Origin of the sequence: Paracoccus sp. KR1-242 (assembly GCF_049446195.1) — a bacterium.
Classification (GTDB): domain Bacteria; phylum Pseudomonadota; class Alphaproteobacteria; order Rhodobacterales; family Rhodobacteraceae; genus Paracoccus; species Paracoccus broussonetiae.
Map to the genome: position 1 here is coordinate 109,932 of NZ_JBMSED010000011.1, position 54,525 is coordinate 164,456.

The following is a 54,525-nucleotide window of genomic DNA, read 5'->3' on the forward strand; positions in this document are numbered from 1 at the left end:
GGTAGATGCGCAGCGTCGTCGGCGGGGTCATCGTCAAAGCCTAGCGGCAGGGGCCGGGTTGCGAAACCCCCGCCCGGCCCATATCTGACGGGCCAAGACCAATGCGGAGAATATGCATGTCCGATGAAAAGTTTCCCGGCTGGCACGGCACCACGATCCTTGCGGTGCGGCGTGGCGGCAAGGTGGTCGTCGCCGGGGATGGTCAGGTCAGTGTCGGCCCGACGGTAATGAAGGGCACGGCCCGCAAGGTGCGCCGGCTGACCCCCGGAGGGCATGACGTGGTAGTGGGCTTTGCCGGCTCGACTGCAGATGCCTTTACCCTGCTTGAGCGGCTGGAGAAGAAGCTTGAATCCGCACCGGGACAGCTGGCGCGGGCCTGTGTCGATCTGGCCAAGGACTGGCGCATGGACAAGTACCTGCGCAATCTGGAGGCCATGCTGATCGTCACCGACGGCAAGGACATATTCGTCGTGACGGGCGCGGGCGACGTGCTGGAACCCGAGCATGACGTGGCGGCCATCGGGTCGGGCGGAAACTTTGCCCTGGCGGCGGCGCGCGGCCTGATGGCAAGCGATCTGGATGCCGAGGACGTTGCCCGCAAGGCGATGGCGATCGCAGCCGACATCTGCGTCTATACGAACGGCAACCTGACCGTCGAGATTCTGGGCTGAAGGGGGCTCTGCCCCGTCCTGCGGACTCCCCCGGGGTATTTCGGAAACGGTGAATTCAAGGCCGTTTCCAGCATGAAGAGAGGTTTCAACATGAGTGATTTGACGCCGCGCGAGATCGTGTCCGAGCTGGATCGCTTCATCATCGGTCAGAAGGATGCCAAGCGCGCCGTTGCCGTGGCTTTGCGCAACCGCTGGCGTCGTCGCCAGTTGGGCGACGATCTGCGCGACGAGGTCTATCCGAAGAACATCCTGATGATCGGCCCGACCGGCGTCGGCAAGACCGAGATCAGCCGTCGCCTGGCCAAGCTGGCCCGCGCGCCCTTCCTGAAGGTCGAGGCGACCAAGTTCACCGAAGTCGGCTATGTCGGTCGCGATGTCGAGCAGATCATCCGCGACCTGACCGATGCCGCGATCATCGAGACGCGCGAACGGATGCGCGAAGAGGTCAAGGCCAAGGCCCACAAGTCCGCCGAGGACCGCGTGGTCGCGGCCCTTGCGGGCGATGGCGCGCGCGAGCAGACCACGGCGATGTTCCGCGACAAGCTGAAGCGGGGCGAGTTGGACGACACGGTCATCGAGCTTGAGCTTCAGGACAATTCGAACCCGCTGGGCATGATGGAAGTCCCCGGCCAGCCCGGCGGAATGGGCGGCATGATGGACCTGTCGGGGCTGATGAAGGCTTTTGGCGGGCGCAAGGTGCGGCGCAAGGTCACGGTATCGGAAAGCTATGAGCTGCTGATCGCCGAAGAGGCCGACAAGCTTCTGGACGACGAGGCGGTCAAGGCCGCGGCACTGGAGACGGTGCAGGAGAACGGCATCGTCTTCATCGACGAGATCGACAAGGTCGCTGCCCGGACCGATGCGCGTGGTGGTGATGTCAGCCGCGAAGGCGTGCAGCGCGACCTGTTGCCGCTGATCGAGGGCACGACCGTCTCGACCAAGTATGGCCCGGTGAAGACCGACCATATCCTGTTCATCGCCTCGGGCGCTTTCCACATCGCCAAGCCATCGGACCTGCTGCCCGAGCTTCAGGGCCGCCTGCCGATCCGGGTCGAGCTGCGTCCGCTGACGGAAGAGGATTTCGTCCGCATCCTGACCGAGACCGACAACGCCCTGACGCGCCAGTATACCGCGCTGATGGCGACCGAGGGGGTCGAGGTCGGCTTCACGGAAACCGGCATCCGCGCCCTGGCCCGTATCGCCGCCGAGGTGAACGGTTCGGTCGAGAATATCGGTGCGCGCCGGCTTTACACCGTCATCGAACGCGTCTTCGAGGAGCTGTCCTTCAGCGCCCCCGATCGCTCGGGCGAGTCGGTGACGGTGGACGAGGCCTTTGTCGAGAAGCACTTGGGCGACCTTGCCCGTTCGACGGACCTGTCACGCTACGTCCTGTGACGGAACTTCCGGCTGCTGCGATCGTTGAGGGTGGCAGCAGCTTGGGGAATGCTCATGGGCTATATCATCAGCGCGATCATCTTCGCACTGGACGTCTGGGCGATCGCTTCGATCATCAACACGAATGTTCAGACTTCGACCAAGATCATCTGGATCGTGCTGGTGGCGGTCCTGCCGGTGCTGGGGCTGATCATCTGGTGGTTCGCCGGACCCAAGGCCAATTACGGCTCATGATTTCGCGGCCTCTCGGGCCGCGTTTTCGTCAGCGCCGCAAATAGACGTAATAGGCGCCCTCGCCACCATGGCGGCGATGGGCGGGCCGCACCTGCAGGACAAGGGGTGCCAGCGGTGCCATGTGCAGCCATAGCGGAACATTGTGGCGCAGCGCGCCCGGGCGGACCGGCAGGGGCGCATCCGGCCCGCCTTCGCGTCCCTTGCCGGTGATGACCAGCACCAGACGCAGTCCCGAGGTATGGGCATTCATCACGAAACGGATCAGATTCGGCTGGGCGACGCTCAGCGTCATGCCGTGCAGGTCGATCCGCGCTTCGGGAGCAAGCTTGCCCTGGTTCATCCGGCGATGGGTCTTGTGATCCATCCGCAACGGGTGCTCGCGCACCGACTGGGCGGGATGCGAGGACAGTTCGATCCGGGTCGAGGCCGATTTCAACGGACGCGCCCCGATCCGGAAATCGTCCAGCGGCATCAGATCGGGCCGTGCCGCCGCCGGTGGCACGGGCTTTACCGGCGGGGTCGAGATCAGGGGATCGGGAAGCGGGGCAGCCTCGCTGCGACGGGGGTGCAGCGGCACCGCGGTCGAGGCGACGCGGGACCAAAGGGCCTTTTCATCGGCCGAAAGGCCCCTGCGCCGTGCCATCACGCAGTGGCGACAAGCTGCCAGTTCGGATCCTGCGAACCCATCTGGCGCGCGAAGGTCCAGGTGTCGCGCTGCTTGCGCGCGGCCTTGGGATCGCCGTCGACGACATTGCCCTGGGCATCGCGGGTTGCGACGATCATCTCACCCACGAAGCGGATCGAGATTTCAGCCTGCCGGGTCGCGGGATTGAACTCGGCGGCGGTCAGCGCGGTTTCACGCGTGCCCAAGTACTGCGCCTCGGTCGTCAGGCCCCGGGCCTTGCGATCGGCGATGACGCTTTCGAAGGCGGCGGCGACCGGAGGGGCCAGGAAGGCGCGCACCTCGGAAATATCGCCGCGCTCGAAAGCCATCAGGATCATTTCATAGGCGGCTTTCCCGCCTGAAAGGAATGGGCCGACGGCGAAATCGGGTTCGACCTGCTTCATCGCGGCCAATGCGCGCGCATTGGCGCTGCCCGGCTCGGCATGGTCGTCGATATCGTTGTCAAAATGGTCCGGCGTCCCTTCGACGACGTCGAAGCGGCGGGGGGGCGACGTTTCGTCCGGGACTCGCGGGGCTTCGAAGCCGTCCCGCGTGCCAAGGACACCCCGCAAACGCAGGATCAGGAAAACGGCGATCGCGGCTAGAACAAGAAGTTGCAGCATGGGGTTCGACATCAACGGTCCTGGGAGAGCTTTCTTACTGGGCGTCAAATACCTATGTAGGGTGCAGGGAAGGCCAAGTCCAGTTGACCGCCCGGAGAAGTCTGAAGTTAAGGGGGCGCCCATGTGGCTGCTATTGCCATTCGTGATCCTGCCGATCGTCGAGATCGCGCTGTTCATCCAAGTCGGCGGAGCGATCGGGGTCTTGCCGACCATCGCGCTGGTCGTGCTTTCGACGCTGGGGGGAACCGCCGTGATGCGCCGTCAGGGCGCGCTGGCGATGCTGGACGTGCAGCGGGCCATGCAGGAATTCCGTGACCCGGCCGCGCCGATGGCGCATGGCGCGCTAATCATGATCGCGGGGCTTCTGCTGATCGTGCCGGGACTTTTCACCAGCGCCCTTGGTCTTCTGCTGCTGATCCCCGCGGTGCGGGAACTGGTCATGCGCTGGATGGGGCGCCGTATCGGCGTGTCCGGTACGGGCTATGGCTATCGCGCGCCGGGTCGCGACAGTGATTTCGCCGGGGATTACCCTGCGGGTTTCCGACGCGGTTCGTCCCGTGACGGGGTGATCGACGGCGAGTATTCGGTCCAGGACGACCCGCCTGCCCCCGTGCGCGAGGGTCTGACCGACGGGCGGACGCAGGGCGGAAATGGCGGAAAGTCGGGGTGGACCCGGCATTGAGCGCCGCCCGCCACAGTGCTAGAACGCCCCGCAAAGCAGGGAGACCCCAATGAGCGAAGAAACCAATACCGGCGCGGCGAATGGCGCCCAGCCCGCCGTCCGCATGCAGATCCTGACCCAGTATATCCGCGACCTGTCCTTTGAGAATGCCGTCGCGCAAAAGGGTCTGCCTTCGGGCGAGGTCCAGCCCGAGATCGCGGTGCAGGTCAGCCTGGACGCCCGCAAGCGGCAGGTCGAGAACCAGTACGAGGTGGTCTGCAAGTTCCGTGTGCAATCCACCAACTCCAAGGACAAGTCGCCGATCTTCCTGTGCGAGCTGGATTACGGCGGGATCTTCCATGTCGAGGGCGTGCCCGAGGACCAGTTGCATCCCTTCCTGATGATCGAATGCCCGCGGATGCTGTTCCCCTATGTGCGCCGCATCATCTCGGACATGACGCGTGATGGCGGCTTCCCGCCCTTCAACATGGATCCGGTCGATTTCGTCGCGCTGTATCGCCAGGAAATCGCCCGCCGCGTCCAATCCGAGCGCCCCGCCGACCAACAGCTGTCCTGAACGATCGGGACTTGATGTCGCGGCCCGTTTCCTGTCGGAAGCGGGCCGTTTCATTTGCTGGCATCCGCTGCGCGGGGCGGCTAGCCTTTTGCCGAGCGGCGGGGATGGGTTGATGACAAGGCGCGTGACACGGGCGTGGCAAAGGATGCTTTCCGGGCGGCGGCTGGATCTTCTTGACCCGACGCCTTTCGATATCGAAATCGGCGACATCGCGCATGGCCTGTCCTTCGTCGCCCGCTGGAATGGGCAGACGCGCGGCGACTGGGCCTATTCCGTGGCCGAACACTCGCTTCTGGTCGAGGAAATCCACCGGCGCACCGAACCCGAGACTGCGCCGATCTGGCATCTGGCGGCATTGCTTCACGATGCGCCGGAATATGTGATCGGGGACATGATTTCCCCGGTCAAGGCGGCATTGGGGCGCGAATACGGTGAAATGGACGCGCGCCTGACCGCGGCGATTCACCGTCGATTCGGATTGCCCGCGCAATTGCCAAAACCGGTCAAGGCTGCGATCAAACGCGCCGATCGGGTTTCCGCCTGGCTTGAGGCGATTCAGATCGCCGGATTTTCAAGGGCCGAAGCGGATCGGTTGTTTCCCGTCCCGGATTCCGAATTGCTGCAAGGCCTGGAAATCAGGCTTCGCCCTCCGGTAGAAACGCGGAATGCCTATCTTGAGCGTTTTCAGGCCGTGATCGCGGAAATCGATCGCCAGCCGAAATGAAATGCTCCGCCCAAGGGCGGAGCATTGCAATCAGATCTCAAGATCCTCAAGCTTGCGACCGGCGTCCAGCGCCTCGATGACCCAGCGCGGCTTGCGTCCGCGGCCGGTCCAGGTGGCCTGGGGATCGGCAGGATTGGCGTATTTCGGTGCGACCTTGCTACGGTTTTGCTTGGCATCCGCCAGATCGGCGAGGCTGAAGCCAAACTCGCGCGCCGCATTCTCGACTGCGGCAATCGCTTCGCGTTTACGGCGATCCTCAAAGGTCGAAATCGCTTTCTCGACCTTGTTGCGAAGATCGCGAAGTTCGCGAAGGGACATTTTGTCCAGGTCCAATTCCATAATTCTCATTTCCTGAGGGGTATTTCACTTACGCGGATATATTACGCGATATATTCGCTTGCATGCAAGAAAGACTGCGCGTCCGATTATCTTGGGCTGCGCTTGGCCAGAATGCGCTGAAGCGTCCGGCGATGCATATGAAGCCTGCGTGCCGTTTCACTGACATTTCGTTCGCATTGCTCATAAACACGCTGGATATGTTCCCAGCGCACGCGATCCGCCGACATCGGCGATTCCGGCGCGGGAGGAAGAACCTCAGTCGTGCTGGAAATCAGTGCGCGCATCACCTCATCCGCATCGGCGGGCTTGGACAGGTAATCGGTTGCGCCCATTTTCACTGCCGCGACTGCGGTGGCGATGGCGCCATATCCGGTCAGGACCACGATTCGCGCATCCGCCCGCGCTTCGCGCAACGCATCGACGACATCAAGGCCGTTGCCGTCCTCAAGCCTCAGATCGACCACGGCATAGGCGGGAGGGCTGGATTGCACGATGGCGCGCGCGTCGGCGACTGAACCTGCCATCGCGACCTCGAATCCGCGTTTTTGCAACGCGCGCGCCATACGGCCCAGAAAGATTTCGTCGTCATCAACCAATAGCAGGCTGGGATCGGGTCCGATATTCTGGCTTTCGGCCATGTCCAATTACCCCTGAATAACCGGCGGCCTTCTAGGCCCATTCCCTTGCCGGGTCAAATGCCGGTCAGGTGATCGCGGGAGAAGTTGCCTTGCGGTTGAAGGAAGCGGAAAGCCTGCGTATCTAGCCGTGGTTTTCCAAGCAGGAGAAGTCGGGTGTTTATCGGCCTTGTCTCTCGACGTTTCGATTTCCTTCCCGGCCAGCCGGGACCAGAGCCGATCCGTCTGCGCACCTTGATGCTGCTGCGTTGGGTGGCCATTGCCGGGCAGTCCTGCGCGGTGGCTGTCGCGTTGATGATCGGGGCGCATCTGGTCCTGGGGCCGGTTCTCATGGTCATCGGGCTTGCGATTCTGGTGAACGTGGCGCTGATGCTGCGCGGTTCGCGGCGCATCACCCCCTATGAGGCTGCCTGGCAACTTGGCTTCGACCTGGCACAGATCGCGACGTTGCTGTCGTTGACGGGCGGTTTGACCAACCCCTTTGCGCTGCTGCTGCTGGCCCCGGTCACGGTTGCCGCCACCACCCTGCCCGGCCGGCAATTGGTTGCGCTGGGGATCGCCACGATCATCATGGTGACCCTGGCCGGCAATTTCGCGCGTCCGCTGACCTTTACCGAAGGGCCGGTCCTGACGCTCAGCGATCCCCTGCTGGTCGGGAACTGGTGCGCGATCATCATCGGGGCACTGTTCTTCGCTTTCTATGCCCGCACCGTGACGGCAGAGATCAGCGCGACCTCGGACGCACTGTTTGCCGCGCGCATGGCGCTGGAGCGTGAACAGAAGCTGCAGCATCTGGGCGGCGTTGTCGCGGCGGCGGCGCATGAAATGGGCACCCCGCTGGCCACGATCAAGCTGGTCAGCGCCGAGTTGGCCGACGAGATCTCCGAAGCGATGCCCGACCGGACGGATCTGGGCGAGGATCTGGCCCTGCTACGGAAATCGGCGGAACGCTGCGCCGCGATTCTGCGCTCGATGGGCAGTGCGGGGCGCGACGACCTGCTGATCCATCAGGCGCCCCTGCGCGCGGTGCTGGAAGAGGCCGCGGCGCCCCATCGCGATCGGGGCGTGCGCATCCGGATCGAGACTCCGGGCCAGCCGGTCACGATCCGGCGTGATGCGGCCCTTATCCACGGCTTGCGCAACCTGATCCAGAATGCCGTCGATTTCGCCAATGCCGAGGTTCTGGTCGAGGCCAGTGTCGGTCGGCGCGAGTTGCGGCTGCGTATCGCCGATGACGGGCCGGGTTTTCCGCCCGCGCTATTGCCGCGGATCGGCAGCCCCTTCCTGACCACCCGGCCGCGGGCCGAAGATGGGCGCAGTTATGAAGGCATGGGACTTGGCCTGTTCATCGCCAAGACCTTGCTTGAGCGCGCGGGTGCGGATGTGCGCTTCGGCAACCGCCAGCGCGGCGCGCAAGTCACCGTCACCTGGCCGCGCGGGCTGATCGAGGCCGAGGATCGCGGCGCTTTGGGGGAAAACCCCCAGATCACCGGCTAGGGCAGGATTAACCCTTTGTTCAGCATCTCGGGCTAGCTGTGGAATCGAGTGATTCCCCGGACAGGTCGCCCCATGCTGACACAGTTCCTGATCGCCTTCGCCGCCGCGCTGGTTGCGGTGGTTCTGGCATGGGGGCTTGCGGCGGGCCTTGCCCGGCGCAACCGCGCCCCGGCCCCCCGCCTGCGCCTGGAACGAGAGCTTGAGCCGATCGTGTTCCTGTTCAGGGATCGCCAGCTTGTCGATGCCACCGCCCCCGCCCGCGCGCTTCTGACCGTGCTTCCGGGGGAAGGAGACTGGCAGCGCTTGCTGTCCTGGCTGGCCGTCCGGATGCCGGATTCAGTCGACCCGCTGAAGGACATCGGACGGCTTTGCCGAGTCGAGATCGCCAGCCGGGATTCGGGTCTTGCCGGACTGCGCCTGCTGGCCGAGGAACTGGGCGACGGGTTGTTGCGACTGACGATCGCCGATCCCATGGCCGAGAACGCGGGTATCGTCGTCGATTCCCTGACGCTGGCCGCCATGCAGCATGAGCTGGAGATCCTGCGCAGCACAATGGATCGTTCGCCCATGCTGGCTTGGCGGCAGGATGAACAGGGTCAGGTCACCTGGGCGAACTCGGCCTATCTGCAGCTTGCGGACGCGGTGGCGCAGGGGCAGACGTTGTGGCCGCTGCCCCAATTGATTCAGCTGCCCCCACGAACCGAGGCGGTGCAAACCGCGCATGGTGCGTCCCAGCGCGTCCAGATCCAAAGCGATCGGCAATCCCGCTGGTATGATTGCCACGCTCATGACGTGGCCGACCAGACCGTGGCGATTGCCCTGCCCGCCGATGCGGCGGTCCGCGCGGAACGCAGCCTGCGGGAATTCGTGCAGACGCTGACCAAGACATTTGCCGACCTGCCGATCGGGCTGGCCATATTCGACCGCGATCGGAACCTGCAGCTTTTCAATCCTGCGCTGATCGACCTGACCGGGCTTGCCATCGGCTTCCTGACCGCGCGGCCCACGCTTTACGCCTTTCTCGACCGCCTGCGCGAGGCGCGGATGGTGCCCGAACCCAAGGATTACCGCAGTTGGCGGCAGCGGATGAACACGCTGGAGATCGCCTCGGCCTCGGGGCGCCATGTCGAAACATGGTCCCTGCCCGGCGGGCAGACCTATCGCGTGACGGGGCGGCCGCATCCCGATGGCGCGCTGGCATTCCTGTTCGAGGACATTACCTCGGAAATCTCGCTGACGCGTAAGTTCCGCGCCGATATCTCGCTGGGGGCTGAGGTGCTGGACGGGCTTGACGATGCCGTCGCCGTCTTTGCCGCGAATGGCGACCTGCTGCTGTCGAACCGCGGCTATGTCGAGCTTTGGGGCGGTGCCGCGCGGGCCGGGGTCGAGGATCAGGTGGCCCGCTGGAGCGCATCCTGTGGCGAAAGCCCCGGCCTGAACACGCTATGCCAGTCCGTCCGCGCACCTTCGTCCGCTGGACCCTTGCGGGGGGCGTTGGTCGGCCCTGCGGGGGGGCTGCTGGCCTGGTGCCTGCGCCCATTGTCCGGCGGGCGGGTCATGCTGAGCTTTCAACACCCCGTCACCGAGGATCAGCAGACATCCGGGCAGGTCGTGGATGCGGACACGCGGATGGTGCCCGGCTGAGACGGGGATATTGCATGCCGGGCGATCCTGTGGTCCATCCAACTGGAACGCCCCGCAGACGAGAGACGCGATGCACACAGCTCCGGCGATGGACAAGATATCCGGGCATGACGTGTTGTTCGTCATGGCCGTCGATGCCGAGTATGGTCCGCATCTGCGCCGCCGCATCTCGCCGCTGATGACCGGCGTCGGCCCGATCGAGGCGGCGGTGGTGCTGACCGGGGCGCTGGCGGCGTTGCGACATGCGGACCGGCTGCCCGAGTTGGTGGTGTCGCTGGGTTCGGCAGGATCGCCAAGTCTGGCGCAGGCGCAGGTCTATCAGGTCGGGGCGGTCGAGTATCGCGACATGGACGCCTCGGCTCTGGGCTATGCCAAGGGCGAGACGCCATTTCTGCAACTGCCCGTCCGTGTCCCGCTGCCGCATCGCATCCCGGACCTGCCCGCAGCTTCGCTTGCGACCGGCGGCAGCGTGGTCAGTGGCGCGGCCTATGATGGTATCGAGGCCGAGATGGTGGACATGGAGACCTTCGCCATTCTGCGCGCGTGCCAGTCCTTCGGCATCCCGATGATCGGCCTGCGCGGCATTTCGGACGGCGTTTCGGAGGTCAGGCAATTGTCCGACTGGACGCAATACCTGCATCTGGTCGACGAGCGTCTGGCAGAAGCGGTCGACCTGCTCGCCCAGGCGCTGGAGCGGGGCCTGATGTCGAAGCCGGGCGTCTAGACAGGCAATCGCTGCCTGATCCGTACAGCCGTTTTCCTGAGGCGGCTCATCAGCTTTTTCCCTGGCATCGTCTTTGGCGCCGCCAATCGGATGATCGGCCTTCGCATGGGCGATGGATCGCGCGTTTTCAGTCGGGACATTGTCGCGCGGGCCTGTCTTGTCCTTGGCCCGCAGGCCGGGGGAAAATGAAAATGGCGCCCCGAGGGGCGCCATCATCACACAGGCACTGCGCCGGGTTCAGCCCTTCTTCAGGCAGCGGTTCCCCAGCAGTTCGGCGATCTGGACCGCGTTCAGCGCCGCGCCCTTGCGCAGGTTGTCCGAGACGATCCACATGTTCAGGCCGTTCTCGACCGTCACGTCCTGCCGGATGCGGCTGATGAAGGTCGCGAAATCGCCGACACATTCGACCGGGGTCGAGTAGCCGCCCGGTTCGCGCTTGTCGATGACAAGAATCCCCGGTGCCTCGCGCAGGATGTCGCGGGCCTCGTCCTCGTCCAGAAAATCCTCGAACTCGATGTTCACCGATTCCGAGTGACCCACGAAGACCGGCACGCGAACACAGGTCGCGGTCACCTTGATCGACGGGTCGACGATCTTCTTCGTCTCGGCCGTCATCTTCCATTCTTCCTTGGTGTCACCGCTGTCCAGGAAGACGTCGATCTGCGGGATCACGTTGAAGGCGATCTGCTTCTGGAACTTCTTCGGCTCGACTTCCTGACCGGGGACATACATGCCCTTGGTCTGGTTCCACAGCTCGTCCATGCCGTCTTTCCCCGCGCCCGAAACGGACTGGTAGGTCGAGACTACGACGCGCTTGATGCGGGCGCGATCATGCAGGGGCTTCAGCGCGACAACCATCTGAGCAGTCGAACAGTTGGGGTTCGCGATGATCATCTTGTTGCGGTAGTCCTCGACCGCGTCCGGGTTCACTTCCGGCACGACCAGCGGGATCTGGGGATCATAGCGATAGAGCGACGAGTTATCGATGACCACGCAGCCTTGCGAGGCGGCAATCGGGGCATAGATCTTGGTCGCGTCCGACCCAATCGCAAACAGCGCGATATCGTAGCCGGTGAAGTCGAAGCCCTCGATATCCTTGCACTTCAAAGTCTTGTCGCCAAAGCTGACCTCTGTGCCAAGGCTCCGGCGCGAAGCCAGAGCAACAACCTCATCGGCAGGGAACTCGCGCTCGGCGAGAATGTTCAGCATTTCACGGCCCACGTTCCCCGTGGCGCCGGCGACAACGACCTTGTAGCCCATCTGGGGGTCTCCTCATCTAAGGACGAGGAGATATAGGTCAGGAAACCGGGAAAAGGAAGCGGTTTCCGTGGGCTAATCAGCGGATATGCCGGATGCGTTGGTCATTTTTAAGTAGATTTGACACGAATTCTGCCTCTTTGCCGAAGTCATGCGGCACTTTGCCCGCATCCCGACTGCCTGACAGCGATAATGAGGCAAAGAAATCAAAGCCGTAAAGCTCAAGCCCCGCCGCGGGCGAGCGTGCGATCAGGTCGATCATCATCGCGCCCGTGGTCGGCGGGGCGCCCAGCCGCTCGCGCAAAGCCGCGAAGTCGCCCAGCGGATGCAGGTAGAAACCGGGGCTGCTGGCCGATTCCCAATCCAGCCGCTTGCGCTTGTGCGACATCCACAGGATGCGGGCCGGACCGATGCGGTCGCGGTCTGCCTGACGCAGACGCATCGCCAGCGCCAGCCAATCCGTCCGGCGGCCGTGGCTTTCGGGGCTGGTCATCGGCGCGCGGTTGATGCGGATGACCAGATCGGCGGCATCGATGCGTTCGCCATTGCGGCTTTCGGCCAGAGCGCGGGCATTTCCGACCAGCGCCACGCGTTTGCCGGCAAGATCGCTCAGCAGGCGCGACTGGGGCACGGAAAGCCGCTGCAGCGCGTCCTCGTTCCGCAGGGTCCGCGCGAGCAGGAAGCCAAGCCGGTTCATCCGAGCAGCTTCCGATAGACGGCGACGATGGCGCGGGCCTCGTCTTCGATCGAGTGGTTGGCTTCGACATTGGCGCGGGCGGCGCGACCGGCGGCGATGCGCGCCGCGTCGTCATCCAGCCAATGGGCCAGCGCATCGGCAAGCGAACGGGCGTCGTCACGGGCGACCAGACTGCCCGTCTCGCCATCGCGGATCAGGGTTTCGAAGGCGCCGACGCCTCGGGGTGCGACCACGGGAACGCCGCAGGCCATGGCCTCAAGCGGGGTCAGGCCGAATCCCTCCCATCGGGCGGGGGCGGCGAAAAGATCGATGGCCTGATAGTTCTGGACGACCTCCTCCCACGGAACCTCACCAAGGAAGCGGATCCGATCCGCCAATCCCGCCGCGCTGATCCGGGCCATAAGCTCGTCGGTGAACTTCTGGTTGTCGGCGGTGACGCGGCCGGTGAAGATCAGCTTTGCCCGCGGGCGCGAGGGGAACAGGTCCAGAGCGGCTTCGACCAGCAGGTCGACGCCCTTTTGCGCGCGGATGCGCCCGAAACAGCCGATCACGATGTCTTGCGGGGCAAAACCCATGCGCGCGCGCAGGGCTTCGCGCTGGTCCGAAGGGTGAAAGACGGTCAAATCGACCCCATGCAGGATCACTGTCGCCGGGCGCTCAAGATAGCTGGCGGCCTGGGGCGAAGTCGCGATCAGGGCGTCCTGCTGGCGGATCAGCCAGCGGGTGAAGCCGGTATGGGCGCGCTGCGCCGCCGACGTGAAAAGCAGCCGATAGCGGCGCCCCAGCAACCGGCGCAGGATCAGGCCCAATGCCATTTCGGTGTTCCGGCGCGCGTGCCAGACGCGCCAGCGGTTGCGCGGCAGCGCCGCCGCGCGCGTCAGCGGGATATGCGGCAGTTCGGGCGGTAGGCCGGGGCCGGTGGTGACGATGCCGATCATCTTCGACTGGATCGGGATCAGCCGCACGACCGTGGCCGTGACGCCCGACAGGCGACGTTTCAGGTTGGGCGCGACGACGTCAATTTCGTGCATGGCGATCCTCGGGACTGAACAGATAGAAAACCAATCCGATCGCCAGAGGTATCAGGAAGAACATGAAAATGTAACCGTAAGCCGCCGGGGGCTCATGCCGGGTCGAGGTGGCCAGATAGACCGGCCGCGACAGGAACTGCATCACCCCGACCCCGGCGATCGAGATCATGTTGAGAAAGGTGATGCCGCGCCCGACCAGGTGATGGGGCAGGAAGGCGCGCCCGTGCGACATGATCAGCGAATAGGAACTGTCCGAGATGCAGACCATGACCAGCAGCGTCGCCGACAGCCCAAGGCTGGTGCCCGGCGCCAGCATCAGCGTGGTCAGCACCATGCACAGCAGGACGGTATTGGCGATCGACGTGCGCTTGTCGGACCCGAACAGCCGCACGATCCAGCCGACCGACAGGTTCGCCGTGACCATCGCGACCCCCATGCCCAGCGTGACCCAGCCGATCGCATAGTCGCTGGCGCCGAAGACCTCGGCCAGATACGGCCCGGCCCAAAGCCCTCGGATGCATGCGGATGCAGCATAGGTGACACCCAGAAGCGGCAGGATGAACCACAACTCGCGCACTTTCAGCAGGTCGCGCAGCCGTGCCGGAGGCAGTTTGCCCGCGGGACGGTCGGGGTTCCTGACGCAGGTGAAGACGGTCAGCGCGACGGCCAGGGTAACCAGCATCAGCGCCAGCAGCGTCTCGCGCCAGCCGAGCTGGTTGCTGACCCAGACCAGCGGAGCCGCACCCAGCATGTTGCCCAGCGATCCAAGTCCCACGACCGCGCCATTCGCCGCGCTCAGTGATGCCGGGGGCAGGGTCCGGGCAAAGATGAAGAAACTGCCCATCATCACCGGGGCGCAGCCGACACCAAGCAGCGCCATCGCCAGATGGACATGCCAAGGGGCGGTCGCCAATGAGAAGACCAGCGCGCCGCCCGCTCCGCCGAGACCCAGCAGGACGGCGACGGTCTCGCGCGGGCCAAAACGGTCCAGCGCCCAGCCGACCGGCACCTGCATCGCGGCAAAGGCGATATACCAAAGCCCTGAAGACAGGGCCAGGTCTGCCGGGCCCGCGCCCAGCTCGGCATGAAGCGTCGGTGCAAGCACCGCCAGGAATGCGCGGTAGAACTGGCTGAGCGTATAGCCCAGCACAAGGGACAGAAGTCCCGGCGACATGATCCAGCGCATTTTCTGGTCCCTCGGTTGCGGCCGGCAAGCTGCGTCAGCGGCCTGCCAAGTTCAAGCCGTGGCGATCACGCGGCGGCAAGGCGGGCGGGCGCCTCGCGCACGGGCAGATGGATCAGGGCGCTGAAGGCGCCGACACCGACGCCGATCCACCAGACCATAGTGTAGTCGCCATAGGCATCATACATCTTGCCGCCCAGCCAGACCCCCAGGAACGAGCCGAGCTGGTGGCTGAGGAACACGAAGCCGTAAAGCGTCCCCATGTAGCGCAGCCCATAGATATAGGCGACAAGACCCGAGGTAAGCGGCACCGTCGCCAGCCACAGCGCCCCCATCACGACCGAAAAGATGACGACGCTCGTCGGCGTGATCGGCATCAGAATGAAAGTCGCCGCCGCAATCGTCCGCAGGGTATAGACGCCCGCCAGCAGGTATTTCTTGCTGTAGCGCTTGCCGAGCCACCCCGCGAAGATCGCCCCCGCGATATTGGCCAGCCCGATCAGCGAAATCGCCGCAGCCCCGAGCGCCGAGGTCGTGGTGATGCCTAGGCTTGCCAGGGTTCCGGTCGGACTGATCGGCCCGCACATCTCGGTAATCATGGCGGGGAAATGGGCGGTGATGAAGGCCAGTTGATACCCGCAGGAAAAGAAGCCCGCGAAGATCATCAGATACGAGGGGTCGGTAAAGGCGCGCTTCAGGACGCTGCCCATGCTTTCCTCAAGCTCGGATCGTGGGGCGGGCTTGCCGTCGCCCAGAAGCGGCAGGAAGAACAGGCAGGCCAGCACCAGGACGCCAAAGATGATGAAGACCGACTGCCAGGAATAGAAGCCCAGTAGCGCCTCGGCCAACGGCGCGCCGAAGACCTGTCCGGCAGACCCTGCCGCCGTGGCGATACCAAGCGCAAGGCTGCGATTTTCGTCGCTGGAAGCGCGGCCGATGATCGCAAGGATGACGCCAAACCCGGTTCCGGCGATGCCAAAGCCGACCATCACCTCCAGCAGCTGCATCGTCGCGGGGTCGGTGGCATGGGCGGTCAGGATCAGCCCGGCGGAATACAGGAACGCCCCGATGATGATCGACCAGCGATCACCCCAGCGTTCGCCAAGTGCGCCGAAGATCGGCTGGCCAATGCCCCAAGCCAGGTTCTGGATCGCGATCGCTAGGCTGAACTCGGCCCGTGGCCAGCCGAATTCGCTGGCGATCGGGATCTGGAAGACCCCGAAACTGGCCCGTAGGGCAAAGTTGATCAACAGGATGAGCGAGCCGCCGATCAGGACCGGCGTGAACAAAGAGGCGCGGGAGGCGTTCGTCATCGGCATCATCCTTGGTATGGCAGTCGATTCCTGCGCGGGAGTTTCGACAAGGTCAATGGTCCGTCTGGGGTCTAGTGGGGCCTCAGACCAAGTTTCATCGCCGCGCCGGTCCCCGCCAGCCGTCCCGAGGCCAGGCAGGCGGTCAGCAGATAGCCCCCGGTCGGGGCTTCCCAGTCCAGCATCTCGCCCGCGGCGAAGACGCCCGGCAGGACCGACAGCTCCAGCCGCTCGCCCAGGGCTTCGGCCATGATTCCCCCGGCCGACGATATGGCGCGATCAAGCCCTGCCGCCCCGTCGTGGCGAAGCGGCAGGGATTTCGCGGCTGCGGCCAACCCGTCGGGATCCGCGGGCAGGGGCTGCCCCCATTCCATCAGCAGCGCCGCACGCATGGGGTCGCCCAGCACCCGCCGGATCCTGTTCCCGACGGAAAGACGCGCTGGCGCGCGATAGAAGCGACGCGCAAGCTCGGCCAGCGGCAGGTCGGGGGCAAGGTCGATCCATCCGTCTTGGCCGTCCCGCAGGGCCTGCGCGATTTCGTAGATACCGCCACCCTCGACGCCCTGGGCAGTCACCACCCATTCGCCGCGGCTGACCAGTGCGCCCGCGCTGATCGCGGTGCCCTTGACCGCCTGTCCGAAATGCCGGGTCATCGCGGCGGACCAGTGAACGTGGAATCCCATGTTCGCGGGGCGGAACGGCGCGATCCGAACGCCCTGCCCGGCCAGCCACGGGATCCATGCGGCATCCGACCCCAGCCGTGGCCAGCTTGCGCCGCCAAGGCCAAGGACTGCGACATTGGGGTCCAGCAGGACAGCGCCGTCCGGGGTGTCGAAGCGCCAAGCCTGCCCTTCGAACCCGGTCCAGCGCCAGCGGGTGCGAAGATCGACCCCCTGCCCCCGCAATCGCGAAAGCCAGGCCCGCAGCAGGGGCGAGGCCTTCATCCCGACCGGAAAGACGCGGCCGGTCGAACCGGTGAACATCTCGATCCCCAGCCCCTCGGCCCAGCGGATCGCCTCGGCCGGTCCGAACTCGTCGATGCCAAGGGCGTGGCCTGCGACCTGCCCGGCACCTTGCAGCATCGGACCGTGCAGGCGCCGGATGAAGGCGTCCTGCCCCTCGTTCTTGGTCAGGTTCAGGCCCGACTTGCCCGCCATCAGGAATTTTCGGGCCGGGGTCGGCATGGCCTCGGCCACCAGAACGCGTGCGCCCTGCCCGGCCAGCACCTCGGCCGCCATCAGTCCCGCGGGGCCGGCACCGACGATCAGCGCATCGACCTGCGTGGCAGCGTTCACCGCCCGCCCCGCGGCATCATGCAAAGCCGCAGCAGCATCCGCTCCATCACCGCAAGGGCTGGCGCGCGGGATGCCGAGCGCAGGGAAAGGTCGGTGTCGATCAGCTGGTGAATGGCATCCTCCAGCGCGCGCATTCCCCATACCTGCGCCTGCCGCAGCATCCGGTCGCGCCGAGGGCCAAAGACGGGCGGGCGCAGGCGCGCCAGACCGGCCCCCGGCCCACCGGGATCGGACGAGGCGGCATGAAGGGCCCGGAAATGGCGCAACGCGGCGATGCAAAGCGTGACGGGCAGGATTCCCTGCGCCTCGATCCGCCGCATCAGCAGAGCAAATTCACGAGCGCGTCCCTCGGCCACGGAATCGATCAGCTCGTCCACCTCGGCCTCGATCGTCGCGGGGGCAAGATCGGCGATCTCGGCCGGGGTCAGCGGCGTCGGGTCGCCATGCTTGTAAAGGCCGATTTTTTCCACGGTCTGGCGGAAATCGCCGGGATCGAGCGCGCGACTGAGCAGCGCAAGGTCGCGCATGGCATCGCGCGGCACTTCGCGCAGGCCCGCTTCGGCCAGCCAACGGGTGATCTCTTCCTCGCCGGGTGGATCGTCATAGATCGGGGCGGTGACAGCGGCGGGATGGGGTTCGAACAGCTTGCGCAGGGCCGAGGACTTGGACAGCCCGCCCGCGGCCACGACAATGACCGCGTCCCCGCCGCGCCAATCGGCGATTGCCGCCGCGATGGCCGGGGCGGCTGCATCGGGCGTGTCATCGACCAGCACCAGACGCTGGCCGGGAAAGAATCCCACCGCCTTGACCGCATCCATCAGCGCCGCCGGATCCTTGCGCAGGTCGCCGCCGGGCAATCGGGTCAGGCGCATTTCCTCATCTGCGTTGTCGCCGACCAGCGCCTTGACCGCCTCTGCGCGCTTCAACGCGACGCGCATCGCATCCTGACCATAGATCAGCAGAGCCGGGCGCGTGGGATCTGGGCGCGCAAGATAGCGGGCGATCTCGGCGCCCTTCAGGATCATGGAATCGTCGCAGGATCGACGGCCATCAGCCGTGTCACCACCATGTCGGCCAGCAACCGGGCCAGGCGTTTATGCGCGTCCTGTTCCGCCGCCATTGTCGCGATGGTGGTGCCGGTCGTCGAATACGAGGTAAAGCTGCTGACCTGCCCCCGCGTCACGGGACGTCCGGTGGCCGCCTCGGTCAGGGTAAAGATGACGCTGCCGTTCAGGGCGTAACGTGTCGTGACCTCCTCCGGCGTGATCGCCTGGGGCACCACAGCGATGCGCATTTCCCAGTCAAGCTGGTAGGTGGCCGAGGTTTCGGCCCCCATCCGCTCGGCGATGCGGCCGGCAAAGGCGAAATCGTCGGGCGATTTCGGATCGGCCGTGCGAACCTTCCCGAACAGCTTGCCCCCCGTTCCCCCCGGCCCATAGACCGGAGAGAAGCCGCAGGCCGCCGCGATCAGCGGCGCGATAAGCAGCGCGCGCCTAGACCACGACATTGACGATGCGTCCGGGCACGACGATCAGCTTTTTCGGCGCCGCGCCTTCCATGAAGCGCTGGACGGTTTCGTCGGCCAGAACAATGGCCTCGATCTCTTCCTTCGGCATGTCTTTCGGCACCTCGATCTCGGCCCGACGCTTTCCGTTGATCTGGATGGGCAGCACCACGCTGTCCGAGACCAGCAAGGCCGGGTCCGCCTTGGGCCAGGCGGCGTCGACCACCATGCCCTGCCCGCCGGCTTTCGACCAGAGCTCTTCGGCAAGGTGCGGGACCATCGGCGCCAGAAGCTGGGCCAGGATCCGCAGCGCCTCGCGTCGGGATTCGCCGCCAGCGGGTGACTTGCCAATGGCATTCGCCAGTTCATAGAGCTTGGCGACGGCCTTGTTGAAGGCAAAGCCCTCGATCGCCTTGGTCACGTCGGCAATGGCGCGATGCGCGGCGCGCAGCAGATCCTGATCGCCCTCGCCCTCCGGAATTTCGTCGGACAAGCGCCAGACGCGCGCCAGGAACTTGTTCGCGGCCTCGGCCCCGGCGGCGGTCCATTCGACGTCACGCTCGGGCGGGCTGTCGGACAGCATGAACCAACGTGCGGTATCGGCGCCGAAATTGGCGACGATGTTCACCGGGTCGACGACGTTCTTCTTGGATTTCGACATCTTGGCCGAGGGGATGACCTCGACCGGGCTGCCATCCGCCAGTTTGCCGTCCGTGATGGATTCGGGCAGGTGATAGACCGGACGACCGCGTTCGTCGCGGGTCATGTAGATCTCGTGGGTGACCATGCCCTGCGTGAACAGCGCGTCGAAGGGTTCTTTCGCGGTCTCGGGCAGGTGGCCGGTCTTGACCATCGCGCGGGCGAAGAACCGCGAATAAAGCAGGTGCAGGATCGCGTGTTCGATCCCGCCGATATACTGGTCGACATTCATCCAGTAATCGGCGTCGGCGCGGTCGGTCGGCGTGGTCGCGCGCGGGGCGGTGAAGCGGGCGTAATACCAGGACGAATCGACAAACGTGTCCATCGTGTCGGTCTCGCGCCGGGCGGCCTTGCCGCAGACCGGGCAGGCGACGTTGCGCCAGGTCGGGTGGCGGTCCAGCGGGTTGCCGGGCACGTCGAAGGTCACGTCCTGCGGCAGCAGCACCGGCAGGTTTTCCTTTTTCTCGGGGACGGTGCCGCAATCCGGGCAATGGACGACCGGAATCGGGCAACCCCAGTAACGCTGGCGCGAAATACCCCAGTCGCGCAGGCGGAACTTGGTCACGCCTGCGCCATAGCCCGCGGTCTCGGCATGGGCGATGGCGGCGTTGACCGCCGCTTCGCCCGTCTGGTCGGTTTCGCCCGAGAAGCCGCGCACATAGGTCACGACTTCGGATTTCAGCGGCACATAGGGGGAGGCCGCGACCAACGCGTCGGCCTGTTCCAGCGACATGCCGCGCTCGCCAAAGGTCGCGCGGATCGGCAGGCCGTATTTCTGCGCGAATTCGTGGTCGCGTTCGTCATGGGCGGGCGAGCCGAAGATCGCGCCGGTGCCGTAATCCATCAGCACGAAGTTCGCGATCCAGATCGGCAATTCCCAAGTCGGATCAAGCGGATGGCGCACGGTCAGGCCGGTGTCGAAGCCCAGCTTGGGCGCGGTCTCGATAGCTTCCTCGGTGGTGCCGATGCGGCGGCATTCGGCGCAGAAATCGGCGATCTCGGGCCGGGTCTCGGCCAGCGCCTTGATCAGGGGGTGATCGGGCGACAGGGCAGCAAAGCTTGCACCCATCAGCGTGTCGGGCCGGGTCGTATAGACCTCGACCGCGTCAAAGCCTTGCGGCGCGTTCACCGTCTTGAAGCTGAATTGCAGGCCACGCGACTTGCCGATCCAGTTCTGCTGCATCAGCCGGACCTTTTCGGGCCAGCCGTTCAGGTTGTCCAAAGCGGACAGCAGCTCCTCGGAGTAATCCGAGATGCGGAAGAACCATTGCGTCAGCTCGCGCCGTTCGACCAGCGCGCCCGAGCGCCAGCCGCGCCCGTCTTCGACCTGTTCATTGGCCAGCACGGTCATGTCGACCGGATCCCAGTTCACCATCGCCGACTTGCGATAGATCAGCCCGGAATCAAGGAAATCCAGGAACAGCGCCTGCTGCTGGGCGACATATTCGTCGTCGCAGGTCGCGAATTCGCGGCTCCAGTCGATGGACAGGCCCAGCGGCTTCAACTGCTCGCGCATGGTTGCGATATTGGCGTAGGTCCAGGTGCGGGGATGGCCGCCCTGCTCCATCGCGGCGTTTTCCGCCGGCATCCCGAAAGCATCCCAGCCCATCGGATGCAGGACCGAAAAACCCTGCGCGCGTTTGAACCGCGCCACGACGTCGCCCATCGTGTAGTTGCGCACATGCCCCATGTGGATGCGCCCCGAGGGATAGGGGAACATCTCGAGGACGTAATATTTGGGCCGTTCGTCCCGGATCGCGCGGAACGTCGCCGCGCTATCCCACGCCTCTTGCCAGCGCGGCTCGCTGATTGCGGGATCATAGGGCATGGGAACCTCCGGGCGTCAGATTGCCCGCAGGGTATTATATGCTGCTTCGCCGCAGGTCCAGCGGGGTCAGAGCTTGCCGTCGCGAACGCGCATCTGGCGGGCGCGGGTCAGGATCGCATCCTCGACCGCGCGGACGGTGTCGGGCGCGACTGCGCTGCCGCCCGGTCCCTGCAGCGACACCTTCAGCGCGCGCGCATCAAGGGACGGGTCCGAAACCTTGACGGTCGCGCGATAGGAACGGCCGCCGCCGGGCGGAGTGCCATAGCCGGTGACGATGACCCCGGTGAACGGGTCAATGGTCTGGATCGGCAGGAAGTTGAGGACCTCGAGGCTGGCATTCCAAAGGTAGCGGTTCACCGCGACCGTGTCGTTCGAGCTGCGGCGGTTGCCGAACAGATCCCAAAGCGAGGCGCCCTCGGGCGAGACTTCGTCCGGTCGTCCGGTGTTCTGGCCCGAGCCCGAACCTGAGCAGGCGGCAAGCGCCCCGCAAAGAAACAGGGCGGCGGTCAGCCGTGCGGCGCGTCTGGTCATCTGTCATCCCCCGGATCGTCCTGGCCGAGCCATAGCGCAAATTGATGCCAAGCGACAAGAGAGCGGGTTGCGGGCGGCGGCGAACCCCGCCGCGTCGCCCCAAGGGCCGGCACGGTCCCCGCGATGGCCGCATATGGCGCATTGAACGGGGCGGTCCCGACCGTTCGGAATGCGGTCCGTTCGTTTGCGGCCCCATGGATCCCAGGTCGCGCATCCCACAAGAAACGTTGGCAAAAACCTCCATAAACAGGTGAGATACGATGCGTTCCGGGGCGATTCCGGGGTGGGTCGGCGGCGGGTGTGGCCCTTGTGCATCACCGTCCTTGCTAAAGGGGAAGCCCAGATTTGATTCCGTTGCAATGATTAGGGGAACAGGCGACACAGCGAACCATACCTCATGCCGGCCTGCCGGTTGGGGCACACGAGAGAGACAAGAGGGAAAACCATGAAAAAGGTTCTTTTCGCCACCAGCGCCCTGGTGCTTTCGGCTGGCTTCGCCTCGGCCGAAGTCGCTGTTTCCGGCGACGGCCGCATGGGTGTGATCTATGACGGCAATGACGCTCAGTTCTCGAGCCGCGCCCGCGTTCGCTTCAACCTGACCGGTGAATCGGATGCCGGCCTGTCGTTCGGTGGTGAGTTCCGCGTCGACCAAGAAAACTACAGCGACTACCCGGACTCGCTGCGTTCGGCCGCTCGCGGCACCGCCGGCGCTGTCTGGATTTCGGGCACCTACGGCAAGCTGTCGATGGGTGACACCGTTTCGGCTTCGGAAAACGCAATTGGCGACCTGTACGAAGTCGGCTACACCGACGGTACCTTCGCTGGTGACGTCGAAGAAATTTCGTACCTGACCGGCGACGGTGCAAACACCGACCAAGGTCCGAACATCCTGTACGAATACACCTTCGAGAACTTCTCGTTCTTCGCTTCGGCTTCGGACGGCTCGAACACCTCGGGTCCGGCAGTGACCGGCGTGGGTTTCGGCATCGACGATGAGGGCAACCAAGTCGACACCGCTTCGACCGCATGGAACGTTGCCGGTAAATACGAAGCCGAAAACTTCTGGGTCGCTCTGGGCTATGCCGAGCACGACGACGCGAGCGAGATCACCCTGGGTGCTGAAGGCAACTTCAACAACTTCTCGGTCAAAGGTATCTACGCTGACTACAGCGATCGCGGCATCGTCTTCGACGACGTCACTGGCGACACCGCTGTCGAATTCGACAAGACCTACGGTCTGAGCGCTGCTTACCAGATGGACGCCATCCTGCTGGAAGGCTTCTGGCGCCGTGACGAAACCAAAGGCGTTGCCGATGGCTTCGACGACGACTCGTTCGACTCGTTCGGTATCGGTGCTGAATACGACCTGGGCGGCGGCGCTGTCCTGGCCGGTGGTATCGTCGACACCGATTACCTCGACGACACCGTTGCCGACCTCGGTGTGAAATTCAAATTCTGATCCCTCGGGACAGCGATTTGACGAAGAGCGGGCCTTGTGCCCGCTCTTTTCTTTTGGGAATCTCGCGGCATGGGATTGATTGACATCAAGCGCCGCATTGCCGCGGCAGAAGCAGCCGCGGGCCGCCCGACCGGTTCGGTCCAATTGATCGCGGTCAGCAAGGTGCAGCCTGCCGACAGGGTCGAGGCGGTGCTGGATGCCGGCCAGCGCGTCTTCGGTGAGAATTATGTCCAGGAGGCGGCGGGAAAATGGCCCGATTGGCGCCATCGCTATCCGGATGTCGAAGTCCACATGATCGGGCCGCTGCAAACCAACAAGCTGAAGCTGGCGCTGGACCTTTTCGACGCGATCCACACCGTTGACCGCCCCTCGCTTGCACAGAAGCTGGCGCGGCAGGTGCAGGCGCGCGGCAGCTGTCCCCAGCTTTTCGTACAGGTGAATACAGGGGCCGAGCCGCAAAAGGCCGGGATCCTGCCGCAAGATGCCGATGCTTTCGTGGCCGAATGCCGGGGTCTGGATCTGCCTCTGGCCGGGCTGATGTGCATTCCGCCCGACGATCAGGACCCTGTCCCCCATTTTGGCCAGCTTCGTGAGATCGCAGCGCGAAATGGCCTGTCCGGCCTGTCGATGGGAATGAGCGCCGATTTTGAAAGCGCGATCGCTGCGGGCGCGACCCATGTGCGGGTCGGCAGCGCCATCTTTGGCGCGCGCGACTATCGCTGAAGCCGCAGGCCACCGTTAACCCTTTTCCATCAAAGCACGTGTGCCGCGCAGCGCCCGGACCTAGTCTTCAGGACAGGTTCACGATTCTGCATGGTGTCGCGCATGTTGCTGCTGGGCAGCCTGATCGGGCTTCTGTTCATGGGGATGGCGGTCGACGCGACCGGTCCGTCGCCCATGCCAGCCCCCGAAACCCCGCCCGATGGAGATGAGGGGGACGAGCCGGGCAGTGAGATCATCGGGTCCGAAGGATCGGACTGGCTGTCCGGCGGCGACGGAGACGACCTGTTGGACGGGCTTGGCGGAAACGACGATCTGCATGGCGGGCAGGGGGATGATACGCTTCGCGGCGGCGAGGGGACCGACTGGATTTATGGCGACAGCGATTATGGCCCCGGCGGAAACGATCTTCTGACCGGGGGCGGCGGGGCGGATTCTCTGGCTGGACAGGGTGGCGACGACACGCTGGATGGTGGCGCGGGGGACGATACCCTGTTCGGGGGCGAAGGTGACGATCTGTTGCGGGGCGGTGCCGGCAATGACTGGCTTTCGGGAAACTCCGGCAATGACACGTTGATCGCAGGTCGGGGCGAGGATGATCTGGACGGGGGCGATGGCGATGATCTGCTGGAGGGGAATGATGATCCCGCGCGCGCCTGGCTGCACGGCGGCGACGGCCAGGACACGCTGCATCCGATGGCGGGGGACTTTGCCGAAGGCGGGGCCGGGCGCGACCTGTTCCTGCTGGATGAACCCGGAAGTGGCATGCCGGAAATCGGCGATTACCGTCCGGGCGAAGATATCATCGAACTTCGCTGGCATGGCGACGCGCATGAGCCTGAGCCTCTGCTGACGCTGGATCGCGACCGTGACGGGGCGACGGTGATCCGGCTCGATGGCGAAGCCATCGGTCGCGTTTTGGGGGCAGGGGGCGTTCAGTTGCGCGACATCCTGATGACGCGCGTCCCGCACGCGGGATAGGGCAGGATCGCTGAAAATCCTTTGCTTTCCCTGCAAATTCGCCTATACGCGCGCATCCGCCGGACCGAATCCCGGTGGACATCTCCACGGGCCAGCGCTGGACGACATCCCGGGCTGTGCCATAACTCTTTGATCCTGAAAGGAGACCCCGATGTCGATCACTGTTGAAGAAAAGAACCGCGTGATGGCTGAATTCGCGACCGCGAAAGGCGACACCGGCTCGCCCGAGGTCCAGGTTGCCATCCTGTCGTCGCGTATCGCGACGCTGACCGAGCATTTCAAGACGCACAAGAAAGACAACCACTCGCGTCGTGGTCTGCTGATGATGGTCGCGCAGCGCCGCAAGCTGCTCGACTACCTGAAGCGCAAGGACGAAGCGCGCTACACCAGCCTGATCTCCAAGCTGGGTCTGCGCCGCTGATCCGAGGCAGGACCGAATGACTGGAACGTCCGTGGCCAAGCCGCGGGCGTTTTTCATTGCGGCGGGCCATGGGCCGGGGCCCCAGAGGGCTTCGCGAGAAACAATTTAGACGAATCGGTCAAATCGACTAGGATGCCGGCGCGCTGCCATGCTGCGCGAATTTTTATATCTCCTAGTCCATTTTTCATGCGTCCGTGAAAGGACCGACCGATGAAATTTCCAGTGACATTCGTCGCCATTCTGGCGGCCCTTCTTGCATTGCCTGCGCTCGCCGAGAACGATCCGGCCGGGGCGGCTCGTCCGGGACCCGAGGAACTTGCCCGGCAGGGTTACGTCAATATATCGCAGACTTATTGGTGGAATGAGCGGGCAGGGGCCTGCACGCTGCTCCCGGCGGACGAGGCAATGCCTGCAGTTGCCGCCAGGCCGGTGGTTTGCGGCATGATCCTGCATCAGGCTGCGGCAGAGCTTCCATCGTGCAGGATGCCCGCCGCCGAAGCCGCAGGAACCGGCACCCGCTGCCTCGCCAGCATGACAGGGCGCTGAGGAATCCAGTTACGGGCTCTGGACCGCCAGGACGGGGCGACTGTCCCGTCCTTCCCCCGCGAGGGTCGCCTAGTGATGAAGTGTGTTCGCCCGAGGCAACCGGTAGCCCCCCTGAAACCTCTGTTCCGCGCAGTGTGCGGAACCGCCTTCGCACTTCCCAAATCCCTTGTTTTGCTGTATGGCGCGTCCATCTGTGACGTGACGCTCCTGCCTCGGGGGCCATGCGAAGGATCGGGGCGGGCGGCAATGGGGCCGCCATATGACAGGACGTGACCGGAGGGCCGGCCGTTCCCAGAGGAAACCAGATGTTTGATGAAGTGAAGAAATCCATCCAGTGGGGCGAAGAGACGCTTACGCTGGAAACGGGCAAGGTTGCCCGTCAGGCCGACGGCTCGGTCATCGCCACCCTTGGCGAAACCAGCGTCATGGCCAACGTCACTTTCGCGAAAGAGCCGAAACCGGGGCAGGACTTTTTCCCGCTGACGGTCCACTATCAAGAGAAATACTATGCCGCCGGCAAAGTGCCGGGCGGCTTCTTCAAGCGTGAGGCGCGTCCGTCCGAAAAAGAGACGCTGACCGCCCGCCTGATCGACCGCCCCTGCCGCCCGCTGTTCGCCCCCGGCTTCAAGCATGAAGTCCTGGTGATGTGCACCGTGCTGAGCCATGACCTTGTCAACGATCCCGACATTGTCGCCATGATCGCCGCCTCGGCCGCGCTGACCCTGTCGGGCGTTCCGTTCATGGGTCCGATCGGCGCAGCTCGCGTCGGTTTCGCCAATGGCGAATACGTGCTGAACCCGGAAGTCCAGGACATGGACCAGCTGCGCAACAATCCCGAGCAGCGTCTGGACCTGGTCGTCGCGGGCACCAAAGACGCCGTGATGATGGTTGAATCGGAAGCCTATGAGCTGACCGAGGAAGAAATGCTGGGCGCCGTGAAATTCGGCCACGAGGCGATGCAGCCGGTGATCGACCTGATCATCGACCTGGCCGAAGTCGCCGCGAAAGAGCCCTTCAACTTCCAGTCGCCGGATTACAGCGCGCTTTATGCCCGCGTGAAATCGCTGGGCGAGGCCGACATGCGCGCTGCCTATGCGCTGCGCGACAAGGGCGAGCGTCAGGATGCCGTCGCCGCCGCAAAAGCCAAGGTCAAGGAAGCCCTGACCGAGGAAGAACTGGCCGACGCCAACCTGGGTTCGGCGCTGAAGAAGCTGGAATCGGGCATCCTGCGCGGTGACATCATCAACGGTGGCGCCCGTATCGACGGCCGCGACACCAAGACCGTCCGCGCCATCGACAGCGAAGTCGGCGTCCTGCCGCGCACCCACGGTTCGTCGCTGTTCACCCGTGGCGAAACGCAGGCGCTGGTCGTGACCACGTTGGGCACCGGCGATGACGAACAGATCATCGACGCCCTGCACGGCAACTTCCGCTCGAACTTCCTGCTGCATTACAACTTCCCGCCCTATTCGGTCGGCGAGGTTGGCCGCGTGGGTTCGCCCGGCCGCCGCGAGATCGGCCACGGCAAACTGGCATGGCGCGCGCTGCAGGCCGTGCTGCCGGCTGCGACCGACTTCCCCTATACCATCCGCGTCGTTTCCGAGATCACGGAATCGAACGGCTCGTCCTCCATGGCTTCGGTCTGCGGCGGCTCGCTGTCGATGATGGATGCGGGTGTCCCGCTGAAGGCTCCGGTTGCTGGCGTCGCCATGGGCCTGATCCTGGAAGACGACGGCAAATATGCGGTCCTGACCGATATCCTGGGTGACGAAGACCACCTTGGCGACATGGACTTCAAGGTTGCGGGCACCGAAAACGGGATCACCTCGCTGCAGATGGACATCAAGGTTGCGGGCATCACGCCGGCGATCATGGAGCAGGCCCTGGCGCAAGCCAAGGACGGCCGGATGCACATCCTGGGCGAGATGGCCCATGCCCTGACCGAAGGTCGCCGTGAGTTCTCGGCTCATGCACCGCGCATCGAGACGATGACCATCCCGACCGACAAGATCCGTGAAGTGATCGGCTCGGGCGGCAAGGTCATTCGCGAGATCGTGGAAACCTCGGGCGCGAAAGTCGACATCAACGACGACGGCGTCATCAAGATCGCTTCGGCCAATGCCGATTCGATCAAGAAGGCCTATGACATGATCTATTCGATCGTGGCCGAGCCGGAAGAGGGCAAGGTCTATATCGGCAAGGTCGTGAAGCTGGTCGATTTCGGCGCTTTCGTGAACTTCTTCGGCAAGCGCGACGGTCTGGTCCATGTGTCCCAGATTGCCAACAAGCGCCTGACCCACCCCAACGAGATCCTGAAAGAGGGTCAAGAGGTGAAGGTCAAGCTGCTGGGCTTCGACGATCGCGGCAAGGTCCGCCTTGGCATGAAGATGGTCGACCAGGAAACCGGCGAGGAGATCGCCCCCGAGAAGAAAGAAGAATCGGCCGAGTGATCGGACGTTCTTTTCCCTGATCGTGGCCGGCCCGGATTATCCGGGCCGGTCTTTTCATGCGAGGCAATGATGAGGAATTCCCTTGCGACGCTTTGGGTAGGAGAGCGTCTTGGCCCGATCGAGCTGGCCTCGGTCGCATCCTTCCTGCGGGTCGGTAATCCGCTGACCGTCTACAGCTATGCGCCGATCGCGAACCTGCCTGCGGGTGTCCTGGCGCGGGATGCGCGCGAAGTGCTGCCGGGTGAACGCATTGCCATCTACGCGCGCGAGAAAAGCCCGTCGCTGCATTCGAATTTCTTCCGCTTCGCATTGATGCGGAACACCGACCATACCTGGGTCGATCTGGACATGATCGCGCTGAAGCCCTTCGCTTTCGTGGGCGAACGGATCTATGGCTATGAAAAGCCCGACCAGGTGAATTGCGCCGTGCTGCGATTGCCCAAGGATTCGCCGACACTGGCCGAGCTTTCGAAGCTGACGCCCGAGACGCGTGGCGTCGCGCCCCATATCACCGGCCTTCGGCGCGCGAAATACTGGGTCAGGACGCTGGGCCGCGGCGTGCCGATCGATCGCTGGCCCTGGGGTTCGACCGGGCCGCGCGCGCTGACCGCCTTCCTGCGCCGGCATGACGAATTGCGCCACGCGCTGCCGATGGACGTGCTGTATCCGGTACTGACCCGCGATTGCCGCCGCTTCATCCAGCCGGGCGAACTGCGTGATGGCAGCTTTGGCCCCGGCACGCATGCGGTTCACCTGACGGCCAGCAACATCAACAAGCTGCTGGCGCGCGAGGGGCTGAGCGAGATCCCCGAGGATTCCTTCCTGGGGCATCACGTCGCGCGGGCAAGGGCTGCCGGCTTCCTTTAGGTGGGCTCATTGCCCGCGTCGCGCAGTCTGGCCATGCGCCGGGCCATGCCGGAATGGCCACTGGCCTCAAGCCCTGCGATCGCACCAAAATAATCGCGAGCGTCCCGGTTCTGGCTCAGCTTCGACTTGGCCAGCACCCGCGTAACCGTCAGCCGGAAGGCAACGATATTCGACAGCATTTGCTGCAGGTAATCCGCTGGGGCATCCGCCATGCGCCAAGCGTCATTGCCGTTCAGCCGCCGTTCGTGGATGCGCGTCAACAGGCCCACAGCGGCGCGCTTGGCCTGTTCGTCATGCTGGAAGCGGAGTGTGCCATAGACATGCACGACCTGATAATTCCAGGTCGGCACATGGCGGTGATGTTCCGGCTTCGAGGGATAGAAATTCGGCGAGACATAGGCGTCCTCGCCCCTGAAGATCGCCATGACCTCCTGGCCCTCGTCGATCAGCCGGTGCATGTCATTGGCCAGCGCCACATGCCCGATCAGCGTGCCGTCGGGCGCGGACAGCAAGGGAACATGGTTCGCGATCAGGCCCTGAGGGGTCTGGGAAACGATACAGGCCAGCGGTGCGTCCTGCATGATCCCCGCGATTTCATCCGGGCTGATTTCACTGAAATGCGGGGGTATGTACATCTGTGCGTCCGAAGCTGGTCCGTCGGGCAGGATCAAGCGTTTCCATTGCCCTGTCCAGACAGATAGGGGGCCGCGCCCGTTGGGACGCGGCCGGGCCGGGTCAGGCCGGATCCTTGGCAAAGCGAAGATAGGGCAGCTTCTTGTCAAGCTGGCCGTATTTCGCCTCGGCAGCGGCGTCATCCAGTGCCAGCGCCACGATCACGTCCTGACCGGGGATCCAGTTCGCCGGGGTCGCCAGGGGCACGCCGTCCGTCTTGCGCACCGCGTCAAGGGCACGCAGGATCTCGGCGAAGTTTCGGCCGACCGACATGGGATAGGTCATGGTCAGGCGGACCTTCTTGTCCGGTCCGATGATGAACACGGTACGCACCGTCGCCGAATGAGCCGGGGTGCGCCCCTCGGTCGGCAGATAGTAATCCGCTGGCAGCATGTCATAGGCCTTGGCGACGGTCAGGTCGCTGTCGTCGATGATCGCGAAATTCGCGGGCACGCCCGCGACCTTCTCGATATCGGATTTCCACTTGGCGTGGTCGGTGACCGAATCGACCGAAACGCCCAGAACCTTGGTGTTCCGCTTTTCGAATTCGGGAACCAGCTGGGCGACTGCGCCGAACTCCGTGGTGCAAACCGGCGTGAAGTCGCGGGGATGCGAGAACAGGATGGCATAACTGTCGCCGATCCAGTCGTGGAACGCGATGTTGCCTTCGGTGGAATTGGCCGAGAAATCGGGGGCGGTGTCGTTGATGCGCAGGGACATGGCAATTGGTCCTTTTAGGTTTGCTCCGCTGGGTCAAGATATGCATGTGCGGCGGGTTTTCCAGCACGACTTCTCGGGTCGTGAAAAAACCGGTTGCGCCGCCCCCGAAGCACGGGCCTTGAAGCCGGGCGGTTCGGGTGTCACCTTGTCCCCAGACAGAGCAAAGGGGGTCCGCGCATGGGCGAACTGGCAGATAAGCGGAAATTCTACATCAACGGTGCCTGGGTTGCGCCGTCGGCACCGAATGACCTCGAGGTTATCGACCCTTCGAACGAAGAGCCGGTCGCGATCATCTCGTTGGGTGGGCAGGCCGATACGGATGCGGCGGTCGCCGCGGCCAAGGCCGCCTTCCCGGCATGGTCGGCCACGACCCCCGCCGAACGGCTGGCCAAGGTCGAGAAGATCCTTGAAATCTATAAGCGCCGCCAGCCCGAGATGGGCGCGGCGATCAGCCATGAGATGGGCGCGCCGCAGGACATGGCGGTCGCCGATCAGGCCGGATGCGGCGTCAGCCATATCGAAGCCTTCATCGAGGCCTTCCGCAATTTCGAATTCATCCGGCCGCTGGGGCCGCACGCCCCGGACAGCATGGTCGCATGGGAACCGATCGGCGTCATCGGTCTGATCACGCCCTGGAACTGGCCGATGAACCAGGTCACGCTGAAGGTGATCCCGGCGATCCTGACCGGGAACACGGTCGTCCTGAAACCGTCCGAGATCGCACCGCTTTCCTCGATGCTTTTCGCCGAGATCGTGGACGAGGCGGGGTTGCCGAAAGGGGTCTTCAACCTGGTGAACGGTGATGGCCTTGGCGTCGGCACCCAGCTTTCGGTCCATCCCGATGTCGAGATGATCAGCTTCACCGGCTCGACCCGCGCGGGTATTGCGATCAGCAAGGCCGCGGCGGATTCGTTGAAGAAGGTTGCTCTGGAACTGGGCGGCAAGGGTGCGAACCTTGTCTTTGCCGATGCCGATGAAAAGGCGGTGGCGCGCGGCGTGCGGCACGTCTTCTACAACTCGGGCCAAAGCTGCAACGCCCCGACTCGGATGCTGGTCGAGCGCTCGTTCTATGAAACCGCGGTCGAGCAGGCGAAGAAGATCGCCGAGGAAACCGAGGTTGCGACCGCCCACCAGCCGGGCCGCCATATCGGTCCGGTCGTCAGCAAGGTGCAGTGGGACAAGATCCAGGATCTGATCCAGAAGGGCATCGACGAAGGCGCTCGGCTTGTCGCGGGCGGCCCCGGCCTGCCCGAGGGCGTCAACCGCGGCTATTACGTCCGCCCGACGGTCTTTGCCGACGTGAACAACGACATGACCATCGCCCGGCAGGAAATCTTCGGGCCGGTCCTGTCGATCATTCCCTTCGACACCGAGGAAGAGGCAGTCGGTATCGCGAATGACACGGTCTATGGCCTGACCAACTATGTCCAGACCCAGGACGGCACGCGCCGGAATCGCCTGGCCCGCCAGCTTCGCGCCGGCATGATCGAGACGAATGGCCAAAGCCGCGGCCGTGGCTCGGCCTTTGGCGGGGTCAAGGCATCGGGCCGGGCGCGCGAAGGCGGCGTCTGGGGGCTTGAGGAGTTCATGGACAGCAAGCAGATCAGCGGCTGGGACGTGGACGCCTGAATCGAAGCAAAGCAAAGGGTCGCCGCAGGGCGGCCCTTTTCATTTCGGCCGTTCCCGCTAAGTTGCGGCTCGCAAATATCGGGGGACGAGATGCGGGTGGTTTCGGTTGGCGAATGCATGGTGGAATTGTCGGGCGCGGGGCAGGGCCTTTGGCGTCAGGCATTCGCGGGCGACACGTTCAATACCGCCTGGTATCTGCGCGCGCTGATGCCGAAGGATGCGACGGTCGATTACCTGACCTGCGTGGGTCAGGACGCAATATCGACGGCGCTGCTGGACTTCATCGGCGGCGCGGGGATCGGTACCGGGTGCATCACCCGTCACCCGACGCGCGCGCCGGGCCTTTACATGATCGACCTGAAGGATGGCGAGCGCAGCTTCACCTATTGGCGCGACAGTTCGGCCGCGCGTTGCCTGGCCGACGACCCCGCCCATCTGGCGCAATGCTTCGACGGGGCGGACCTTGTCTATTTCTCCGGGATCACGCTGGCGATCCTGACGCCCGAGCGGCGCGAGGTGCTGCTGGCCGCGCTGAAGGCGGCCAAGGCGAAGGTCGCCTTTGACAGCAATATGCGCCTGCGCCTGTGGTCCGGTGCCGCCGAGATGTGCGACTGGATCGTCAAGGGTGCGGCCGTTGCCGACATCGCCTTGCCCAGCTTCGACGAAGAGGCACAATATTTCGGCGACGCCGCCCCGCGCGTCACCGCCGACCGCTATCTGGGGGCCGGTGTCTCGGAAATCCTGGTCAAGAACGGCGGCGGGGACATGCTGGGGCGCACGCCTCGGGGGGAATGGCTGGACCTGTCCTGCGGCGAACGCATTCAGCCGGTCGACACGACCGGCGCGGGCGACAGCTTCAACGGCGGCTATCTGTCCGCACGTCTGGCCGGGGCCGGGATGGCCGAGGCCGTCCAGAAGGGCCATGCAACCGCTGGTCGCGTGATCTGTCATCCGGGCGCCCTGATCCCGCATGATGCATTGTAAGGGGTTCGCAGCGTATACATTGCGCAATGAACGAGCAAGACGGTCGATCTTGTCGCATCGCCAATAAAATGCTTGATCGGGATCGGCCTTCCTGACAGCCTGCCCCCCAATGGATACCTTTGGGAGGAGGGATCGCATGGCCTCGGTGACTATCCGCGAGGTAAGGAAATCCTACGGCGCGGTCGAGGTGATGCACGGCGTCTCGGTCGATATCGACGAAGGTGAATTCGTCGTTCTGGTCGGGCCTTCGGGTTGCGGCAAGTCGACCCTGCTGCGGATGCTGGCGGGACTTGAACATATCACGTCCGGCGACATCCTGATCGGTGAAAAGGTCGTCAACGACCTGCCGCCCAAGGACCGGGACATCGCGATGGTGTTCCAGAACTATGCGCTTTACCCGCATCTGACCGTGGCCGAAAACATGGGCTTCTCGCTGAAGCTCAAGGGCTCCTCACGGGCCGAGATCGGCGAGAAGGTCAAGCCCGCGGCCGAGATCCTGGGCCTGGCGCATCTGCTGGACCGCTATCCGCGCCAGCTTTCGGGTGGCCAGCGCCAGCGTGTTGCCATGGGCCGCGCCATCGTGCGCGATCCGCAGGTGTTCCTGTTCGACGAGCCGTTGTCGAACCTGGACGCCAAGCTGCGCGTCAGCATGCGGACCGAGATCAAGAACCTGCACAACCGGCTGAAGACCACGACCGTCTATGTCACCCATGATCAGATCGAGGCCATGACCATGGCCGACAAGATCGTGGTCATGCATGACGGCCGGGTCGAGCAGATCGGCGCTCCGCTTGATCTCTACGACCGTCCGGCGAATCTGTTCGTGGCAGGCTTCATCGGCAGCCCGGCAATGAACATGATCCCGGGCAGCGTCGAAGGTGGCGCCTTTGTAGCCAAGAATGGCCAGCGCCTGCCGGTAATCCGCGCGCCCGAGGGGCGCAGGCTGATCTATGGCGTCCGCCCCGAGGCGATCACGCTGGGCGGCGACATTCCCCTGACGATCGAGGTCACCGAACCCACCGGGGCCGAGACCTATGTCGCGGGCAAGCTGGGCGGGGAAGCCGTGACCTGCGTCTTCCGCGACCGCGTGAGCGCCGGGCCCGGCGAGGTGGTGAATGTCGCCATCGACCCGACCGCCGTGCACCTGTTCGACGCTGACAGCGGGGTGCGCCTGACGGACTGACTGGCCCCGCCTGCCTTTGGGCGGGCGGGTATAACGGGCCGCGAAACGGCCGCATTGCACTTTGGGAGGAGTGAAGCAATGTCCATCGACCGCAGAAAGCTCTTGCAGGGCGGCGCCGCGCTTGCGGCCGGCGCCGTGTTGACCAGCCCCTTTGCCCGTCCGGCCTTGGCACAGGCGGCAGGGGCTCCGATGTTCACCCCCGAACAGGGCGCCAGCCTGCGCCTGCTGCGCTGGGTGCCCTTCGTCAAGGGCGAGGAAGAGGCGTGGAACGCCAACACCAAGGCCTTCACGGAAGCGACCGGCGTCGAAGTCCGCATCGACCAGGAAAGCTGGGAGGATGTGCGTCCGAAAGCCGCCGTCGCCGCGAACGTGGGCTCGGGCCCCGACATGGTGATGAGCTGGTTCGACGACCCCTTCCAGTACCCGGACAAGCTGGTCGACGTGACCGATCTTTGCACCATGCTGGGCGAGAAGAACGGCGGCTGGTATGACGGCTTGCGCGCCTATGGTGAACAGGATGGCAAGTTCATCTCGACCCCGCTTTGCGCCATCGGCAACGCCATCTGCTATCGCGACAGCCATGTGAAGGCCGCCGGGTTCGAGGAATTCCCCAAGGATACCGAAGGCTTCCTGGCGCTGTGCACGGCGCTGAAGGAAAAGGGCACACCGGCTGGCTTCCCCTTCGGCAAGGCGGTCGGCGATGGCAACAACTTCGTCCACTGGCTGCTTTGGAGCCATGGCGGCCAGACCGTGAACGAAAAGGGCGAAGTCGCGATCAACAGCCCCGAGACACTGGCTGCGATCGAATACGCCAAGAAGTTGTACGCGGTCTTCGTTCCGGGCACGGAAAGCTGGCTCGACATCAACAACAACCGCGCCTTCCTGGCGGGCGACATCTCGCTGACCGCGAACGGCGTCTCGCTGTATTATGCGGCGATGAAGGACGAGGCGACAAAGGCGCTGGGTGAGGACATTCGCACCAGCAACCTGCCGATCGGCCCGGTCGGCAAGTCAGTCGAACTGCACCAGACCTCGACCATCTCGATCTTCCAGCACTGCAAGTTCCCGAATGCCGCCAAGGCCTATCTCGAGTTCATGTACGGGGCCGATCGCATGAACGCCTGGCTGACCGGCGCCAGCGCCTATTGCTGCCAGGCGCTGAAGGGCTTTGCCAACAACCCGGTCTGGACTTCGAACCCGGTGCACGCGCCCTATGCGAAGGCCTCGGAATCGCTTCGCGCCAACGGCTATGCTGGCCCGCTGGGACCGGCATCCGCTGGGGTCATGGCCGATTACGTCCTGGTCGACATGTTCGCCGAGGCCGTGACCGGCCAGCGCACGGCCGAGGAAGCGATCGCCAATGCCGAGCGCCGCATCGCGCGCTATTACCGCTGACCGCATCGGGGCGCCTTCGGGCGCCCCCCTTTCCGATGTGAGGAAGGAGCAGCACATGCCCCCCCCGCCCGAACCGCGCGCCTCGCTGTGGCGGCGCTTTGTCGAAAGCCGCAATGGCCTCGGCCTGCTGTTCATGCTGCCCGCGGCGGCATTTCTGCTGTGCTTCCTGACCTATCCGCTGGGCCTGGGGGTCTGGCTTGGATTCACCGATGCCAGGATCGGCCGGCCCGGTGTCTGGATCGGGCTTGAGAACTATGCCTGGCTGATGGACGACCCGGTCTTCTGGCTGGCGGTCTTCAACACGCTGTTCTACACCGTCGTCGCCTCGGTCCTGAAATTTGGCCTGGGCCTGTGGCTGGCGCTGCTTCTGAACCGGCACCTGCCCTTCAAGAACTTCTTCCGCGCCATCATCCTCCTGCCCTGGGTGGTGCCGACGGTGCTGTCGGCGCTGGCCTTCTGGTGGATCTTCGACAGTCAGTTCTCGATCATCAGCTGGGTGCTGTTGAAATGGGGCATCATCAGCCAGCCGATCAACTTTCTGGGCGATCCCTGGAACGCGCGGCTGTCGGTGATGGCGGCGAATGTCTGGCGCGGGATTCCCTTTGTCGCGATCTCGCTGCTGGCCGGGTTGCAGACCATTCCGCAATCCCTGAACGAGGCCGCGGCCATCGACGGCGCAACCCCTTGGCAGCGCTTTCGTCGTGTGACGCTGCCGCTGCTGACACCGATCATCGCGGTGGTCATGACCTTCTCGGTCCTGTTCACCTTCACCGATTTCCAGCTGATCTATGTCCTGACCCGCGGCGGGCCGGTCAATGCGACGCACCTTATGGCGACACTCAGCTTCCAGCGCGCCATTCCCGGCGGGCAGTTGGGCGAAGGGGCGGCAATCGCAGTCGCGATGATCCCCTTCCTGCTGGCCGCGATCCTTTTCAGCTTCTTCGGCCTTCAGCGCCGCAAATGGCAGCAGGGAGCAGACTGATGGCCCAGCAGGCAACCGTCACCGACGACCATGAGGGCATGGACCAGTTCGAAAGCCGGGGGCGCAAGATCTTCCTGGTCTGGCTGCCGCTGGCCTGCTTCATCTTCGTGCTGCTGTTCCCGTTCTACTGGATGGCGATCACGGCGGTGAAGCCGAACGCCCAGCTGACCGATTACCAGAACCACAGCCCCTTCTGGGTGGTGGGGCCGACGCTTCAACATATGAAGTACCTGCTGTTTGAAACCAGCTACCCGGGCTGGCTGTGGAACACGCTGGTCGTGGCGGTCTGTTCGACCTTCCTGTCGCTTGCCGCTTCGGTCTTCGCGGCCTACGCGATCGAGCGGCTGCGCTTTCGCGGCGCGCGGATCACTGGCCTGCTGATCTTCCTGGCCTATCTCGTGCCGCCCTCGATCCTGTTCATCCCGCTGTCGGTGATCGTCTTCCAGATCGGAATCTTCGACAGCAAGCTGGCGTTGATCCTGACCTATCCGACCTTCCTGATCCCGTTCTGCACCTGGTTGCTGATGGGCTATTTCCGCTCGATCCCCTATGAGCTTGAGGAATCGGCGCTGGTCGATGGCGCGACGCGCTGGCAGATCCTGACCCAGATCGTGCTGCCGCTGGCGGTGCCGGGCCTGATCTCGGCCGGGATCTTTGCGTTCACGCTCAGCTGGAACGAATTCATCTATGCGCTGACCTTCATCTCCAGCTCGGAAAACAAGACGATCCCGGTTGGCGTCCTGACCGAACTGGTGCGCGGCGATGTCTATGAATGGGGCGCATTGATGAGCGGGGCGCTGCTTGGGTCGCTGCCGGTCGTGATCCTGTATTCGTTCTTCGTGGATTACTACGTCAGTTCGATGACCGGCGCCGTCAAGGAATAAGGGGGGCGCTGCCCCCCGTCCTTCGGACTCCCCCCGGGGTATTTGCAAAACGGCGAAAGCGGCGCTGCCCCGTTCACTGTTTCGAAAATACCCTCGGGGGTCCGGGGGCCGAAAGCCCCCGGCAGCCACGTCAATAGGTCGCGCGGCCACCCGAAATGTCGAAGACCGCGCCGGTCGAAAACGCGCAATCCTCGGAAGAAAGCCAAGCCACCAGCGAGGCTGCCTCGGCCGGTTCCAGGAAGCGGTTCATCGGGATTTTCGCCAGCATGTAGTCGATATGCTCCTGGGTCATCTGGTCGAAGATCGGCGTGCGGGCGGCAGCCGGGGTGATCGCGTTGACCAGGATCCCGGTCCCGGCAAGTTCCTTGCCCAGCGATTTCGTCAGCGCGATCAGGCCGGCCTTGGAGGCCGAGTAATGCGCCGCATTGGGGTTGCCCTCCTTGGCTGCGATCGAGGCGACGTTGACGATCCGGCCATAGCCGCGCTCGATCATGCCGGGCACCAGTGCGCGGCAAGCGATATATGGGGCGTTCAGGTTCACTTCGATCACCTGGCGCCAGACGGCGGGATCAAGCTCCCATGTCTTGGCGTTGCCGCCGGTGATGCCGGCATTGTTGACCAGGATGTCGACGGGACCGGCTTCTGCCGCCGCCGCCTCGATCTCGGTGTCGACGGCAAGTTCGACCTGACGGGCCGAGGCTGCGGCCCCCAGGCTTGCCGCGGCGCGTTCGGCCGCAGCCCCGTCGCGGTCCCACAGGATTACCCGCGCGCCGCTTTCGACGAAGCGCTGCGCGACGGCAAGGCCGATTCCCTGCGCGCCGCCGGTCACGACCGCAAGCCGGCCGTCCAGATCGATCTTGTTCATTGCTGCTCCCTCATCCGTTCCTTGGAGATTTCTCAGGCCAGGCCATTGCTGCCCAATGAGCGGCGCAGCAGGTCCAACTGCTGCCGGTCGGCCCGGTCGCGATGGGCATTATGCCTTTCGCGCGTCAGCGCCCTGTCGCCCGCCTGCAGGGCGGCGAAGGTGCTGCGATGTTCGTCATTCGATTCCACCGGCATCGGACGAAGCGGCAGGATCATCAGGCGGGCACGATATTGTTGGCCCCAGAAGGCATTGATCGCGGTCTGAAGGCGCTGGTTGCCGCAAAGCGCCACCACTTCGGAATGGAATTCGTCGTCCAGTTCGGACCAGCGGGTGATGTCGCCGACGGCGGTCGCATTTTCCATCTCGTCCAGCATCCGGCCGAGACGACGGACGTCCTCGATCCTCAGGCCGCGTTCGGCCGTCAGCTCGAAGGCCCTGACCTCAAGCGCCGAGAAGACGTCGAGGATATTGCCGAAATCCTGCAAGGACAGCGCCTTGACGGTAACGCCGTGGCGTGGCCGGACTTCGACCAGCCCTTCTTCGGCCAGCTTGATGACGGCTTCGCGCACGGGGGTTCGCGACAGCGACAGCAAGGCGGCCAGCTCGGTTTCCAGAAGCGTCGTGCCGGGCGCAAGCCGCCCGGTCAGGATGCGATAGCGCAGGTCGTGATAGGCCCGCTCGCGCGCGGCCATCTCGGTCAACCCCTGCAGGCTGGGCACCGGCCGGGACGAGCGCGGCTTGCCCCGGTCGTTCTTTCGGCTGCCTGTCGGCTCAGCCGGCCGCATCGGCGGTGTCGCGGATATGGGCCCGGATGATCGACTGGAAGTCCGGATCGGCAGTAAAGCCCGCCGCCAACGCCCGCTCGGGCGAGAAATCGGTCGGCCAGCCTGCGACGATGGTGCGGATCGTCTCGTTCGGGACGCGTTTCACGCGGGCCAGCGCATCCGCCCCGGCGACTTCGCGCAGCGCATCCAGCACCTCGGAGATGGTCAGGCTGAGGCCCGGCATCGTCAGGCAGCGCCGCACGCCAAGCTGTGCCGTGTCCATGGTCGCGGCATGCAGCAGGAAGCCGACTGCGGCATCGGGACTGGCGAACCAGTGGCGGACGTCATCCTCGACCGGCAGCTCGGCGTCCATGCCCGCCAGCGGTTCCCGGATGATGCCCGAGAAGAAGCCCGAGGCCGCCTTGTTCGGCTTGCCAGGGCGCACGACGATGGTGGGCAGGCGGATGCCGACGCCATCGAAGAAGCCCTTGCGCGAATAGTCGTTCAGCAGCAGCTCTCCGATCATCTTCTGCGCGCCATAGCTGGTCATGGGTGCGGTGATGAAGGTGTCGGTGATCTTTTCCTCGAATGGGGCGCCGAACACGGCGATGGACGAGGTGTAGACGACACGTGGGTGATAATCCGGTCCCTGCGCGCGGATCGCCTCGAACAGATGGCGGGTGCCGTCCATGTTGATGGCATAACCCTTGTCGAAATCGGCCTCGGCCTCGCCCGAGACGATGGCGGCAAGATGGAAGATCACGTCAGGTCGATCGGCGACCAGCCCATCAACCGTGGCGCGGTCCGCGATGTCGCCGGACAGCACCTTGACGGGGACTGCATCGGTCGATGACAGGTCGGCGGGAAAGACGTCGAAGGCGGTCAGTGCATCCACAGGCTTGTCGCCCAGCTTGCCGGTCTTCAGGATGTTTTCCGCAAGCCTGCGGCCAACCATGCCGGCCGCGCCAATGATCAACAGCTTCATGTCCGAACCTTCCTCCCTCGCTTCGGTCAGCTATGTATACATTGCCGATTCGGGTGGCGCCAGTGGTTCGATGGTATGCCGCGCGCCAGATTGGCGCATCGGGGCAGGGGGAGGAGCCGGCTCCTGCAGGTTCCCCCGCCCGCGTGTCGCGGACGGGGAGGCATTGCGGCTTACTTGCCCCAGCGCAGGGCGACCGGATCCAGCGGACGGACCAGATCCAGAAGCATGGCGCGGGTCGCCGGGTGCAGCGCGGGGATCGGGTGGCGGCTGAATTCGGACTTGATCACCCCGCCTTCGACCATGACGGCCTTGGCCGACAGGAAGCCGCATTGGCGGTTCTCGTGGTTCACCGCGGGCAGGATGCGGGCATAGGCGGCTGTGGCGGCGGCGCGGTCACCGGCCTTCCAATGGGTCAGCACCGGCTTGATCTGGTCGGGGATCATGGCCGAGGTCATCGAGCCCGTCGCACCCGCGTCCAGGTCTGCCAGCAGGGTGATGGCTTCCTCTCCGTCGAAGGGACCCTCGATCGCGTCGCCGCCTTCGGCGATCAGCGTGCGCAGCTTTGCCGCCGCACGGGGGCATTCGATCTTGAACAGCTTCACCATCTCGATTTCGCGCGCCATACGGACCAGCAGCGGCACGGGCAGGTCGACGCCCGACAGCGGCGCGTCCTGGATCATGATCGGGATGCCGACATCGCCGACGCGGGCGAATTGTTCGAACGTCTGCTCGGCCGTGCCTTTCAGCAGAGCGCCGTGATAGGGGGGCATCATCATGACCATCGCCGCGCCAAGATCCTTGGCAAGCTGGGCGCGCTCGACCGCGATCGGCGTCGCATAATGGCTGATGGTCACGATCACCGGCACGCGGCCGGCGACATGCTCGATCGAAACGCGGGTCAGTTCTTCGCGCTCGGCATCCGAGATCAGGAACTGTTCCGAGAAGTTGGCAAGGATGCAAATCCCGTCCACACCTTGGTCGACCATGCAGTCGAGGATGCGGCGCATGCCGTCGTAATCGACCGAGCCGTCGTCGTTGAATGAAACCGGCGCAACCGGCCAGATGCCCTCGTATTTAGCCATGACGGCCTCCCAGAAATAATCGCCGCGGATGGTATACCATTTTGCACCGGGCGCAAGCTGCCCCCTTTCGCCGCCGGTTCCTCTGGTATACCAAGTTTGGCGTAGCTGGCTTAACGGAGGGGGCAAGCCATGGCGAACACCAAAGCAAACAAGCGCTTCCGGTCCCAGGAATGGTTCGACAACCCGAACAATCCCGGCATGACCGCGCTGTATATCGAGCGTTACCTGAATCAGCAGTTCACCCGCGAAGAGTTGCAATCGGCCCGCCCGATCATCGGCATTGCCCAGACGGGCAGCGACCTTGCGCCCTGCAATAAGATCCACGTCTTCCTGATGGACCGCATCAAGGCGGGCATCCGCGACGGTGGCGGCATCCCGATGGAATTCCCCGTCCATCCGATTCAGGAGACGGGCAAGCGCCCGACCGCGGCGCTCGACCGCAACCTGGCGTATCTGGGTCTGGTCGAGGTGCTGCACGGCTATCCGCTGGACGGGGTCGTGCTGACCACCGGCTGTGATAAAACCACCCCCGCGATGCTGATGGGCGCGGCGACCGTCGACATTCCCGCGATCACTCTGAACGGCGGCCCGATGCTGGATGGCTGGTGGAAGGGCAAGCGCGCCGGATCTGGCACCGTGGTCTGGGAAAGCCGCCGCCTGCTCTCCGAGGGCAAGATCGACTATGACGAGTTCATGTCCCGCGTCTGCGCCAGCGCGCCCAGCCTTGGCCATTGCAACACCATGGGCACCGCCAGCACGATGAACGCCATGGCTGAGGCGCTTGGCATGTCGCTGACCGGCTGCTCGGCCATTCCGGCGCCCTTCCGCGAGCGCATGAACATGGCCTATCAGACCGGCAAGCGCATCGTCGAAATGGTCTATGAAGACATCAAGCCCAGCGACGTCATGACCCGCGAAGCCTTTGAAAACGCGATCATCGTCAACGCGGCCATCGGCGGATCGACCAATGCTCCGCCGCATCTGCAGGCCATCGCCCGCCATGCCGGGGTCGAGCTGGACGTGACCGACTGGCAGAAGGTCGGATTCGACGTGCCTCTGCTGGTCAACATGCAGCCTGCGGGCGAGTATCTGGGCGAAAGCTTCTTCCATGCGGGCGGCGTGCCTGCCGTCATGGGAGAGCTGAAGAAAGCCGGCCGCCTGCATGAAAAGGTCATGACCGTGACCGGCCAGACCATGGGGCAGAATCTGATCGGCTGGGAAAGCCAGGATCAGGCGGTGATCCGTCCCTATGGCAACCCGCTGCGCGAGAATGCGGGATTCATCGTGCTGACGGGCAACCTGTTTGACAGCGCGCTGATGAAGACCAGCGTGATCTCGAAGGACTTCCGCCAGCGATTCCTGTCCGAACCGGGGAATGAGGGCGTCCACGAGGCGCGCGCCATCGTCTTCGAAGGCCCCGAGGATTACCACGACCGTATCAACGACCCGGCGCTTGGCATCGACGAGAATTGCATCCTGTTCATCCGCGGCGTCGGCTGTGTCGGCTATCCCGGCAGCGCCGAGGTGGTGAACATGCAGCCGCCGGATGCGTTGCTGAAAAAGGGCATCAACCATCTGCCGACGGTGGGCGACGGGCGGCAGTCGGGGACATCCGAAAGCCCGTCCATCCTGAACGCCTCGCCGGAATCGGTCGTGGGTGGTGGGCTGGCCTATCTGCGGACCGGGGACCGCGTGCGGCTGGACCTGAATGCGGGCCGGATGGACGCGCTGGTCGACGAGGGCGAATGGCAGGCGCGCAAGGATGCCTGGACGCCCCCGGTTCTGGAATGCCAGACCCCCTGGGAAGAGATCTACCGCAAGGAGGTCGGCCAGCTTGACAAGGGCGGCTGCCTTGAGCTTGCAACCGCCTATCAGCGCGTGCGTCAGACCCTGCCGCGCGACAACCATTGATGGAATTGAGGGAGGAGAACCTCGTGAAGAACATCCTGATCACCGGTGGCGGCAGCGGCGTGGGCCGCGTCACGGCGCAACTGTTTCTGGAAAAGGGCTGGAAGGTCGGCCTGATCGGACGGCGCGAAGCGGCGCTGACGGAAACCGCGGCGGGCCATGCCAACGCACTGGTTCTGCCCTGCGACGTGACCGATCCGGCGGCGGTCGATGCGGCCTTTGCCAAGGCGGTCGCGGCATGGGGCCGGCTGGATGTCCTGTTCAACAACGCGGGTGCCGTGCTGCCCTCGAAGATGATCGACGAGATCAGCGTCGAGGAATGGCGCACCGTCGCTGACGTCAACATCAGCGGCATGTTCCTTTGCGCCCGTGCTGCCTTCCGGCAGATGCGCAATCAGGACCCGATGGGCGGACGCATCATCAACAACGGCTCGGTCTCTGCAGACGTGCCGCGTCCCGGCTCGGCGCCCTATACCATGTCGAAACACGCGGTGACGGGCCTGACCCGGACGCTGTCGCTGGACGGGCGGCGCTTCAACATCGCCTGCGGACAGGTCGATATCGGCAATGCCCTGACCAACATGGCAGAGGCGATGACCAAGGGCGTGCCGCAGGCTGACGGATCCATCAAGGTCGAGCCGGTGATCGACGCAAAGACCGTGGCGGATTCGGTCCTGCATATGGCCAGCGTCCCCGATGGCGCGAATATCCAGTGGCTGACGGTCATGGCGACCAATATGCCCTATATCGGTCGGGGTTGAGGCATGGCCGAGGTTCTGGCTGTCGGCCCTTATGCCGAGCGTGACATCAAGGCGCTGCGCGAGCAGTTCGCCGCACCGCATCTTGCCGGCCCCGAGCTGATCGCGGACCTGCCCGAGGCCGAGCGGGCCAAGGTGGTGGCGCTGGCCTTCCTGGGCCACAAGGGGCTGGGTTCGCAGGTCATGGACCTGCTGCCCAACCTGCGCTTCATCACCAATTTCGGCGTGGGTTTCGATGCCATCGACATTCCCGCGGCGACCGCGCGCGGCATCACCGTGACGAACACGCCCGATGTGTTGAACGATGATGTCGCAGACCTGGCGCTGGCATTGCTGATCGCGGACAGCCGCCGCATGAACGCCGCCGAGCGCTGGATGCGCGAAGGACATTGGGCTAAGGGGCCGGAATATCCTCTGCAGCGCAAGATGTCGGGCCGCAAGGTCGGTGTCCTTGGTCTTGGCCGCATCGGGCGCGAGATCGCGGACCGGCTTGCCGCCTTCAAGTGCGAGATCCACTATTTCTCGCGCAGCGAAAAGCAAACCCCCGGCTGGCATTGGCATACCGACCCCGTGGCGCTGGCGTCCGCCGTCGATGACATGGTCATCGCGGTCGTCGGCGGGCCCGAGACCGAAGGTCTCGTCTCGGCCGAGGTGATCGCCGCGCTGGGACCGGACGGCGTCATCGTCAACATTGCCCGCGGCTCGGTCATCGACGAAGAGGCGCTGATCGACGCGCTGCAGAACGGTCGCCTGCGCGGGGCCGGGCTGGACGTGTTCCGGGGCGAGCCTGCGCCCGATCCGCGCATTCTTGCGCTGGAAAACGCAACGATCCTGCCGCATGTCGGCTCTGCCACGCTTGAGACGCGTGCGGCGATGGGGGAATTGCAGCGCAGGAACCTGCGCGACCTGCTGGACGGCAAGCCTGCCGTCACGCCGGTGAACTGAAGGAAGGCCGGCGATGACCGAGGATACTTTGGCCGAGGCCATCGCCTATGAACTGCGCCGGGAAATCCTGCGCGGCAACCTGCCCCCCGGCGCGCCGATCAAGGAACGCGACAATGCCGAAAGGCAGGGCGTCTCGCGCACCCCCATGCGCGAGGCGATCCGCATTCTGGCGAAAGAGGGGCTGGTCCAGCTTCGCCCGCTGCGCAGCCCGGTCGTCGCCAACCCCTCGTTGGCCGAGATCATCGACCAGATTCGCGTGTTGCACGCGCTGGAGTTGCTGTCGGGAGAGCTGGCCTGCGAAAAGGCCAGCGATGACGAGATCGCGGCCATCGGCGCGCTCAAGGACCGGATCGAGACCATCTATGGCGAGGCCGATACGCTGGATGTGTTCGAATTGGACATGCAGTTCCATTCCGCGATCGTCGCCGCCTCGCATAACGCTGCGCTGGCGGAAACGCATGGCGCCTATATGGCTCGGCTGTGGCGCGCGCGTTATCTGTCGGCGCGGCGCAAGCTGTCGCGCGAACGCGTCCTGCGCCAGCACAAGGCGATCCACGCCGCGCTGGCCCTGCGCGATGTCGCGGCCATCAAGGCCGAGATCGGCGCCCATCTTGGTGCGATGATCGCGAATATCCGCGACCATTTCCTGGAGCAGGACGGCGATGGCGCCGCGCAGACCGCGACAGGGGAAGACCGCCCGGAATGAGCATGGGGAACAACCTCAAGGGCATGGCCCTGATGACGGGCGCCGTGGTGCTGTTCGCCGGGCAGGACACGACCGCCAAATGGCTTCTGGTTTCAGGGCTTGCCACCATGCAAGTCGCCTTCGTGCGCTATGCGGTGCATCTGGTTGCGACGCTTGCGGCCACGGTGCCGCGGCGGGGCTGGGGCGTCCTGCGCTCGGTCAATCCGCGGCTGCAGCTTTTGCGTTCGCTGGCGCTTCTGGGCAGCACTGCACTGAACTTCGTCGCGCTGAGCGTGCTGCCGTTGACCACGGTGACGGCGATCATGTTCGCAAGTCCGGTCCTGGTTACCCTGCTGGCGGTGCCGGTGCTGGGTGAAAAGGTCGGCGTCGCCCAGTTCGTCGCCATTTTGCTGGGATTCCTGGGGGTGCTGGTCGTCGTCTCGCCCTGGCAGGCGGGGTTCCATCCGGCGATCCTGTATTCGCTGGGGGCCTGTCTTTGCACCTCGGTCTATTTCATCCTCAGCCGGATGCTGGCGGCGGAATCGACGGCGACCCAGCAGATCTGGGCCAGCGGTATTGCGACGATCAGCCTTGCGCCGTTTGCGCTGATGCAATGGCAGCAGCCGCATGATTGGCTGACGGTGGTGCTGATGGTGCTTATCGGCGTGATCGGGGCCAGTTCCCACAGTCTGGTGACGCTGGCCCATCGCATCGCCGACGCCTCGGTCCTAGCCCCCGTCGTCTATCTGCAACTGCTGTTTGCCAGCGTCGCGGGCTATCTGGTCTTTGGCCAGGTGCCGGGGGTATCGACGCTTCTGGGCGCGGTGGTCATCATCTCGGGCGGCGCGCTGCTTTGGCTGTCCGGACGTAGAAAGAGAATTGCCGCAATTCGCACTTCCGCGATCGCATTACCATCGGAACAATCCCATTCGACAACCCGAAATAAGGAGGACAGATGAAACTGCTGCGCTATGGCCCCGAGGGCCAGGAAAAGCCCGGCCTGCTGGACGGCGAGGGAAAGATTCGCGACCTGTCGGGCCACGTGGCCGACATCTCGGATGATGCGCTGACCCCCGAGGGGCTGGCGAAACTGGCCGCGATCGACGTCGCCTCGCTGCCGGTGGTCGAAGGCTCGCCCCGTCTGGGCGCCTGCGTCGGTCACGTGCGCAAGTTCATCGCCATCGGCCTGAACTATGCCGACCACGCCGCGGAAAGCGGGATGCCCGTCCCGGCCGAGCCAGTCGTCTTCAACAAATGGACCAGCTGCATCGTCGGCCCGAACGACGACGTGGTGATCCCCGAGGGCTCGACCAAGACCGACTGGGAAGTCGAGCTTGGCATCGTGATCGGCAAGACCGCGCGCAAGGTCTCGGAAGCCGAGGCGCTTGACCATGTCGCGGGCTATTGCGTCATCAACGACGTGTCCGAACGCGAATGGCAACTGGAACGCGGCCAGACCTGGGACAAGGGCAAGGGGTTCGACACGTTCGGCCCGATCGGTCCCTGGCTTGTCACCAGCGACGAGGTGGCCGATGCCGGCAACCTGTCGATGTGGCTTGAGGTCGATGGCAAGCGCTATCAGGACGGCTCGACCAAGACGATGATCTTTGGCGTGGCCAAGCTGATCGCCTATTGCTCGCGGCTGATGACCCTGATGCCGGGCGACGTGATCACCACCGGCACGCCTCCGGGCGTCGGCATGGGGCAGAACCCGCAGGTCTTTCTGAAGGGCGGCGAGACGATCCGTCTGGGCATCGAGGGCCTGGGCGAGCAGACCCAGAAGGTCCGCCGCGCCTGAGTGACGAAAGGCGGCGGGCCTGTCCCGCCGCCCGATTCCTTGAGGAGGGAAGGATGAAGTTTTCAGCCAATCTCGGCTTTCTGTGGAACGATCTGGCCTTGCCCGACGCGATCCGCGCGGCGGCGGCAGCCGGCTTCCATGCCGTCGAATGCCATTGGCCCTATGAGCAGGCGCCCGAGGCGGTCGCCGCGGCGCTGGCCGAAACCGGCCTGGAGATGCTGGGCCTGAACACGCTGCGGGGTAAGCCGGGCGAAAACGGCCTGTCGGCCCTGCCCGGACGCGAGGCCGAGGCCCGTGCCGAGATCGACCGCGCCATTGCCTATGCCCGTGCCATCGGCTGCGGCGCCATTCACGTCATGGCGGGTTTTGCCGAAGGTCCGGCCGCCGAGGCCGTGTTCCGCGCCAATCTGGATCATGCCTGCCGCGCCGCGCCCGAGCTGACGATCCTGATCGAGCCGCTGAACCGCCATGACGCGCCCGGCTATTTCCTGACGCATTCGGGGCAGGCGCTGGACCTGATCGAACGCGCCGGGCACGAGAACCTGAAACTGATGTTCGACTGCTATCACCTGCAGATAATGGAAGGCGATCTGACCCGCCGTTTGCAGGCATTGCAGCCGGTGATCGGGCATGTCCAGATCGCGGCCGTTCCCGACCGGGGCACCCCGGATCATGGCGAGCTGGATTTCCGTCATATCTGCGCGACTTTGCGCGACTTGGGCTGGGCCCGGCCCGTCGGCGCGGAGTACCGCCCCGTCGGTCCGACCGGCGACAGCCTGGGCTGGTTGCCGGCCTTGCGCGCGATCTGACAATCACGCCGCCCGTGGCGCGGGCGGCGTGGGTATTTTGGAAACAGTGAAGATCAGCCCTGTTTCACGGGCAAGGTCGCACCCGCCCGTTCCGCCAGGATCTTGGCGATCGCGGCATCGGCCTCGCGCCCGAGCCCCGCTTCCGAGGCGGCGCGGTATAACGCCAGCGAGGCATCGGCCAGGGGAACCGGGCTGCCAAGTGCGTGGGCGCTGTCGGTGACGATTCCCAGATCTTTGACGAAGATGTCGACGGCCGAGAAGGGCGTGTAGTCCCCCGACACCACCTGCGGGCCGCGGTTCTGGAACATCCAGCTGTTGCCCGCGCATTCGGTGATGACCTCCTGCACGGTGCCAAGATCGAGGCCGCTTTTTGCGGCAAGCACCATAGCCTCGGCCATGGCGGCGATGTGGACGCCGGCAAGAAGCTGGTTGATGAGCTTCATCCGGCTGCCCGCGCCGGGCGTGTCGCCAAGGCGGAAGACCCGCGCCGCGATCGCGTCGAGCGCGGGCTGGATGCGGGCGAAGGCCTCGGGCGGGCCGGAGGCCATGATGCTGATCGCACCTTCGCGGGCCTTGGTGGCCCCGCCCGAAACCGGGGCGTCGATGGCGACCATCCCGGCCGCCTGCACCTGTTCGGCGATGGCGACCGCGTCGTCGGGTTGCATGGTCGGGCAAAGGACGAAGATGGTGCCCGGACGCGCCGCAGCCACGGCGCCGTTCTGACCGAAAAGCACGGTCCGTGTCTGGGCTGCGTTCACGACATAGACGAAGATCACGTCGGCGGCGGCAGCCTCGGCCGGGGTGGCGACGGGTCGGCCCCCGGCGGACGCGAGCTCGGCCAGCGGGGCCGGGTTCACATCCACGCCGCGGATGTCGAGTCCCGCACGGGCCAGCGACAGCGCGGCGCCAAGGCCCATCGAGCCGAGGCCGATGACGGCAGTGGTCAGGCTCATGTCCAGGCCTCCTTGCGGCGGGCGAGCAGTTTGCGGATCAGCGGGGCTGTCCAGACAAGGATCGTGAAGATTCCCAGCCCGGCCGCGATGGGACGTTCGAAGAAGGCCAGCATGTTGCCGTCGGATTTGATCATCGAAGTGATGAAATGCTGTTCAAGCAGCGGACCAAGGACAAGTCCGAGGATCGCCGGGGCGATGGGAATGTCATTTTCCTCCATCATGAAGCCCAGGATGCCGAAGGCCAGCATCAGGATGATCCCGAAGACCGAGTTGGTGATGGCGAAGGCCCCGACGATGCAGAACAGCATGATGATCGGCATCAGCACCCGCTGCGGCACCGCGAGGATCGTGGTCGAGGCGCGGATCGCGATCCAGCCCAGCGGGATCATCAGCAGGTTCGCCAGCAGGAAGACGATGAAAAGCGCGTTGATGAGGGGGGCCTGTTCGATGAAGATCGTCGGGCCCGGGTTCATCCCCTTGATGTAAAGGACGCCGATCACGATGGCGGTGATCGAGTCGCCCGGAATGCCGAAGACCAGCGCCGGGATCCAGGCGCCGCTGACGGCGGCATTGTTCGAGGCCCCGGCCTCGACCAGCCCCTCGACATGGCCCTTGCCGAACTTCTCGGGCTCGCGCGAGAAGCGCTTGGACATGGCGTAGGAAATCCAGGCGGCGATGTCTGCGCCTGCGCCGGGCAGGGCGCCGATCAGCGTACCGACGATATTGCCGCGCAGCATCTGCTTGGGATACTTGCGCATGATCGGGATCTGGCTGCGCAGCATCCCCTTGGTCGAGGGGCGCAGCGGCGCGCCCAGCTTGTACCCGCGCACCAGATATCGGAACACTTCGGCCAGCGCGAACAGGCCGATCATCGCCGGAATGAATGAGATCCCGCCCAGCAGGTCGACATTGCCGAAAGTGAAGCGCGGCTCGGCGGTGGGGTTGTCCATCCCGACGCAGGCCGCCACCAGCCCGATCACCAGCGCGACCAGCCCACGCGGGATCGAGCCGGGCGAGACAAAGATCGCCGCGGACAGGCCCAGCAGCACCAGCCAGAAATACTCGAAGGACGAGAACTTCAGTGCCACCTCGGCCAGCAGCGGCGAGGCGACGATCAGGACGATGGTGCCGAAAACGCCGCCCAGCACCGAAAAGACCAGCAGTGCGCCAAGCGCCTCGGGGCCGCGGCCGTCGCGGGTCATACGATAGGAATCATCGACATAGGCGGCCGAGGCGGGCGTGCCGGGGATGCGCAGCAGTGCGCCCGGAATGTCACCCGAAAAGATCGCCATCGCCGATGCCGTGACGATCGAGGCGATTGCGGCAATCGGCTCCATGAAAAAGGTGATCGGCACCAGAAGGGCCGTGGCCATGGTCGCGGTCAGGCCGGGAATGGCGCCGACAAACAGGCCGAAGGCGCCGGACAGCAGCATGACCAGCAGGACATGGGGGTCGAAGACCATGGCGAAGGATTGTGCGAGAACGCTCATCTGATGGACCTCACCACGGCAGGGACAGGAACGCGCCGCGCGGCAGCGGCACCAGCAGCATCTTGCCGAAGGCGAATTGCACGACGACCACGGTCACCAGTGAAATCAGCAGCGCCGGCAATGGCTTTGTCCCTGTCAGCAGCATCATCGCGGCGACCAGCACAAGACTGGCGATGGTGAAGCCCAGCCAGTCCACGGTCAGGATATAGGCCAGGATCAGCAGCGCGGTGGCGCCCAGCTTGGCCCAGGTCCGCGGCTCTCCCGCCCAGTCGAGCGCGGTCGCCAGGGGCGCGCCGCGTTCGGTCGCCAAGCCCTGCACGATCAGCCAGATCCCGACGATCACGGCCAGACCGGCAATGACCGTGGGCAGCGTCTCGGCCCCGTACTTCTGCCCCGGTATCGGTGAAAACTGGCGGGCAGCGATGAACATCGCGATCCCCCCCAGCAATGTCAGCACGCCAAGCGCGCGGTCCCCAAGTCTCATGCCGGTCCCCTTCCCGACTGCAGGAAAAAGGCCGCGGGGATCACCCGCGGCCCTGTCTTACTTTGCCAAGCCGGCTTTTTTCATGATGTCGCCAAGGCTGGCGTCATCGGCAGCGACGGTCGCGGTCGCTTCCTCGGGGCCGGCCCAACGCAGGCCGAAGCCGCGGTCCTTCATGAAGTTCTGATAGGCGTCGCTGTTATACGCCTTTTCGATGGCCGCGATCAGACGCTCGCGCGCTTCGGGGGGCATGTCCTTCGGCGCGGCAATGGCGCGCCAGACCGAAAGCTTCCAGTCCGAGTCGGTGGCCTCCTTCAGGGTCGGGGTGTCAGGGAACAGGTCCTGCCGTTCGTCCGACATGCTGGCCAGGGCACGCACGCGGTCCGCGTCGATCAGGGCGCGTCCCTCCGCCAGGGACGAGGGAACCATCTGCACCCCGCCGGCGACCATATCGGTCAGCCCGGCATTCGCACCCTGACTGGGGACGAAGGGCACGGATTGCAGCGGGATGCCTTCGGACATCAGCCAGCCCAGCAGGTTCAGGTGCCAGATGCCGCCCTGACCGGTCCCCGAGGCCTTGACGGTTCCCGGCGGCTCGGACTTGATCGCATCGCGCAATTCGGCTGCGGTCTTCCACGGGGCGTCCTCGGCCACCATGATGCCACCGGGATCGGCGTTGACCAGCGCGAGAATGTCGAAATCCTTGTAGGTCAGGTCGGTCAGCCCCTGCCAATGCATCATGTCGATCTCGATCGTCATGACGCCAATGGTGTAGCCATCGGGCTTGCCGCGGGCGATGGCGGTATGGCCGACCACACCCGAACCGCCCGTCCGGTTCACCACGTTCACCGGCTTGCCCAGTTCCTCCTGCAGGATCTGCGCAAAGATCCGGCCCACGGCATCGGTGCCGCCACCTGCGCCCCAAGGCACGATCATTTCGATGGGTCGTTCGGGATATTCGGCAAATGCGGGGGCGCTCCAGGTGCCCAGCATGCAACCCGCCGCAAGCAGCGGCAGAACGGCTCTGCGTTTCATGATCTTCCTCCCTGATGGCGCGTTTCCGCGCCTTTCCTCCGGAAGGAAGGATCATGTTTCATGTATACATTGTCAACTGCGCCTGAAGGACGCACGACGTTTCACGTATTCACCGCCAGATCGTAATGCATACATGCCAGTTTTTCGGCCTTGTCGAAATACTGGGGCGACAGTTGCATGATGCCCGGAAGGTCGCCGAAGACGCGTCGAAGGTGCAGGCGCATGGCGGTTTCGGCCTGGTCCGCCTCACCACTTGCGACGGCGTCGACGACGGCGCGGTGCTGGTCCAGCATGATGTCGTTCGGCGTCACCGCCGAGACCAGGTGCCGCACCCGGTCCAGATGCACCTTGAGCACCTGAAGGTGGTTCCAGGCCATCACCTTTCCGGCGATTTCGGCCAGAGTATAATGAAATTCCTCGTCCAGCATCACCAGAGCCTTGGCGTCGCCCTGTGGAATGGCGTCCTGCCGGACCAGGATTTCGCGCAGGGTCCCGATCTGTTCGGGGCGGGCATTCCGGGCGGCAAGGCGGACGATATCGGATTCGACCGCCTCGCGGATGAAACGCGTGCTGAGCACCCAGTCCATGTCGATGCGCGATACGAAGGTCCCGCGCTGGGGCCGCACTTCCAGCAGGCCCTCTCCGGCAAGGCGGATGAAGGCTTCGCGGACCGGCTGGCGCGACAGGTCATACTGGTCCGCGATCTCCTGTTCGGACAGGCGGGTGCCGGGCAGGATGTCACCGCTGATGATCCGCCGATGCAGGATCAGATGCATCTGCGCTGCGGCAGGCATCTCGGCGGCGGGGGCAGGTTGCGGACCGCTGGGGGCAGGCGCCGCGGATGTCGTGGTCATGGTGTTCCTCCTGAAACACCATTTCCCTTGAAGCGGATGAGTGCGTCAACTGCTTCCGGTGCGCGTGAAGCCCAGGACGGTCGTCTGGCGATAGACCTGGTCGCTGGTCAGCAGGGTCGAGGGGTAATCCCAGTGATGGACCGCATCGGGCCAAAGCTGGGATTCCATCGCGATCCCGGCATGGCGGCCATAAGGCGCGCCGCCGATCCCCTTGGCCCCGCCCTGCATGTGGGCGGCGGCATAGACCTGCAGTCCCGGTTCGGTCGAGTCGATCGTCATGCGGACATCTCCCGCCTGCAACACTGCCGCGGGACGGGGCAGGTGGTGGCGGGTCGTGTCGATGCACAGGTTATGGTCGATCAACGGACCGCCCAGCCGTTCGGCCAGCCGGACCGGCTGACGGAAATCCAGATGCGTGCCCGCGACGGGCGCAGGGCTGCCCAAGGGGATCAACGCCTCGTCCACCGGCAGGTAGGTCTCGGCCGGGATGGTCAGGCGGTGGTCCGAGATGTCGGCTTTGCCGTCCAGATTGAAATAGCTGTGCTGCGCGAAATTGCAGATCGTGGTTTCGCTGGAGGTCGCGACAATCTCGATCCGCAGTGCCGGACCGGGCAGGATCTGATAGCGCACGCGCACCAGCATCGCTCCCGGAAAGCCCATGTGACCGTCCGGCAGGTAATCCGACAATGCGACGAAATCCGGCCCGTGATCGGCGACTGTCCAGTTGCGCACCCCTGTCCCGTCCGAGCCGCCATGCAGCGTCGTCCGCCCGGCTTCGTTTCGATCCAGGGCAAGGGGGCGTCCGTCGATTTCGGCCTCGCCGCGGGCGATGCGGTTCGCGCAGCGTCCGACGATCGCGCCGAAATAACGCCCCTCGTCCAGATAGGGGGGCAGGGTCGGGAAGCCCAGCACCAGCGGATGCGCGACCCCGTCCAGGCGCAAGTCTTGCAGAGAAGCGCCCAGCGTGACGACCGAGGCGGTCAGCCCGTGGCCCGCTATGGTGATCCGGCTGACCTCTTGCCCATCGGGCAGCTTGCCGAAAGCGTCCTTCGTCATGGTTGCACCTGTGGTTCGGGTCGCCCGGTCACGCCGACCGGCAGCACCATCCAGCTGCGCCCGTCCTGCGCGCCGCCAAGATCGACCGCCGCGCTGGTGACAAGGATGCGGTCCAGTCTTTCGCCGATGAAGGCAGGGCAGGTCGTCTGTTTCACGGGCAGCTCGACCGATTGCAGCAATTGGCCGTCGGGGGCATGGCAGACCAGCTTGCCGGTGCCCCAGCGGGCGTTCCAGAAATTGCCCTTCGCATCGGTCACTGCGCCATCGGGAAACTGGTCGGTCCCACGCAGGTCAAGGAAGACGCGTGGCTGACCCTTGGGCCATCCGTCGCCATCCAGATCCTGGACCCAGACCATCTGGGCATCCGTATCGGCGAAATAACCCAGCTTGCCATCCGGCGAAAAGCAGATCGCATTGGGGATCGAGACGGGAGAATGCAGC

At 64.7% G+C, this 54,525-nt stretch carries 57 protein-coding genes (2 of these 57 running past the window's edge); 29 read left to right on the forward strand and 28 right to left on the reverse strand.

Translation table 11 applies throughout. From position 1 onward, the window contains the following. On the reverse strand, positions 1-31 hold the 5' end (the start) of the coding sequence (locus ACO2Q4_RS16870) for a hypothetical protein (RefSeq protein ID WP_423320734.1). It extends 875 nt beyond the left edge of the window; the window shows 31 of its 906 coding nt (coding positions 1-31); it begins with the start codon at positions 29-31; the stop codon falls past the left edge of the window. A gap of 85 nt (positions 32-116) precedes the next feature. On the opposite strand from ACO2Q4_RS16870, the gene hslV reads away from it, so the two are divergent. The 3 genes from hslV to ACO2Q4_RS16885 all read left to right on the forward strand — a co-directional run bounded on the left by hslV (position 117) and on the right by ACO2Q4_RS16885 (position 2,300). Next, a complete protein-coding gene (hslV, locus tag ACO2Q4_RS16875; RefSeq protein ID WP_311759866.1) occupies positions 117-671 on the forward strand; it encodes an ATP-dependent protease subunit HslV in 555 nt (184 codons plus the stop codon). A gap of 90 nt (positions 672-761) precedes the next feature. Beyond that, entirely contained in the window at positions 762-2,066 is a 1,305-nt protein-coding gene (hslU, locus tag ACO2Q4_RS16880) for an ATP-dependent protease ATPase subunit HslU (protein ID WP_423320736.1), read from the forward strand. A 54-nt stretch (positions 2,067-2,120) separates the two neighbouring features. Then, a complete protein-coding gene (locus ACO2Q4_RS16885) occupies positions 2,121-2,300 on the forward strand; it encodes a PLD nuclease N-terminal domain-containing protein (RefSeq protein WP_311759868.1) in 180 nt (59 codons plus the stop codon). Positions 2,301-2,328: 28 nt separating this feature from the next. On the opposite strand, the gene ACO2Q4_RS16890 is transcribed toward ACO2Q4_RS16885, so the two are convergent. Together ACO2Q4_RS16890 and ACO2Q4_RS16895 are read right to left on the reverse strand one after the other, a co-directional pair. Beyond that, positions 2,329-2,943: a Smr/MutS family protein gene (locus ACO2Q4_RS16890; protein WP_423320738.1), complete on the reverse strand. Its 615-nt coding sequence runs from the start codon at positions 2,941-2,943 to the stop codon at positions 2,329-2,331. After that, the gene (locus ACO2Q4_RS16895) at positions 2,943-3,599 is read right to left on the reverse strand and encodes a Tim44/TimA family putative adaptor protein (protein ID WP_311759870.1); all 657 of its coding nucleotides are present in this window, start codon (positions 3,597-3,599) and stop codon (positions 2,943-2,945) included. The genes ACO2Q4_RS16890 and ACO2Q4_RS16895 overlap by 1 nt, the downstream gene beginning before the upstream one ends. Before the next feature lie 109 nt (positions 3,600-3,708). On the opposite strand from ACO2Q4_RS16895, the gene ACO2Q4_RS16900 reads away from it, so the two are divergent. The 3 genes from ACO2Q4_RS16900 (at position 3,709) to ACO2Q4_RS16910 (ending at position 5,549) form a co-directional block, all read left to right on the forward strand. After that, positions 3,709-4,269: an FxsA family protein gene (locus ACO2Q4_RS16900; RefSeq protein WP_395134331.1), complete on the forward strand. Its 561-nt coding sequence runs from the start codon at positions 3,709-3,711 to the stop codon at positions 4,267-4,269. A gap of 49 nt (positions 4,270-4,318) precedes the next feature. Beyond that, positions 4,319-4,825, forward strand: a complete 507-nt coding sequence (secB, locus tag ACO2Q4_RS16905) for a protein-export chaperone SecB (protein WP_395134330.1) — start codon at positions 4,319-4,321, stop codon at positions 4,823-4,825. Between the two features lie 112 nt (positions 4,826-4,937). After that, a complete protein-coding gene (locus ACO2Q4_RS16910; protein ID WP_311759873.1) occupies positions 4,938-5,549 on the forward strand; it encodes an HD family hydrolase in 612 nt (203 codons plus the stop codon). A gap of 30 nt (positions 5,550-5,579) precedes the next feature. Here ACO2Q4_RS16910 and ACO2Q4_RS16915 read toward each other — a convergent pair whose 3' ends face one another. Next, positions 5,580-5,888 carry an H-NS histone family protein gene (locus ACO2Q4_RS16915; protein ID WP_311759874.1) on the reverse strand — a complete coding sequence of 103 codons (309 nt, stop codon included), beginning with the start codon at positions 5,886-5,888 and terminating at the stop codon, positions 5,580-5,582. A gap of 86 nt (positions 5,889-5,974) precedes the next feature. After that, positions 5,975-6,526 (reverse strand): ActR/PrrA/RegA family redox response regulator transcription factor, encoded by a 552-nt coding sequence (locus tag ACO2Q4_RS16920; protein ID WP_311759875.1) that lies wholly within the window; start codon positions 6,524-6,526, stop codon positions 5,975-5,977. 159 nt (positions 6,527-6,685) lie between these two features. Between ACO2Q4_RS16920 and ACO2Q4_RS16925 the strand changes: the two genes are divergently transcribed. The 3 genes from ACO2Q4_RS16925 to ACO2Q4_RS16935 all read left to right on the forward strand — a co-directional run bounded on the left by ACO2Q4_RS16925 (position 6,686) and on the right by ACO2Q4_RS16935 (position 10,388). Then, positions 6,686-8,020, forward strand: a complete 1,335-nt coding sequence (locus ACO2Q4_RS16925; RefSeq protein ID WP_390908394.1) for an ActS/PrrB/RegB family redox-sensitive histidine kinase — start codon at positions 6,686-6,688, stop codon at positions 8,018-8,020. Positions 8,021-8,092: 72 nt separating this feature from the next. Beyond that, on the forward strand, positions 8,093-9,664 hold the full coding sequence (locus tag ACO2Q4_RS16930; protein ID WP_423320742.1) for a PAS-domain containing protein: 1,572 nt from the start codon (positions 8,093-8,095) through the stop codon (positions 9,662-9,664). A 70-nt stretch (positions 9,665-9,734) separates the two neighbouring features. Continuing rightward, the gene (locus ACO2Q4_RS16935) at positions 9,735-10,388 is read left to right on the forward strand and encodes a 5'-methylthioadenosine/S-adenosylhomocysteine nucleosidase (protein WP_423320744.1); all 654 of its coding nucleotides are present in this window, start codon (positions 9,735-9,737) and stop codon (positions 10,386-10,388) included. Between the two features lie 237 nt (positions 10,389-10,625). Here the strand turns inward: ACO2Q4_RS16935 and ACO2Q4_RS16940 are convergent, their stop codons facing one another. The 10 genes from ACO2Q4_RS16940 to ACO2Q4_RS16985 all read right to left on the reverse strand — a co-directional run bounded on the left by ACO2Q4_RS16940 (position 10,626) and on the right by ACO2Q4_RS16985 (position 21,723). After that, the gene (locus ACO2Q4_RS16940; protein ID WP_311759879.1) at positions 10,626-11,648 is read right to left on the reverse strand and encodes an aspartate-semialdehyde dehydrogenase; all 1,023 of its coding nucleotides are present in this window, start codon (positions 11,646-11,648) and stop codon (positions 10,626-10,628) included. A gap of 76 nt (positions 11,649-11,724) precedes the next feature. After that, positions 11,725-12,342 (reverse strand): glycosyltransferase family 29 protein, encoded by a 618-nt coding sequence (locus ACO2Q4_RS16945; RefSeq protein ID WP_423320746.1) that lies wholly within the window; start codon positions 12,340-12,342, stop codon positions 11,725-11,727. Continuing rightward, the gene (locus ACO2Q4_RS16950) at positions 12,339-13,373 is read right to left on the reverse strand and encodes a glycosyltransferase family 4 protein (protein WP_423320748.1); all 1,035 of its coding nucleotides are present in this window, start codon (positions 13,371-13,373) and stop codon (positions 12,339-12,341) included. Before ACO2Q4_RS16950 ends, ACO2Q4_RS16945 begins: the two co-directional genes overlap by 4 nt. Continuing rightward, positions 13,360-14,559: an MFS transporter gene (locus ACO2Q4_RS16955; protein ID WP_423320750.1), complete on the reverse strand. Its 1,200-nt coding sequence runs from the start codon at positions 14,557-14,559 to the stop codon at positions 13,360-13,362. Before ACO2Q4_RS16955 ends, ACO2Q4_RS16950 begins: the two co-directional genes overlap by 14 nt. Positions 14,560-14,624: 65 nt before the next feature. After that, positions 14,625-15,869 carry an MFS transporter gene (locus ACO2Q4_RS16960; protein ID WP_311759883.1) on the reverse strand — a complete coding sequence of 415 codons (1,245 nt, stop codon included), beginning with the start codon at positions 15,867-15,869 and terminating at the stop codon, positions 14,625-14,627. 71 nt (positions 15,870-15,940) lie between these two features. Continuing rightward, entirely contained in the window at positions 15,941-17,104 is a 1,164-nt protein-coding gene (locus ACO2Q4_RS16965) for a TIGR03862 family flavoprotein (RefSeq protein ID WP_423320862.1), read from the reverse strand. Between the two features lie 53 nt (positions 17,105-17,157). Continuing rightward, on the reverse strand, positions 17,158-18,186 hold the full coding sequence (gene holA, locus ACO2Q4_RS16970) for a DNA polymerase III subunit delta (RefSeq protein WP_423320752.1): 1,029 nt from the start codon (positions 18,184-18,186) through the stop codon (positions 17,158-17,160). Continuing rightward, the gene (gene lptE, locus ACO2Q4_RS16975; protein WP_311759886.1) at positions 18,183-18,668 is read right to left on the reverse strand and encodes an LPS assembly lipoprotein LptE; all 486 of its coding nucleotides are present in this window, start codon (positions 18,666-18,668) and stop codon (positions 18,183-18,185) included. The genes holA and lptE overlap by 4 nt, the downstream gene beginning before the upstream one ends. Further along, positions 18,655-21,192 carry a leucine--tRNA ligase gene (gene leuS / locus ACO2Q4_RS16980; protein ID WP_423320755.1) on the reverse strand — a complete coding sequence of 846 codons (2,538 nt, stop codon included), beginning with the start codon at positions 21,190-21,192 and terminating at the stop codon, positions 18,655-18,657. Before leuS ends, lptE begins: the two co-directional genes overlap by 14 nt. A 66-nt stretch (positions 21,193-21,258) precedes the next feature. Further along, positions 21,259-21,723 carry a DUF3576 domain-containing protein gene (locus ACO2Q4_RS16985; RefSeq protein ID WP_311759888.1) on the reverse strand — a complete coding sequence of 155 codons (465 nt, stop codon included), beginning with the start codon at positions 21,721-21,723 and terminating at the stop codon, positions 21,259-21,261. A gap of 445 nt (positions 21,724-22,168) precedes the next feature. Here ACO2Q4_RS16985 and ACO2Q4_RS16990 point away from each other — a divergent pair, with 445 nt between their 5' ends. The 7 genes from ACO2Q4_RS16990 (at position 22,169) to ACO2Q4_RS17020 (ending at position 29,167) form a co-directional block, all read left to right on the forward strand. After that, on the forward strand, positions 22,169-23,182 hold the full coding sequence (locus ACO2Q4_RS16990; RefSeq protein WP_311759889.1) for a porin: 1,014 nt from the start codon (positions 22,169-22,171) through the stop codon (positions 23,180-23,182). Positions 23,183-23,251: 69 nt separating this feature from the next. Next, positions 23,252-23,905, forward strand: a complete 654-nt coding sequence (locus tag ACO2Q4_RS16995; RefSeq protein ID WP_423320757.1) for a YggS family pyridoxal phosphate-dependent enzyme — start codon at positions 23,252-23,254, stop codon at positions 23,903-23,905. Between the two features lie 102 nt (positions 23,906-24,007). Next, a complete protein-coding gene (locus tag ACO2Q4_RS17000) occupies positions 24,008-24,883 on the forward strand; it encodes a calcium-binding protein (protein WP_423320760.1) in 876 nt (291 codons plus the stop codon). 151 nt (positions 24,884-25,034) lie between these two features. Continuing rightward, positions 25,035-25,304, forward strand: coding sequence for a 30S ribosomal protein S15 (rpsO, locus tag ACO2Q4_RS17005; RefSeq protein WP_311759892.1), 270 nt, complete (start codon positions 25,035-25,037; stop codon positions 25,302-25,304). Between the two features lie 210 nt (positions 25,305-25,514). Further along, complete coding sequence (locus ACO2Q4_RS17010) at positions 25,515-25,850, forward strand: hypothetical protein (RefSeq protein ID WP_423320764.1); 336 nt, start codon at positions 25,515-25,517, stop codon at positions 25,848-25,850. A gap of 305 nt (positions 25,851-26,155) precedes the next feature. Continuing rightward, positions 26,156-28,300, forward strand: coding sequence for a polyribonucleotide nucleotidyltransferase (pnp, locus tag ACO2Q4_RS17015; protein WP_311759894.1), 2,145 nt, complete (start codon positions 26,156-26,158; stop codon positions 28,298-28,300). A gap of 69 nt (positions 28,301-28,369) precedes the next feature. After that, positions 28,370-29,167 carry a hypothetical protein gene (locus ACO2Q4_RS17020; protein WP_311759895.1) on the forward strand — a complete coding sequence of 266 codons (798 nt, stop codon included), beginning with the start codon at positions 28,370-28,372 and terminating at the stop codon, positions 29,165-29,167. On the opposite strand, the gene ACO2Q4_RS17025 is transcribed toward ACO2Q4_RS17020, so the two are convergent. Both ACO2Q4_RS17025 and ACO2Q4_RS17030 read right to left on the reverse strand, forming a co-directional pair. Further along, positions 29,164-29,802: an FMN-binding negative transcriptional regulator gene (locus ACO2Q4_RS17025; protein WP_311759896.1), complete on the reverse strand. Its 639-nt coding sequence runs from the start codon at positions 29,800-29,802 to the stop codon at positions 29,164-29,166. The genes ACO2Q4_RS17020 and ACO2Q4_RS17025 overlap by 4 nt on opposite strands. A gap of 100 nt (positions 29,803-29,902) precedes the next feature. Beyond that, positions 29,903-30,559 (reverse strand): peroxiredoxin, encoded by a 657-nt coding sequence (locus ACO2Q4_RS17030; protein WP_311759897.1) that lies wholly within the window; start codon positions 30,557-30,559, stop codon positions 29,903-29,905. A 177-nt stretch (positions 30,560-30,736) separates the two neighbouring features. On the opposite strand from ACO2Q4_RS17030, the gene ACO2Q4_RS17035 reads away from it, so the two are divergent. The 6 genes from ACO2Q4_RS17035 (at position 30,737) to ACO2Q4_RS17060 (ending at position 37,616) form a co-directional block, all read left to right on the forward strand. Further along, positions 30,737-32,188: an aldehyde dehydrogenase family protein gene (locus ACO2Q4_RS17035; RefSeq protein WP_423320767.1), complete on the forward strand. Its 1,452-nt coding sequence runs from the start codon at positions 30,737-30,739 to the stop codon at positions 32,186-32,188. Between the two features lie 90 nt (positions 32,189-32,278). After that, the gene (locus tag ACO2Q4_RS17040; RefSeq protein ID WP_423320769.1) at positions 32,279-33,172 is read left to right on the forward strand and encodes a sugar kinase; all 894 of its coding nucleotides are present in this window, start codon (positions 32,279-32,281) and stop codon (positions 33,170-33,172) included. Between the two features lie 136 nt (positions 33,173-33,308). After that, positions 33,309-34,355 (forward strand): ABC transporter ATP-binding protein, encoded by a 1,047-nt coding sequence (locus ACO2Q4_RS17045; protein WP_395134302.1) that lies wholly within the window; start codon positions 33,309-33,311, stop codon positions 34,353-34,355. 78 nt (positions 34,356-34,433) lie between these two features. After that, a complete protein-coding gene (locus tag ACO2Q4_RS17050) occupies positions 34,434-35,750 on the forward strand; it encodes an ABC transporter substrate-binding protein (RefSeq protein ID WP_311759900.1) in 1,317 nt (438 codons plus the stop codon). Between the two features lie 55 nt (positions 35,751-35,805). Continuing rightward, positions 35,806-36,732: a carbohydrate ABC transporter permease gene (locus ACO2Q4_RS17055; RefSeq protein ID WP_311759901.1), complete on the forward strand. Its 927-nt coding sequence runs from the start codon at positions 35,806-35,808 to the stop codon at positions 36,730-36,732. Next, complete coding sequence (locus tag ACO2Q4_RS17060; protein ID WP_311759902.1) at positions 36,732-37,616, forward strand: carbohydrate ABC transporter permease; 885 nt, start codon at positions 36,732-36,734, stop codon at positions 37,614-37,616. Before ACO2Q4_RS17055 ends, ACO2Q4_RS17060 begins: the two co-directional genes overlap by 1 nt. A gap of 130 nt (positions 37,617-37,746) precedes the next feature. Here ACO2Q4_RS17060 and ACO2Q4_RS17065 read toward each other — a convergent pair whose 3' ends face one another. From ACO2Q4_RS17065 to ACO2Q4_RS17080, 4 genes are all read right to left on the reverse strand, one after another. Beyond that, on the reverse strand, positions 37,747-38,481 hold the full coding sequence (locus tag ACO2Q4_RS17065; protein WP_423320773.1) for an SDR family oxidoreductase: 735 nt from the start codon (positions 38,479-38,481) through the stop codon (positions 37,747-37,749). 32 nt (positions 38,482-38,513) lie between these two features. After that, positions 38,514-39,266: a GntR family transcriptional regulator gene (locus ACO2Q4_RS17070; protein ID WP_311759904.1), complete on the reverse strand. Its 753-nt coding sequence runs from the start codon at positions 39,264-39,266 to the stop codon at positions 38,514-38,516. Continuing rightward, the gene (gene denD / locus ACO2Q4_RS17075; RefSeq protein ID WP_423320776.1) at positions 39,253-40,230 is read right to left on the reverse strand and encodes a D-erythronate dehydrogenase; all 978 of its coding nucleotides are present in this window, start codon (positions 40,228-40,230) and stop codon (positions 39,253-39,255) included. Before denD ends, ACO2Q4_RS17070 begins: the two co-directional genes overlap by 14 nt. A gap of 170 nt (positions 40,231-40,400) precedes the next feature. Next, complete coding sequence (locus tag ACO2Q4_RS17080) at positions 40,401-41,312, reverse strand: dihydrodipicolinate synthase family protein (protein ID WP_311759906.1); 912 nt, start codon at positions 41,310-41,312, stop codon at positions 40,401-40,403. Between the two features lie 129 nt (positions 41,313-41,441). On the opposite strand from ACO2Q4_RS17080, the gene ACO2Q4_RS17085 reads away from it, so the two are divergent. From ACO2Q4_RS17085 to ACO2Q4_RS17115, 7 genes are read left to right on the forward strand one after another with little or no spacing between them, the layout of a single operon-like run. After that, entirely contained in the window at positions 41,442-43,223 is a 1,782-nt protein-coding gene (locus tag ACO2Q4_RS17085) for an IlvD/Edd family dehydratase (protein ID WP_311759907.1), read from the forward strand. Between the two features lie 23 nt (positions 43,224-43,246). Beyond that, on the forward strand, positions 43,247-43,981 hold the full coding sequence (locus ACO2Q4_RS17090) for an SDR family oxidoreductase (RefSeq protein ID WP_423320779.1): 735 nt from the start codon (positions 43,247-43,249) through the stop codon (positions 43,979-43,981). A 3-nt stretch (positions 43,982-43,984) separates the two neighbouring features. After that, entirely contained in the window at positions 43,985-44,923 is a 939-nt protein-coding gene (locus ACO2Q4_RS17095) for a 2-hydroxyacid dehydrogenase (RefSeq protein WP_311759909.1), read from the forward strand. A gap of 13 nt (positions 44,924-44,936) precedes the next feature. Then, positions 44,937-45,629, forward strand: a complete 693-nt coding sequence (locus tag ACO2Q4_RS17100) for a GntR family transcriptional regulator (RefSeq protein WP_311759910.1) — start codon at positions 44,937-44,939, stop codon at positions 45,627-45,629. Continuing rightward, positions 45,626-46,567 (forward strand): DMT family transporter, encoded by a 942-nt coding sequence (locus ACO2Q4_RS17105; RefSeq protein WP_423320781.1) that lies wholly within the window; start codon positions 45,626-45,628, stop codon positions 46,565-46,567. Before ACO2Q4_RS17100 ends, ACO2Q4_RS17105 begins: the two co-directional genes overlap by 4 nt. Beyond that, on the forward strand, positions 46,564-47,406 hold the full coding sequence (locus ACO2Q4_RS17110) for an ureidoglycolate lyase (RefSeq protein ID WP_311759912.1): 843 nt from the start codon (positions 46,564-46,566) through the stop codon (positions 47,404-47,406). Before ACO2Q4_RS17105 ends, ACO2Q4_RS17110 begins: the two co-directional genes overlap by 4 nt. Before the next feature lie 53 nt (positions 47,407-47,459). Then, positions 47,460-48,215 (forward strand): hydroxypyruvate isomerase family protein, encoded by a 756-nt coding sequence (locus ACO2Q4_RS17115; RefSeq protein WP_423320783.1) that lies wholly within the window; start codon positions 47,460-47,462, stop codon positions 48,213-48,215. A 53-nt stretch (positions 48,216-48,268) separates the two neighbouring features. On the opposite strand, the gene ltnD is transcribed toward ACO2Q4_RS17115, so the two are convergent. The 7 genes from ltnD to ACO2Q4_RS17150 form a co-directional block, all read right to left on the reverse strand. Beyond that, positions 48,269-49,168 (reverse strand): L-threonate dehydrogenase, encoded by a 900-nt coding sequence (ltnD, locus tag ACO2Q4_RS17120; protein WP_311759914.1) that lies wholly within the window; start codon positions 49,166-49,168, stop codon positions 48,269-48,271. Then, the gene (locus ACO2Q4_RS17125; RefSeq protein WP_311759915.1) at positions 49,165-50,658 is read right to left on the reverse strand and encodes a tripartite tricarboxylate transporter permease; all 1,494 of its coding nucleotides are present in this window, start codon (positions 50,656-50,658) and stop codon (positions 49,165-49,167) included. Before ACO2Q4_RS17125 ends, ltnD begins: the two co-directional genes overlap by 4 nt. Before the next feature lie 10 nt (positions 50,659-50,668). After that, the gene (locus tag ACO2Q4_RS17130; protein ID WP_423320786.1) at positions 50,669-51,142 is read right to left on the reverse strand and encodes a tripartite tricarboxylate transporter TctB family protein; all 474 of its coding nucleotides are present in this window, start codon (positions 51,140-51,142) and stop codon (positions 50,669-50,671) included. A 57-nt stretch (positions 51,143-51,199) separates the two neighbouring features. Continuing rightward, on the reverse strand, positions 51,200-52,174 hold the full coding sequence (locus ACO2Q4_RS17135; protein WP_423320788.1) for a Bug family tripartite tricarboxylate transporter substrate binding protein: 975 nt from the start codon (positions 52,172-52,174) through the stop codon (positions 51,200-51,202). Positions 52,175-52,275: 101 nt separating this feature from the next. Continuing rightward, a complete protein-coding gene (locus ACO2Q4_RS17140) occupies positions 52,276-53,028 on the reverse strand; it encodes a GntR family transcriptional regulator (protein ID WP_423320790.1) in 753 nt (250 codons plus the stop codon). A gap of 45 nt (positions 53,029-53,073) precedes the next feature. Next, on the reverse strand, positions 53,074-54,084 hold the full coding sequence (locus ACO2Q4_RS17145) for an aldose epimerase family protein (RefSeq protein ID WP_423320792.1): 1,011 nt from the start codon (positions 54,082-54,084) through the stop codon (positions 53,074-53,076). Then, positions 54,081-54,525, reverse strand: the 3' portion of a protein-coding gene (locus tag ACO2Q4_RS17150) for an SMP-30/gluconolactonase/LRE family protein (protein ID WP_423320793.1). The gene runs 401 nt beyond the window's last position; only the last 445 of its 846 coding nucleotides appear in the window; the start codon falls outside the window, past its right edge — the gene reads right to left on this strand; the stop codon is at positions 54,081-54,083. Before ACO2Q4_RS17150 ends, ACO2Q4_RS17145 begins: the two co-directional genes overlap by 4 nt.

Coding starts and splice junctions, on each gene's coding strand:
- hslV (WP_311759866.1), top strand. CDS start 117: ATGTCCGATGAAAAGTTTCCCGGCTGGCACGGCACCACGATCCTTGCG.
- hslU (WP_423320736.1), top strand. CDS start 762: ATGAGTGATTTGACGCCGCGCGAGATCGTGTCCGAGCTGGATCGCTTC.
- ACO2Q4_RS16885 (WP_311759868.1), top strand. CDS start 2,121: ATGGGCTATATCATCAGCGCGATCATCTTCGCACTGGACGTCTGGGCG.
- ACO2Q4_RS16890 (WP_423320738.1), bottom strand. CDS start 2,943: ATGGCACGGCGCAGGGGCCTTTCGGCCGATGAAAAGGCCCTTTGGTCC.
- ACO2Q4_RS16895 (WP_311759870.1), bottom strand. CDS start 3,599: ATGTCGAACCCCATGCTGCAACTTCTTGTTCTAGCCGCGATCGCCGTT.
- ACO2Q4_RS16900 (WP_395134331.1), top strand. CDS start 3,709: ATGTGGCTGCTATTGCCATTCGTGATCCTGCCGATCGTCGAGATCGCG.
- secB (WP_395134330.1), top strand. CDS start 4,319: ATGAGCGAAGAAACCAATACCGGCGCGGCGAATGGCGCCCAGCCCGCC.
- ACO2Q4_RS16910 (WP_311759873.1), top strand. CDS start 4,938: ATGACAAGGCGCGTGACACGGGCGTGGCAAAGGATGCTTTCCGGGCGG.
- ACO2Q4_RS16915 (WP_311759874.1), bottom strand. CDS start 5,888: ATGGAATTGGACCTGGACAAAATGTCCCTTCGCGAACTTCGCGATCTT.
- ACO2Q4_RS16920 (WP_311759875.1), bottom strand. CDS start 6,526: ATGGCCGAAAGCCAGAATATCGGACCCGATCCCAGCCTGCTATTGGTT.
- ACO2Q4_RS16930 (WP_423320742.1), top strand. CDS start 8,093: ATGCTGACACAGTTCCTGATCGCCTTCGCCGCCGCGCTGGTTGCGGTG.
- ACO2Q4_RS16935 (WP_423320744.1), top strand. CDS start 9,735: ATGCACACAGCTCCGGCGATGGACAAGATATCCGGGCATGACGTGTTG.
- ACO2Q4_RS16940 (WP_311759879.1), bottom strand. CDS start 11,648: ATGGGCTACAAGGTCGTTGTCGCCGGCGCCACGGGGAACGTGGGCCGT.
- ACO2Q4_RS16945 (WP_423320746.1), bottom strand. CDS start 12,342: ATGAACCGGCTTGGCTTCCTGCTCGCGCGGACCCTGCGGAACGAGGAC.
- ACO2Q4_RS16950 (WP_423320748.1), bottom strand. CDS start 13,373: ATGCACGAAATTGACGTCGTCGCGCCCAACCTGAAACGTCGCCTGTCG.
- ACO2Q4_RS16955 (WP_423320750.1), bottom strand. CDS start 14,559: ATGCGCTGGATCATGTCGCCGGGACTTCTGTCCCTTGTGCTGGGCTAT.
- ACO2Q4_RS16960 (WP_311759883.1), bottom strand. CDS start 15,869: ATGACGAACGCCTCCCGCGCCTCTTTGTTCACGCCGGTCCTGATCGGC.
- ACO2Q4_RS16965 (WP_423320862.1), bottom strand. CDS start 17,104: ATGGCGGCCGAGGTGCTGGCCGGGCAGGGCGCACGCGTTCTGGTGGCC.
- holA (WP_423320752.1), bottom strand. CDS start 18,186: ATGATCCTGAAGGGCGCCGAGATCGCCCGCTATCTTGCGCGCCCAGAT.
- lptE (WP_311759886.1), bottom strand. CDS start 18,668: ATGTCGTGGTCTAGGCGCGCGCTGCTTATCGCGCCGCTGATCGCGGCG.
- leuS (WP_423320755.1), bottom strand. CDS start 21,192: ATGCCCTATGATCCCGCAATCAGCGAGCCGCGCTGGCAAGAGGCGTGG.
- ACO2Q4_RS16985 (WP_311759888.1), bottom strand. CDS start 21,723: ATGACCAGACGCGCCGCACGGCTGACCGCCGCCCTGTTTCTTTGCGGG.
- ACO2Q4_RS16990 (WP_311759889.1), top strand. CDS start 22,169: ATGAAAAAGGTTCTTTTCGCCACCAGCGCCCTGGTGCTTTCGGCTGGC.
- ACO2Q4_RS16995 (WP_423320757.1), top strand. CDS start 23,252: ATGGGATTGATTGACATCAAGCGCCGCATTGCCGCGGCAGAAGCAGCC.
- ACO2Q4_RS17000 (WP_423320760.1), top strand. CDS start 24,008: ATGTTGCTGCTGGGCAGCCTGATCGGGCTTCTGTTCATGGGGATGGCG.
- rpsO (WP_311759892.1), top strand. CDS start 25,035: ATGTCGATCACTGTTGAAGAAAAGAACCGCGTGATGGCTGAATTCGCG.
- ACO2Q4_RS17010 (WP_423320764.1), top strand. CDS start 25,515: ATGAAATTTCCAGTGACATTCGTCGCCATTCTGGCGGCCCTTCTTGCA.
- pnp (WP_311759894.1), top strand. CDS start 26,156: ATGTTTGATGAAGTGAAGAAATCCATCCAGTGGGGCGAAGAGACGCTT.
- ACO2Q4_RS17020 (WP_311759895.1), top strand. CDS start 28,370: ATGAGGAATTCCCTTGCGACGCTTTGGGTAGGAGAGCGTCTTGGCCCG.
- ACO2Q4_RS17025 (WP_311759896.1), bottom strand. CDS start 29,802: ATGTACATACCCCCGCATTTCAGTGAAATCAGCCCGGATGAAATCGCG.
- ACO2Q4_RS17030 (WP_311759897.1), bottom strand. CDS start 30,559: ATGTCCCTGCGCATCAACGACACCGCCCCCGATTTCTCGGCCAATTCC.
- ACO2Q4_RS17035 (WP_423320767.1), top strand. CDS start 30,737: ATGGGCGAACTGGCAGATAAGCGGAAATTCTACATCAACGGTGCCTGG.
- ACO2Q4_RS17040 (WP_423320769.1), top strand. CDS start 32,279: ATGCGGGTGGTTTCGGTTGGCGAATGCATGGTGGAATTGTCGGGCGCG.
- ACO2Q4_RS17045 (WP_395134302.1), top strand. CDS start 33,309: ATGGCCTCGGTGACTATCCGCGAGGTAAGGAAATCCTACGGCGCGGTC.
- ACO2Q4_RS17050 (WP_311759900.1), top strand. CDS start 34,434: ATGTCCATCGACCGCAGAAAGCTCTTGCAGGGCGGCGCCGCGCTTGCG.
- ACO2Q4_RS17055 (WP_311759901.1), top strand. CDS start 35,806: ATGCCCCCCCCGCCCGAACCGCGCGCCTCGCTGTGGCGGCGCTTTGTC.
- ACO2Q4_RS17060 (WP_311759902.1), top strand. CDS start 36,732: ATGGCCCAGCAGGCAACCGTCACCGACGACCATGAGGGCATGGACCAG.
- ACO2Q4_RS17065 (WP_423320773.1), bottom strand. CDS start 38,481: ATGAACAAGATCGATCTGGACGGCCGGCTTGCGGTCGTGACCGGCGGC.
- ACO2Q4_RS17070 (WP_311759904.1), bottom strand. CDS start 39,266: ATGCGGCCGGCTGAGCCGACAGGCAGCCGAAAGAACGACCGGGGCAAG.
- denD (WP_423320776.1), bottom strand. CDS start 40,230: ATGAAGCTGTTGATCATTGGCGCGGCCGGCATGGTTGGCCGCAGGCTT.
- ACO2Q4_RS17080 (WP_311759906.1), bottom strand. CDS start 41,312: ATGGCTAAATACGAGGGCATCTGGCCGGTTGCGCCGGTTTCATTCAAC.
- ACO2Q4_RS17085 (WP_311759907.1), top strand. CDS start 41,442: ATGGCGAACACCAAAGCAAACAAGCGCTTCCGGTCCCAGGAATGGTTC.
- ACO2Q4_RS17095 (WP_311759909.1), top strand. CDS start 43,985: ATGGCCGAGGTTCTGGCTGTCGGCCCTTATGCCGAGCGTGACATCAAG.
- ACO2Q4_RS17100 (WP_311759910.1), top strand. CDS start 44,937: ATGACCGAGGATACTTTGGCCGAGGCCATCGCCTATGAACTGCGCCGG.
- ACO2Q4_RS17105 (WP_423320781.1), top strand. CDS start 45,626: ATGAGCATGGGGAACAACCTCAAGGGCATGGCCCTGATGACGGGCGCC.
- ACO2Q4_RS17110 (WP_311759912.1), top strand. CDS start 46,564: ATGAAACTGCTGCGCTATGGCCCCGAGGGCCAGGAAAAGCCCGGCCTG.
- ACO2Q4_RS17115 (WP_423320783.1), top strand. CDS start 47,460: ATGAAGTTTTCAGCCAATCTCGGCTTTCTGTGGAACGATCTGGCCTTG.
- ltnD (WP_311759914.1), bottom strand. CDS start 49,168: ATGAGCCTGACCACTGCCGTCATCGGCCTCGGCTCGATGGGCCTTGGC.
- ACO2Q4_RS17125 (WP_311759915.1), bottom strand. CDS start 50,658: ATGAGCGTTCTCGCACAATCCTTCGCCATGGTCTTCGACCCCCATGTC.
- ACO2Q4_RS17130 (WP_423320786.1), bottom strand. CDS start 51,142: ATGAGACTTGGGGACCGCGCGCTTGGCGTGCTGACATTGCTGGGGGGG.
- ACO2Q4_RS17135 (WP_423320788.1), bottom strand. CDS start 52,174: ATGAAACGCAGAGCCGTTCTGCCGCTGCTTGCGGCGGGTTGCATGCTG.
- ACO2Q4_RS17140 (WP_423320790.1), bottom strand. CDS start 53,028: ATGACCACGACATCCGCGGCGCCTGCCCCCAGCGGTCCGCAACCTGCC.
- ACO2Q4_RS17145 (WP_423320792.1), bottom strand. CDS start 54,084: ATGACGAAGGACGCTTTCGGCAAGCTGCCCGATGGGCAAGAGGTCAGC.